General features: G+C 62.6%; 37 protein-coding genes and 1 pseudogene (1 of these 38 cut by a window edge). 10 read left to right on the top strand and 28 right to left on the bottom strand.

The features are described from left to right. Positions 1-146: 146 nt before the first annotated feature. Together queD and ACL9RJ_RS23455 are read right to left on the bottom strand one after the other, a co-directional pair. Positions 147-503: a 6-carboxytetrahydropterin synthase QueD gene (gene queD / locus ACL9RJ_RS23460; protein ID WP_017123816.1), complete on the bottom strand. Its 357-nt coding sequence runs from the start codon at positions 501-503 to the stop codon at positions 147-149. Positions 504-588: 85 nt separating this feature from the next. After that, positions 589-1,668, bottom strand: a complete 1,080-nt coding sequence (locus ACL9RJ_RS23455; protein ID WP_017123817.1) for a hypothetical protein — start codon at positions 1,666-1,668, stop codon at positions 589-591. A 183-nt stretch (positions 1,669-1,851) separates the two neighbouring features. On the opposite strand from ACL9RJ_RS23455, the gene ACL9RJ_RS23450 reads away from it, so the two are divergent. From ACL9RJ_RS23450 to ACL9RJ_RS23435, 4 genes are read left to right on the top strand one after another with little or no spacing between them, the layout of a single operon-like run. Further along, entirely contained in the window at positions 1,852-2,160 is a 309-nt protein-coding gene (locus ACL9RJ_RS23450; protein ID WP_042934458.1) for a PepSY domain-containing protein, read from the top strand. Beyond that, the gene (locus ACL9RJ_RS23445; protein ID WP_017123819.1) at positions 2,160-2,468 is read left to right on the top strand and encodes a PepSY domain-containing protein; all 309 of its coding nucleotides are present in this window, start codon (positions 2,160-2,162) and stop codon (positions 2,466-2,468) included. The genes ACL9RJ_RS23450 and ACL9RJ_RS23445 overlap by 1 nt, the downstream gene beginning before the upstream one ends. Further along, positions 2,468-3,136 carry a response regulator transcription factor gene (locus ACL9RJ_RS23440; RefSeq protein ID WP_017123820.1) on the top strand — a complete coding sequence of 223 codons (669 nt, stop codon included), beginning with the start codon at positions 2,468-2,470 and terminating at the stop codon, positions 3,134-3,136. Before ACL9RJ_RS23445 ends, ACL9RJ_RS23440 begins: the two co-directional genes overlap by 1 nt. Next, entirely contained in the window at positions 3,133-4,449 is a 1,317-nt protein-coding gene (locus ACL9RJ_RS23435; RefSeq protein ID WP_422765715.1) for a sensor histidine kinase, read from the top strand. The genes ACL9RJ_RS23440 and ACL9RJ_RS23435 overlap by 4 nt, the downstream gene beginning before the upstream one ends. Positions 4,450-4,468: 19 nt before the next feature. On the opposite strand, the gene ACL9RJ_RS23430 is transcribed toward ACL9RJ_RS23435, so the two are convergent. Continuing rightward, the gene (locus ACL9RJ_RS23430) at positions 4,469-6,616 is read right to left on the bottom strand and encodes a methyl-accepting chemotaxis protein (RefSeq protein ID WP_177106782.1); all 2,148 of its coding nucleotides are present in this window, start codon (positions 6,614-6,616) and stop codon (positions 4,469-4,471) included. A 294-nt stretch (positions 6,617-6,910) separates the two neighbouring features. On the opposite strand from ACL9RJ_RS23430, the pseudogene ACL9RJ_RS23425 reads away from it, so the two are divergent. Then, positions 6,911-7,735: pseudogene (locus tag ACL9RJ_RS23425) on the top strand (cache domain-containing protein); the annotation flags it as partial. Between the two features lie 36 nt (positions 7,736-7,771). Next, positions 7,772-8,593, top strand: a complete 822-nt coding sequence (locus ACL9RJ_RS23420; RefSeq protein WP_377651265.1) for a methyl-accepting chemotaxis protein — start codon at positions 7,772-7,774, stop codon at positions 8,591-8,593. A gap of 82 nt (positions 8,594-8,675) precedes the next feature. On the opposite strand, the gene yegQ is transcribed toward ACL9RJ_RS23420, so the two are convergent. Further along, positions 8,676-10,013 (bottom strand): tRNA 5-hydroxyuridine modification protein YegQ, encoded by a 1,338-nt coding sequence (yegQ, locus tag ACL9RJ_RS23415; RefSeq protein ID WP_177088242.1) that lies wholly within the window; start codon positions 10,011-10,013, stop codon positions 8,676-8,678. Positions 10,014-10,167: 154 nt separating this feature from the next. On the opposite strand from yegQ, the gene ACL9RJ_RS23410 reads away from it, so the two are divergent. After that, entirely contained in the window at positions 10,168-11,232 is a 1,065-nt protein-coding gene (locus tag ACL9RJ_RS23410; protein ID WP_177106780.1) for an AI-2E family transporter, read from the top strand. A gap of 5 nt (positions 11,233-11,237) precedes the next feature. On the opposite strand, the gene ACL9RJ_RS23405 is transcribed toward ACL9RJ_RS23410, so the two are convergent. From ACL9RJ_RS23405 to ACL9RJ_RS23295, 23 genes are all read right to left on the bottom strand, one after another. Then, on the bottom strand, positions 11,238-13,376 hold the full coding sequence (locus tag ACL9RJ_RS23405) for a TonB-dependent receptor family protein (RefSeq protein WP_422765714.1): 2,139 nt from the start codon (positions 13,374-13,376) through the stop codon (positions 11,238-11,240). Positions 13,377-13,514: 138 nt separating this feature from the next. Continuing rightward, positions 13,515-14,978, bottom strand: a complete 1,464-nt coding sequence (gene nuoN, locus ACL9RJ_RS23400) for an NADH-quinone oxidoreductase subunit NuoN (RefSeq protein WP_017123827.1) — start codon at positions 14,976-14,978, stop codon at positions 13,515-13,517. 7 nt (positions 14,979-14,985) lie between these two features. Next, positions 14,986-16,518 carry an NADH-quinone oxidoreductase subunit M gene (gene nuoM / locus ACL9RJ_RS23395; protein ID WP_017123828.1) on the bottom strand — a complete coding sequence of 511 codons (1,533 nt, stop codon included), beginning with the start codon at positions 16,516-16,518 and terminating at the stop codon, positions 14,986-14,988. A 40-nt stretch (positions 16,519-16,558) separates the two neighbouring features. Continuing rightward, positions 16,559-18,412, bottom strand: a complete 1,854-nt coding sequence (gene nuoL / locus ACL9RJ_RS23390; protein ID WP_017123829.1) for an NADH-quinone oxidoreductase subunit L — start codon at positions 18,410-18,412, stop codon at positions 16,559-16,561. Beyond that, a complete protein-coding gene (gene nuoK / locus ACL9RJ_RS23385; protein WP_010444593.1) occupies positions 18,409-18,717 on the bottom strand; it encodes an NADH-quinone oxidoreductase subunit NuoK in 309 nt (102 codons plus the stop codon). Before nuoK ends, nuoL begins: the two co-directional genes overlap by 4 nt. 4 nt (positions 18,718-18,721) lie before the next feature. Continuing rightward, positions 18,722-19,222, bottom strand: a complete 501-nt coding sequence (nuoJ, locus tag ACL9RJ_RS23380; protein ID WP_422765713.1) for an NADH-quinone oxidoreductase subunit J — start codon at positions 19,220-19,222, stop codon at positions 18,722-18,724. A gap of 9 nt (positions 19,223-19,231) precedes the next feature. Then, a complete protein-coding gene (gene nuoI / locus ACL9RJ_RS23375) occupies positions 19,232-19,780 on the bottom strand; it encodes an NADH-quinone oxidoreductase subunit NuoI (RefSeq protein WP_017123831.1) in 549 nt (182 codons plus the stop codon). Positions 19,781-19,791: 11 nt separating this feature from the next. Then, positions 19,792-20,799 carry an NADH-quinone oxidoreductase subunit NuoH gene (gene nuoH / locus ACL9RJ_RS23370; protein WP_017123832.1) on the bottom strand — a complete coding sequence of 336 codons (1,008 nt, stop codon included), beginning with the start codon at positions 20,797-20,799 and terminating at the stop codon, positions 19,792-19,794. Further along, positions 20,796-23,510, bottom strand: a complete 2,715-nt coding sequence (gene nuoG, locus ACL9RJ_RS23365) for an NADH-quinone oxidoreductase subunit NuoG (protein WP_422765712.1) — start codon at positions 23,508-23,510, stop codon at positions 20,796-20,798. Before nuoG ends, nuoH begins: the two co-directional genes overlap by 4 nt. Before the next feature lie 128 nt (positions 23,511-23,638). Further along, entirely contained in the window at positions 23,639-24,994 is a 1,356-nt protein-coding gene (gene nuoF, locus ACL9RJ_RS23360; protein WP_017123834.1) for an NADH-quinone oxidoreductase subunit NuoF, read from the bottom strand. Then, positions 24,991-25,488: an NADH-quinone oxidoreductase subunit NuoE gene (nuoE, locus tag ACL9RJ_RS23355; RefSeq protein ID WP_007970445.1), complete on the bottom strand. Its 498-nt coding sequence runs from the start codon at positions 25,486-25,488 to the stop codon at positions 24,991-24,993. The genes nuoF and nuoE overlap by 4 nt, the downstream gene beginning before the upstream one ends. Positions 25,489-25,490: 2 nt before the next feature. Then, on the bottom strand, positions 25,491-27,272 hold the full coding sequence (nuoC, locus tag ACL9RJ_RS23350; protein ID WP_017123835.1) for an NADH-quinone oxidoreductase subunit C/D: 1,782 nt from the start codon (positions 27,270-27,272) through the stop codon (positions 25,491-25,493). Positions 27,273-27,345: 73 nt separating this feature from the next. Then, on the bottom strand, positions 27,346-28,020 hold the full coding sequence (locus ACL9RJ_RS23345) for a NuoB/complex I 20 kDa subunit family protein (RefSeq protein ID WP_017123836.1): 675 nt from the start codon (positions 28,018-28,020) through the stop codon (positions 27,346-27,348). Positions 28,021-28,030: 10 nt separating this feature from the next. Then, positions 28,031-28,444 carry an NADH-quinone oxidoreductase subunit A gene (locus ACL9RJ_RS23340; RefSeq protein WP_010444610.1) on the bottom strand — a complete coding sequence of 138 codons (414 nt, stop codon included), beginning with the start codon at positions 28,442-28,444 and terminating at the stop codon, positions 28,031-28,033. 503 nt (positions 28,445-28,947) lie between these two features. Continuing rightward, entirely contained in the window at positions 28,948-30,273 is a 1,326-nt protein-coding gene (gene aceA / locus ACL9RJ_RS23335) for an isocitrate lyase (RefSeq protein WP_017123838.1), read from the bottom strand. A 508-nt stretch (positions 30,274-30,781) separates the two neighbouring features. Beyond that, on the bottom strand, positions 30,782-31,543 hold the full coding sequence (locus tag ACL9RJ_RS23330) for a secretin N-terminal domain-containing protein (protein ID WP_017123839.1): 762 nt from the start codon (positions 31,541-31,543) through the stop codon (positions 30,782-30,784). 138 nt (positions 31,544-31,681) lie between these two features. Continuing rightward, positions 31,682-32,107: a GNAT family N-acetyltransferase gene (locus ACL9RJ_RS23325; protein ID WP_177088252.1), complete on the bottom strand. Its 426-nt coding sequence runs from the start codon at positions 32,105-32,107 to the stop codon at positions 31,682-31,684. Continuing rightward, positions 32,100-33,266, bottom strand: a complete 1,167-nt coding sequence (locus ACL9RJ_RS23320) for a JmjC domain-containing protein (RefSeq protein WP_422765711.1) — start codon at positions 33,264-33,266, stop codon at positions 32,100-32,102. Before ACL9RJ_RS23320 ends, ACL9RJ_RS23325 begins: the two co-directional genes overlap by 8 nt. 84 nt (positions 33,267-33,350) lie before the next feature. Next, complete coding sequence (gene purB / locus ACL9RJ_RS23315) at positions 33,351-34,721, bottom strand: adenylosuccinate lyase (RefSeq protein WP_177088254.1); 1,371 nt, start codon at positions 34,719-34,721, stop codon at positions 33,351-33,353. 115 nt (positions 34,722-34,836) lie between these two features. Beyond that, the gene (gene hflD / locus ACL9RJ_RS23310; RefSeq protein ID WP_017123843.1) at positions 34,837-35,460 is read right to left on the bottom strand and encodes a high frequency lysogenization protein HflD; all 624 of its coding nucleotides are present in this window, start codon (positions 35,458-35,460) and stop codon (positions 34,837-34,839) included. After that, positions 35,457-36,587 carry a tRNA 2-thiouridine(34) synthase MnmA gene (mnmA, locus tag ACL9RJ_RS23305; RefSeq protein WP_422765710.1) on the bottom strand — a complete coding sequence of 377 codons (1,131 nt, stop codon included), beginning with the start codon at positions 36,585-36,587 and terminating at the stop codon, positions 35,457-35,459. The genes hflD and mnmA overlap by 4 nt, the downstream gene beginning before the upstream one ends. A 60-nt stretch (positions 36,588-36,647) precedes the next feature. Further along, positions 36,648-37,094, bottom strand: a complete 447-nt coding sequence (locus ACL9RJ_RS23300; RefSeq protein WP_177118295.1) for an NUDIX hydrolase — start codon at positions 37,092-37,094, stop codon at positions 36,648-36,650. A 156-nt stretch (positions 37,095-37,250) separates the two neighbouring features. Further along, entirely contained in the window at positions 37,251-39,476 is a 2,226-nt protein-coding gene (locus ACL9RJ_RS23295) for an NADP-dependent isocitrate dehydrogenase (protein WP_177106773.1), read from the bottom strand. A gap of 503 nt (positions 39,477-39,979) precedes the next feature. On the opposite strand from ACL9RJ_RS23295, the gene icd reads away from it, so the two are divergent. Then, positions 39,980-41,236: an NADP-dependent isocitrate dehydrogenase gene (icd, locus tag ACL9RJ_RS23290; protein WP_017123847.1), complete on the top strand. Its 1,257-nt coding sequence runs from the start codon at positions 39,980-39,982 to the stop codon at positions 41,234-41,236. A gap of 49 nt (positions 41,237-41,285) precedes the next feature. On the opposite strand, the gene cspD is transcribed toward icd, so the two are convergent. Beyond that, the gene (gene cspD, locus ACL9RJ_RS23285) at positions 41,286-41,585 is read right to left on the bottom strand and encodes a cold shock domain-containing protein CspD (RefSeq protein ID WP_244861833.1); all 300 of its coding nucleotides are present in this window, start codon (positions 41,583-41,585) and stop codon (positions 41,286-41,288) included. A gap of 227 nt (positions 41,586-41,812) precedes the next feature. Here cspD and clpS point away from each other — a divergent pair, with 227 nt between their 5' ends. Both clpS and clpA read left to right on the top strand, forming a co-directional pair. Then, positions 41,813-42,175, top strand: coding sequence for an ATP-dependent Clp protease adapter ClpS (clpS, locus tag ACL9RJ_RS23280; protein WP_017123849.1), 363 nt, complete (start codon positions 41,813-41,815; stop codon positions 42,173-42,175). Between the two features lie 28 nt (positions 42,176-42,203). Continuing rightward, on the top strand, positions 42,204-42,641 hold the beginning of the coding sequence (gene clpA / locus ACL9RJ_RS23275) for an ATP-dependent Clp protease ATP-binding subunit ClpA (protein ID WP_017123850.1). Its footprint extends 1,833 nt past the window's final position; only the first 438 of its 2,271 coding nucleotides appear in the window; it begins with the start codon at positions 42,204-42,206; its stop codon lies off the right edge, out of view.

The raw sequence follows: 42,641 nt of genomic DNA, 5'->3' as shown, positions 1-42,641 counted from the left end.
CATGTGAGAGTAGGTCATCGTCAAGATTAAATTCCGAAACCCCAATTGCGAAAGCAGTTGGGGTTTTGTTTTTGCGCCGCGGAAAACTCGCAGTGATCGGGCATAAAAAAACCACCTGCCTGAGGTGGTTTTTTTATGCCCGGGACTCACTCCCCGCGATAGATGCATCCGCTGGTGCAGGTCTCATGGATGCGGATCGCCGACAGTTCTGGCAGCAGTGGCTTCAGTTCCTGCCAGATCCACTTCGCCAGGTTTTCGCTGGTCGGGTTTTCCAGGCCGGGGATGTCGTTCAGGTAGTTGTGGTCCAGGCGCTCATACAACGGCTTGAAGATCGCCTTGATCTCGGAGAAGTCGCGAATCCAGCCGGTATGCTGATCGATTTCACCGCTCAGATGGATCGCCACCTTGAAGGAGTGACCATGCAGGCGGCCACACTTGTGTCCGTCCGGCACGTGAGGCAGGCGGTGGGCGGATTCGAACGTAAACTCTTTGAAGATTTCCACAGTATTGTCAGCTCTGAAGGGTGGCTATCGCGTGAGCGATAAGTGCAGCTCGGCAGTTTAACAGCTCCGGTGCGCGATGACCGACTCAAAGCGCCAGCAGGCGCTCTCCCAGCCTGCCGTGATCGGCCAGCTCGAGGAATTCGTCACCCAGGCGCCGGCTCTGCGCCATTGCCTCGCGCCAGTAGGCCTGGCGGCCCTTGTCATCGCCCATGTAGCGCTTGAAATCATTGCGGTCCGGCAGCTTGCCGTGGGGCAGCCGGGCCAGGTATTCGCGCGAAGGGGCCAGCAGCAGGACATCCTGTAGCCGGTCCGGGTTGCCGCGTCGCCACGGCAGGGTCTTGTCGAACCAGCCGGGAATGACCTTGTCCGTGAAGTGCGGGTAGAGCACCACGTCCTCGCCGCTGTAGGGCAGGTCAAGGTGATAGTCGAGCAGGCCGCCATCGCGATAGGTGCCCTGGCCGACGCCGACGATGTCCCGTACACCTTCCATCACCATCGGGATCGAGCCGGAGGCCAGCAGTCCCTGGCGCAGGTTCTCCGAGGCCAGTGGCAGCAGGCGTGACGGAAAGTCCTTCAGGGGCAGCAGGGGAGGGGACAGGCGTGGGTCATGCAGGATCACCCGCTCGAAGTGACGAGCCAGGCGCCCACGTCCGACCAGGTTGTCGGCGATGACCGAGGACAATCCGAGGCCGAGGCGGCCCCGATGATCGTCCGCCAGCAGGCCATGGCTCTTCACGATCACCACGTTCAAGCGATAGTGCTCGTTCGTCAGGATCGAGGCGTCCCGGCCATCGAGCAGGTCGTGCAGCATGCGCTGGCAGCTCTGGCTGACCTCGGCCATGGTCACGCCCTTGGCGAAGCTCTGTTCGTTGTACAGCTGCCCCAGGCGCTCGATGCCTTGCGCGGCATTCGGCAGGCAGGCGCTGGCAAACCGCCAGGCACCGATCGAGGCGCCGATCAATGAGCGCTCCCGTGGGCTCGCCGGCAGCCATTCACCGAACAGCGCCAGGTCCAGGCCCTGGATGCCCAGGGCTTTCGGTCCGCCTGCCGCGCCCGGCAGCGTGCCGACGTCGGCGGCCTTCAGGCCGCCTTCACGGATGCGTTGGAATGCACGCTTGCCGGCCTTGAGGGTCAGCGCGGGGAATTTGATGTGAATCGCAGTCATACAGCCCTCGTTCTCTGGGTCGGCGAATTATAGGGAAGGTTGCCGCGAATGGCTGTCGGCGTCGGGAAAAGAGCGGGCTTGTGAATAGGGATGGATAGATGACCGCCGGGGAAATTCAGCTTCGCTTAAGTTGGGGCGGTTACCGTGACGGGCATAACTGGCCATTTGCCATGGAGACCTATGATGAAAGCCCTGGGCGCTGCCTTGGCCTTTTTTGCTGTGGCAGTCACCACCTGTAATGTATCGGGTCGTGATATTGCCAGTGACGAAGCGGCGAAACTGCAAGCGGCAGGTACAATCCAGCCTCTTGATCGACTGACGGCCGTTGCCTTGGCCCGGCACCCCGGCGCTGTGCTGGGCGATACCGAACTGGACGAGAAATACGGTCACTACATTTATCAGGTAGAACTGCGCGATGCTCAGGGAATTGAGTGGGAGATTGAATTGGACGCCATCAGCGGTCAGGTTCTCAAGGACCATCAGGACAGGTAATGATTTTCAATTTGCGCGCCTGCGCTCTGCTGGCGCTGGCCACCCTCTGCTCCCTGGCATCGGCCAGGGATCTGGACCAGGACGAAGCCCTGCATCTGCGTCAGCAGGGGGTGATCCTGCCGCTCGAGCGCCTGCTGCAACAGGCCATGGGGCATTACCCCGGGGCGAAGCTGCTGGAGGCTGAACTGGAGAGCAAGCATGGCCTCTATGTCTACGAGGTCGAATTGCTGACCCAGGCCGGTGTGGTCCGGGAACTCAAGCTGGACGCCAGCAATGGTGACTTATTGAAAGACGAGGAGGACAACTGATGCGGCTGCTGCTGGTGGAAGATAACGTGCCCCTGGCCGATGAGCTGCTGGCCGGCCTTGCACGCCAGGGCTACGCCGTCGATTGGCTGGCCGATGGGCGTGATGCGGCGTATCAGGGGGCGACGGAACCCTATGACCTGGTCATCCTCGATCTCGGGCTGCCGGGCTTGCCGGGCCTGGAGGTCCTGCGGCAATGGCGGACCGGTGGCCTGACGGTGCCGGTGCTGATCCTGACCGCACGGGACTCCTGGGCCGAACGCATCGAGGGACTCAAGGCCGGTGCCGATGACTACCTGACCAAGCCTTTCCATCCGGAAGAACTGCAACTGCGGGTGCAGTCATTGCTGCGTCGTGCCCACGGCCAACCCAACCAGCCGACCCTGAAGGCCGCGGGGCTGCATCTGGATGAAGGCCGCCAGTGCGTCAGCCGCGATGGTGCGGAGATCCAGCTGACCGCGGCCGAGTTCCGCCTGTTGCGTTATTTCATGCTGCACCCGGAGCAGATTCTTTCCAAGGGACATCTGGCCGAACATCTCTACAACGGTGAAACCGAGCGTGATTCGAATGTGCTGGAGGTGCATGTCAATCACCTGCGCCGCAAGCTCGGCCGCGCGGTGATCGAGACCCGCCGCGGCCAGGGTTACCGATTCGGCGGAACCGCCGGGTGAGGTCGATCCAGCGGCGTCTGAGCCTGGGCCTGGTCAGCGTACTGCTGGTGGTCGGCCTGATCGTTGCGCAAACCAGCCTGTGGCTGTTCGAACTGGGCCTGCAGCGCTATCTGGAGGATGGCCTGCACGCCGACAGCGAGAACCTGCTGGTCGCCCTGGTACGTGGCCCCCAGGGGCTGCAACTGGATGAGCGGCGGTTGTCCCCGGCCTATCAGCGACCGTTCTCCGGGCATTACTTCCGGATCGACTTCGCCGACCATCACTGGCGTTCCCGCTCGCTCTGGGACCAGGACCTGCCGGTCCCGGCGCAACCGGGCCTGCATGCCAACCTGCAACTGGGACCCGAGGGGCAGATGCTGCTGGTACTGCGTTCGGACTACCGGCGCCTGGGGCAGTCGATCAGTATCAGCGTGGCCCAGGACTACACACCGGTGCGGGAAAGCTTCCAGCTGATGCAGCGCATCGGCCTGGGGATCGGACTCGCGGCGCTGATCGTGATCCTGTTGCTGCAACGGGTTACCGTTCGCCGGGCCTTGCGCCCCCTGGAAAATGCCCGGGAACAGATCGCGCAATTGCAGCAGGGACAGCGCTCGCAACTGGAAACCCGGGTGCCGCTGGAGCTTGAACCCCTGGTGGCGCAGATCAACCATCTGTTGGCCCATACCGAGGACAGCCTCAAGCGTTCACGCAATGCCCTGGGCAACCTCGGCCATGCCCTGAAAACCCCGCTGGCGGTGCTGCTCAGCCTGGCGTCGAGCGCCCAGTTGGAGGGCCAGCCGGCCTTGCGCAAGGTGTTGCGCGAACAGCTGGAGCAGATCGAGCAGCGCCTGAGCCGTGAATTGAACCGTGCCCGTCTCGCCGGCGAGGCGCTGCCGGGCGTGCCCTTCGATTGCGATGCGGAACTGCCCGGGTTGCTCTCGACCCTGAGGATGATCCACGGCGAGCACCTGCTGTTGAGCCACAGCTCACCCCCCAGCCTGCAACTGCCCTGGGATCGGGAAGATCTGCTCGAACTGCTGGGCAACCTGCTGGACAACGCCTGCAAGTGGGCCGATGCCGAGGTACGCCTGGGTATCGTCGAGACGGCGGGAGGCTATCGCCTGAGTGTCGAGGATGACGGTCCGGGGATTCCCGAGCAGAGCCGGGACGAGGTGTTCAGCCGGGGGGCGCGGCTGGATGAACAGACCATCGGGCATGGGCTGGGATTGGGCATCGTGCGCGATATCGTCGACGCCTGGGGGGCGCAGATGGCCTTGTCGGGCAGCCCGCTGGGCGGGCTGCTGGTGACGATCGAGCTGCCGCGCAGAAGCTGAAGCCCCTGCGCGCGAAACCTTACACCCGGAACTGATCCATCAGTCCCTGTTGCTGGTTGGCCAACTGGTTCAGCGACTGACTGACCCGTGCCGATTCATTGGCCTGGCCGGACAGCGATTCGGTGACATCGCGGATGGTCGCCACGTTGTTGTTGATCTCCTCGGCCACCGCGCTCTGTTCTTCCGCCGCACTGGCAATCTGCAGGTTCATGTCGGTGATCACCGTCACCGCGTCGCCGATCTGCCGCAACGCCGTCACGGCCTGGCTGACCTGCTCGACACTGCCCTGGGCCTGGCGGTGACTGTTGCCCATGGAAGTCACCACTTCGCGGGTACCGGTCTGCAACTCTTCGATGACCTGGCGGGTTTCCTCCACTGACTCCTGGGTGCGCCGCGCGAGGTTGCGCACTTCATCGGCGACCACGGCGAAACCACGCCCGGCCTCACCAGCTCGGGCAGCTTCGATGGCGGCGTTGAGTGCCAGCAGATTGGTCTGCTCGGCAATCGCCCGAATGACCTCCAGTACGGAGCCGATCTTCTCGCTGTTGGCTGCCAGCCCTTCGACCTGGCCCATGGCGTCGCTCATGTCGGCGGCCAGGTGACCGATGCTCGCGGTGGTGCGATCGATCACGGTCAGCCCCTGGCGGGTCGCCTGGTCGGCATCGCGCGCGGCCTGGGCGGCCTGGGCCGCGCTACGGGCGACATCCTGGGCGGTGGCGCTCATTTCGTGGGAGGCGGTGGCGACCTGGTCGACCTGGCGGTACTGCTGTTCCATGCCGGCGCTGGTTTCGGTCGCGATGGACGCCGACTGGTCGGCAGTACCGCGGGCGTCCTGGACCGACCGCTTGACGTCGGCAATCACCGGCTGCAGTTTGTCGAGGAAACGGTTGAACCAGCCAGCCAGTTGGCCCAGTTCGTCCTTCTTGTCGTAATGCAGGCGGCGGGTCAGGTCGCCTTCGCCGCTGGCGATGTCTTCGAGCATGCGCGCCACGCCGAGAATCGGTCGGGTCACGCTGCGGGCCATCAGCCAGACCAGCAACAGTCCGATCACGGCACCGAGCAGGCCCAGGCCCAGCTCGATCAGGGTGCCGGCGGCGTTGCGCGCATCGAGCTGGCTCTTCAGGGTTTCGGCCGGCCCGACCAGGACCTTTTCCGGCACATCGAGCAACACGCCCCACGGCTTGCCGCCGGGAATCGGCTGGAACGGCGCGAGAATCTTCAGTTGCGCATCATTGCGCAGCACCTGCGTCTCGGTGCTGCTGGCCAGTTGGCGGATCAGAGCGGCACCGTTGTGGCTGTCGACCTGGTCGAGGCGCTGGCTGAGTTTGCTGGCATCCGGGCTGTAGCCGGCCAGCAGGCCCACCGGGCTGAGGATACTGACGCTGGTCTGGCCGTCGTAGAGCTTCTTGCTCGCCTGCTGGCTGACCGCTTGCAGGCTGTTGAGGTTGATATCCACGGACAGCGAGGCGATGACCTTGCCCTCGACGATCAGCGGAAACACGATGCTGGTCATCAGCACATTGTGGCCATCGATCTCGTAGAAGTAGGGCTCGATCACGCAGGGCTTGAGGGTGCTGCGCGGGCAGGTGAACCAGGCGTTGTTCGGCTCGCCGCTGGGGCCGGTGCTGGTGTCGCTCATATCGCTTTCCGGCAGCGACATGGAGGTCAACTGGCCCGGGGTCGGTTGCGACCAGTAGAGGGCAAAGCGGCCCTTGTCGTTGCTGCCCAGTTCCTTCTGGCCGGCGAACAGCTCGTCCTTGCTGTCCAGTGCGTTGGCTTCGAAGACCAGGGACAGGCCGAGCAGGTCCGGGTTGGCCTGGAGTGCGGCCTTGACCTGGCGGGTCAGGTCTTCGCGCAGATCGAAGGCATCGAGAAAGCGCTTCTGTGCCTGTTCGCGCAGGAACAGCACCTGGCGGGCAAAGCCGTTGCCGTACTGGTAGGCATCCATGAACTGCCGACGAATGATCAGCGCCTGGACTTCACCCTGGGCCTCGATGCGCGCCTGGGCGGCCTCGTTGAGCATTTCCATGCTCGATGCCTTGACCAGCTCCGAGCTGTGCTCCATACGATAGAGTGAAAGGCCGACCAGCAGGGTGACGACCCCCAGCAGGCTGAGTCCGGCGAGCAGGGTGATTTTCCATTGGATGGAAAGTTGTCTGAGCGACATGAAAGACGTCCTTAATCTTGAACTGCAGAGGTTTGGAAGTTTAACGGCATGATCGGTTTTTTCTTTATTTGAACGAACAAATAAAAAACAATGACCTGTGTCAGGAAAAGGCGGGTTTTATCCCATCGAACGATTGTCGATTGAAATCGACAATACGTCGTTGACGGTCGATTTCATGCCGGCCGCAGCCATCGCCCCCACGGTTTGTGCGGTTTCCACGGGCGTCGATGGTCCTCAACTTTCCGCCGGCGGGGCCGTTAACCCCTTACCTGCCGACAATAAGAGAACACCACCATGCGCCTGAGCCTGAAGGCCAAAGTCCTGTCCCTCGCGGTATTGCCGGTCCTGCTGTTCGCGGTCGTGATCAGCCTGACCACGGTGCTGATCCTGCGGAACCAGGCCCGCAACGAAGTCGAGGAAACCCGCGAGCGACTGATCTCCGAGGCCAAGGCCACCTTGCAGAGCTACGTGGCGGTGGCCATGACGGCGATCAAGCCGCTCTACGATGCCGCCGCGCCGGGGGACCAGGCGTCCCGTGACCAGGTGATCAAACTGTTGTCGAGCATCAAGTACGGCAAGGACGGTTACTTCTTCGGCTACGATTCGCAGATCGTCCGGCTGTTCAAGAGCAACAGTCCGGAAGGCCTTGGCAAGAGCTTCAAGGATGCCCGCGACCCCAACGGCGTCTATGTGAATCGTGACCTGGTGCAGGTCGCCAAGGACGGAACCCACTACCTGCAATACAGCTCGCCATTGCCGGGCAACGAAACGGTGCTGGTGCCCAAGCTCGGATACACCGAATACCTGGCCAAGTGGGACATGGCCATCGGCTCCTCGGTCAACCTCGATGGCATCGAAGCCCAGGTCGCGGTGGTCCAGGGCAAGGTCAACGAGCGCATGGAAGGCGTGGTGCTGAGCATTGTCGGGATTGCCGTGCTGGTACTGCTGGTGATTGCCGTGGTCGGGATGATCGTCGCCAATACCATTCTGCGGCCGCTGATCCTGATGAAGGCCAACCTCGACGATATCGCCGCCGGCGAGGGTGACCTCACGCACCGCCTGGCGATCACCAGCCAGGACGAACTGGGGCAACTGGCCGGCTCGTTCAACCGCTTTGTCGACAAGATCCACAGCCTGGTCCGGCAGATCACCGAGATGACCGGCCAGTTGACCGGACTGGTCGGCCAGGTCTCCGAGCAGGCCAACCGCTCGGAACAGGCGATGGAGCGCCAGCGCCACGAAACCGATCAGGTCGCCACGGCGATCAACCAGATGTCGTCAGCCGCCCAGGAAGTCGCGCGCAGTGCCCAGGGCGCGGCGGTCGCGGCCCAGCAGACCGATGCCGAAGGCCAGACCGCCAAGCGCGTGGTGGATGGCAGCATCCAGCAGATCCACGCGCTGGTGAATGATATCCGCAGCAGTGGTACGTCCCTGGACAGCCTGCAGCAGGACGTGACGTCGATTGTCAGCGTGCTGGGGGTGATCCGTTCGATTGCCGAGCAGACCAACCTGCTGGCGCTCAACGCGGCCATCGAGGCGGCCCGGGCCGGTGAAGCCGGGCGTGGTTTCGCGGTGGTCGCCGACGAGGTCCGCGCGCTCGCCAGCCGGACCCAGCAGAGCACCCAGGAAATCCAGGGGATGATCGATCGCCTGCAGTCGGGCACGCAGTTGGCGGTCGAGGCCATGCGTCGTTCCAGCGAGGCCGGCGACGGCACCTCGGTACGGGCCAACGAAGCGGGGGCTTCGCTGGATACCATGGCGCAGTTGATCGGCACCATCAATGCGATGAACGCGCAGATCGCCAGCGCCGCCGAGGAACAGACGGCGGTGGCCGAGGAGATCAACCGCAGCGTGCACCAGATCGCCACGGCGGTGGACAGCGTGGCCGATGAAACCCAGCGGGGGGCCCAGACCTCCCGCAGCCTGGCCGAGCTGGGGCAGCGGTTGGGCAAGCTGGTGGGGCAGTTCCGGATCTGAAGGCATCGTCGGCCAGCCGGCTCCCCCCATCCCCGGTGGGAGCTGGCAGGCCGGCGAAGAGGCCGGCCCGGGCAGCACAACCCTACGAACTGACCTGAATATCGCGCATCAACAAGCCGAAGCGCAGATCGACCTGATCCGGAATCGGCAGGTACACCGTATGCCCATCTCCCGGCGCCACTGCAATCGCGCCGCCGCTGCCATTGCGCAGTTCATGCAGATCGAAATGAAAGTTGCCCCTGGGGGTCATCAATTCCAGGTGGTCGCCCAGCCCGAAGCGGTTCTTCACCTTGACCTCGGCCAGTCGGTCACGGCGTACCCCCGTCAATTCGCCGACAAACTGCTGGCGCTCGGAGACCGAACTGCCGTTCTGGTAGTTCTGGTATTCGTCATGCACATGCCGGCGCAGGAAACCCTCGGTATAGCCGCGTTGGGCCAGTGACTCGAGGTTGTGCATCAGGCTGCGGTCGAACTCGCGCCCGGCCACCGCATCGTCGATGGCCTGGCGATAGACCTGGGTGGTCCGTGCGCAGTAGAAGTGCGATTTGGTCCGGCCTTCGATCTTCAGCGAGTGCACGCCCATGCGCGCCAGGCGCTCGACATGCTGCACCGCGCGCAGGTCCTTGGCATTCATGATGTAGGTGCCGTGTTCGTCTTCGAAGGCGGGCATCGACTCCTCGGGACGATTGGCTTCCTGCAGCAGGAACACCTGGTCGGTGGGTGCGCCCGCGCCCAGGGTCGGCTCGACCGGTTCGGGAGTGAAGGCCCTGACGATCTCGCCCGTGACGTTTTCCCCGGCCGGTTGTGCCGTGTACTTCCAGCGGCAGGCGTTGGTGCAACTGCCCTGGTTGGCGTCACGCCGGTTCAGGTAGCCGGACAACAGGCAGCGCCCCGAATAGGCCATGCACAAGGCGCCATGGACGAAGACTTCCAGCTCCATGTCCGGCACCTGCTCACGGATCTCGGCGATCTCTTCCAGGGACAGCTCCCGCGACAGGATGATCCGCGTCAACCCCAGTTGCTGCCAGAACCGCACGCTGGCCCAGTTCACCGTATTGGCCTGCACCGACAGGTGAATCGGCATCTGCGGGAAATGCTCGCGCACCAACATGATCAGGCCCGGATCGGACATGATCAGTGCGTCCGGCGCCATCGCGACCACCGGTGCCAGATCCTTGAGGAAGGTCTTGAGCTTGGCGTTGTGCGGGGCGATGTTCACCACCACGTAGAAGCGCTTGCCCTGGGCCTGGGCTTCGCGGATGCCGAGGGCCAGGTTGGCATGGTCGAATTCGTTGTTGCGCACCCGCAGGCTGTAGCGCGGCTGGCCGGCGTACACCGCGTCGGCGCCGTAGGCAAAGGCATAGCGCATGTTCTTGAGGGTGCCGGCGGGGGCCAGCAGTTCAGGGGCGGAAAGGGACATGGTCGGATCGTTCGCAAAAAAGTCGCGAGGTTAAACCGCCCGGGCCCGGGGTTTATTGATCTGGGTCCAGACTGGGTGAACGAATGATCGTCGCCCGCGGACTAATGTGCGAGGGCCTGAGTGTCCCCGGCGTTTTTTCCCAGGTGGACCGGCCATGAGCGAAACTTTCCTGCACAACAAATCCCTGCTGATCCTGCTGGCGTTGGTGACGATCGCCTTCCTGTGGATTCTCCAGCCGTTCTACGGCGCGGTGTTCTGGGCGGTCATTCTCGGCATCATCTTCGCCCCCTTGCAACGTCGCCTGCTGCTGCGCCTGAATGCCCGGCGCAACCTGGCGGCGCTGTGCACCCTGGGGATCTGCCTGGTGATCGCGGTGCTGCCGGTGATCGTCATCTCTGCCTTGCTGGTGCAGGAAGGCACGACGCTGTACCGGAGTATCGAAAGCGGCCAGCTGGATATCGCCGGTCATGTCGCGCAGTTCAAGCATCTGCTACCGGGGGCGATCCAGCGCGGGCTCGATCGGTTCGGGCTGGGTGACCTCAACGGGCTCCAGGCCAAGGTGGTCCAGGGGATGACGCAAGGCAGCCAGTTGCTTGCCAGCCAGGCCGTCAGCGTCGGGCAGGGCACCTTCGAGTTCGTGGTGAGCTTTTTCATCATGCTCTACCTGCTGTTTTTCTTCCTGCGCGACGGTCCGGAGCTGGTGCGCCGGATCCGCGCGGCCGTGCCCCTGGCCGAGCAGCAGAAGCGCCGCCTGCAACTGAAGTTCAACCGCGTGGTGCGGGCCACGGTGAAGGGCAACCTGCTGGTGGCGGTGACCCAGGGGGCCCTGGGCGGCATGATCTTCTGGCTGCTGGATATCCCCAGCGCCTTGCTCTGGGCGGTGACCATGGCCTTTCTGTCGCTGTTGCCGGCGGTGGGCGCGGGGATCGTCTGGGCACCGGTGGCGGTGTATTTCCTGATGACCGGAGCCATCTGGCAAGGCGTGGTGCTGGCGCTGTTCGGGGTGCTGGTGATTGGTCTGGTGGACAATGTCCTGCGTCCGATCCTGGTGGGCAAGGACACGCGCATGCCCGACTACCTGATCCTGATCAGCACCCTGGGCGGATTGTCGGTATTCGGCCTGAACGGCTTTGTCATCGGCCCGCTGATCGCGGCCTTGTTCCTGTCCAGCTGGGGCATCTTCACCGAGAGCAAGAGACGGGTGAAGCTGCCCGCCTGAGCCCATCACCTGAAACTGTAGGAAACCCCGGCGTACACCCCCATGCCCTCGCCAGGCACCGAACGGGCCGCATCGGCGCCCTTGTCGTCGTAGCCCGGCACCACCACGGCGGCATAGCGCTCGTTGCCCAGGTTGCGCAAGTCCAGCCAGGTCTGCCAGTCCTGCCTGGGCGAGGCATAACCCAGGGTTGCACCGAGCAGGGCGTAGGACGAGGCGTAGCGCGAGTTGGCGTAGTCCACGGCGATCCGCGAGGCCATCTGCGTGTTCAGGCCGAGATAGACACCGCTCGGATGGGCGTAGCGGATTTGTGCCTGGTAGTAATGCTGCGGGATGCCCGGCAGGCGATTGTCGCCGAACGCCGCGTCGTCGCGATAATGGAAGTCGCTGAGGGTGTAGGCCTGGCGCAAGGATACCTGGCCCAGGTCCGGCCGTTCCCACAACAGGCTTTCCAGCCCGGCCTCGATGCCCTGGTGCACGGTGGGACTGGCATTCACCTCGCCGGTGATCTGCGCCTGGGTCTGCGTGGCGGCCTGCATCTCCACCGTCAGCAGTTCATGACGGACTGCCGAGTAGTACCAGGCCAGGTCCCATTTGCCGAGCCAGGCTTCGCCGCGGCTACCCAGTTCGAGGGTGGTCGCGGTCTGGTTCTTCAGTTCCACCGGCGTGCTTTGCAGGCCGGTGGCCGCACCATTGCCCGCGCTGAAGCGGGTCCCCGAACTCCAGATCAGCGCCCATGGATGCGGTGGCTCGACCGAGCGGCCGAGATTGCCATAGACCTGCAAGCGCGGGCTGAACTCGTAGCGCAGGCCTACCCGTGGCGCGTAGTCCCAGTCGTGCTGGCTGACCTTGCCGCCGCTGGCCGGGTAACTCACATCGCTTTCGCGGCGGGTATAGATCATCGCCAGGCCGGTGGTCAGCCAGAGATCGGGCAGCACTTCCAGGTCATTGCCGGCGTGCAGCACATTGTCCGAGCCCTGGTAACTGAAATCGCGGGTCCTGGTGCCGACCGGGTAGAGCGGGTTGGTCTGGACCCGGACAAATTCCGAGGCGCCGCTATTGGGCAGGTGCCTGGTGCTGCGCCAGCCCAGGGTGCTTTTGCTTTCCAGGCCGAACAGCGTGTCGCGGCGGGTGTAGTTCAAGGTGCCACTGACATCGGTGTAGGCCACCTTCAGGCGGTTGGGACCTTCGCGCAGGTCCATCGGGTAGTCGTGGTAGACCAGTCCGATCTCGAGCTGCGAATCATCGTCCAGATACATCGTGGTCTTGCTGCCCAGCCAGGTGCTGCCCGGCTGCGGGCGACTGGCGTCACGACTGACATAGAGCGGGTTGGCGGCGCGCGGGTGATGCTTGATCTGGTCCTGGGTCACACGTCCGGCCAGCTCGTTGTCGGTTTCGCGATAACGCAGGTACAGGCGGGTCTCCAGTTCCGGGCTGGAGCGATAGCCGACATTGGCCGCGAGGCCTTTGCTGCTGCCCCGGGTATGGTCCTGATAGCCATCATCGTCCGAGTCGGTCAGGGCGAGGTAATAATCCAGGTCGCCGAGGACCTGGCCGGAACTGACCTGGCGCTTGCGATAACCATGGCTGCCGGTTTCATAACGCACCTGCAGCGGCGCGGCATCCCGTCCGGTGTGGGTCACATAGTCGATGGCTCCGCCGAGGGCCAGGGAGCCCCGGTCGAAGCCGTTGGCACCACGCAGCACTTCGGCACGGCTGAGCCACAGCGGTTCGAACAGTTCATAGGGCGTGCCACCGGGACCGGTCAGCGGCAGGCCGTCGAACAGTGTGTAGATCCCTGAGCCGTGGGCACCGGGTGCGCGGTTGATGCCCGAGCCGCGAATCGACACCTTGGTGCCGTCATTGCCGGCCGACTGGGCATAGACCCCGGGCTGGTAGGCCAGCACGTCCTGGTTACTGACGGTGCGGCCGTTTTCGACGCGTTCGAGATCGATCAGGTTACTGGCACCGGGAATCTCGTGCAGTCGCGCACGGGCATTGTCGAGCTCGCTGACCTCTTCGCTGCGTACGTCCACCTCGCCGAGTTCCAGTGGGGCGGGCGCGGCTTGCAACGGTGCGGCGCAGAACAGCGCCGCCAGCGGCAACAGGGAAGAGGGCAGCAGGGAGGAGGGCAGGGCGATGCGCATCAATCGGGGCTCGGCGGAACAGGGCGCGCCAGCCTATAGAAGTCGAGAATCGTTCGCAATGAATTGACGGTGTGCTGAAAACAAAACACCCCGCCGGAGTTGCCTCGGGCGGGGTGTCGGGTCCATCTGGCTGCTTGCTTAGCTGGCCAGTACCGCGTGTTGCACCAGCTCCAGCAATGGCTGCGGGTACAGGCCGAGGAAGAAGGCCAGGACCGCGATTGCCAGCAGCATCACGCCGCCCGCACGTTGTTCCCAATGCAACTGGGCATCGTGGCGACGCAGGTTCGGCTCGATCAGGTACAGGGTGACCATCACGCGCAGGTAGTAGAAGACGCCGATGGCGCTACCGATCACCAGGGAACCGATCAACCACCAGTGCTGGGATTCGACACCGGTCGCGATGATGTAGAACTTGCCGATGAAGCCGGCGGTCAGCGGGATACCGGCCAGGGACAGCATCATCACGGTCAGCACGGCGGTCAGGTACGGACGGCGCCAGAACAGGCCGCGGTATTCGTACAGGGCATCCATGTCACGACCGTTGTACGGCGAGGACATCAGGGTGATCACGCCGAAGGCGCCGAGGCTGGTGATCACGTAGGTGACCAGGTACACGCCCATGGCTTCCAGCGCCAGGCCCTTGCTCGCCACCAGGGCGATCAGCAGGTAGCCGAAGTGGGCGATGGACGAGTAACCGAGCAGACGCTTGAGGTTGCTCTGGGTCAGCGCCAGCAGGTTGCCGACCAGGATCGACGCGACGGCAATCACCGCCAGCACATTGCTCAGGACGCCACTGCTGGCGACCGGCGAGATCTGGAACAGGCGGATCATCACGGCGAACACGGCCACCTTGCTGGCGGTGGCCAGGAAGGCCGCCACCGGCGCCGGGGCGCCTTCGTAGACGTCCGGGGTCCAGAGGTGGAACGGCACCAGCGACAGCTTGAACGCCAGGCCGACCAGCATCATGCCCAGGCCCAGCTGGGCAATCGGGCTTGGCAGGCCGGTGGCGGCCAGGGCGTGGCCGATACCGGTGAAGCTCAGGGTGCCGGCTTCGGCGTAGAGCAGGGCCATGCCGAACAGCAGGAACGCGGAACCGGCAGCCGACAGCACCATGTACTTGATACCGGCTTCGAGCGAGCGCTTGTTGAAGAAGGCATAGGCCACCAGGCCGTAGACCGGTACCGAGAGCAGTTCGAGGCCGATGAACAGGCTGGCCAGGTGCTGCGCGCTGACCAGGACCAGGCCGCCGGCGGCGGCCATCAGGATCAGCAGGTACAGTTCTTCGCGGTTGCCCGGGTAACCCGAGCCGCCATCACCCAGGTAGGCGTGGGCGAGGGTGACGCAGGCCAGCGTCGCCACCAGGATCAACGCCATGTACAGGCAGGCGAAATCGTCGATCTGGATCAGCGGTGTCACCACCAGGGGGGCGACTTTCAGCGCCGGCAGAATCGACAGCAGCGCCAGGTTGAGACCGGCCACCGAGAGCAGGAAGGTCTGTGAGTGGTTGCGGCGCCAGGCGATTGCCAGCATCACCACGATAATGGTGAGGCTGGTGATCAGCAGCGGCGCCAGCGCGATAAAGTGTTGGATCGTGAATTCCATAGCGCTCTTACCGGGCCGAAGCGAGTTGAGTGAAGGCGGTGCCGAGCCACTGCTGCACGCCATGCATGGTGGCGGCAGAGGTGTCGAGGAACGGTTGCGGGTACACGCCGATGTAGATCAGCAGTGCCGCAAGACCGAGCACCATGGCCAGTTCGCGACCGTCCATGCCGTGCAGCACTTCGTCCGACTTGGCCGGACCGAAGTAGGCGCGGTGGATCATGATCAGCGAGTAGACCGAACCGAACACCAGGCCGGAAGTCGCAATCGCGGTGATCCATGGCGCACTGACGAAGGTGCCGATGAGGATCAGGAACTCGCCGACGAAGTTGCCGGTTCCCGGCAGCCCCAGCGAGGCGGCGGCGAAGAACAGGCTGATGGCCGGCAGGTAGGCGATCTTCGACCACAGGCCACCCATTTCACGCATGTCGCGGGTGTGGGTGCGCTCGTAGAGCTGGCCGCTGAGGATAAACAGTGCCGCCGCCGACAGGCCGTGGGCGAGCATCTGGATCACCGCGCCTTGCAGGGCCTGCTGGCTGCCGGAGTAGATCCCGATCAGCACGAAGCCCATGTGCGAGACGCTGGAGAAGGCGATCAGGCGCTTGATGTCGGTTTGGGCGAAGGCCAGGAAGGCACCGTAGAAGATCCCGATCAGACCCAGGGTCATGGCGATCGGCGCGAACTCGGCCGAGGCATTCGGGAACAGCGGCAGGGCGAAACGCAGCAGACCATAGGCAGCGGTCTTCAACAGGATACCGGCCAGGTCGACGGAACCGGCGGTCGGCGCCTGGGCGTGGGCGTCCGGCAGCCAGGAGTGGAACGGTACCACCGGCAGCTTGACCGCGAAGGCGATGAAGAAACCGAGCATCAGGATGTACTCGGTGGTCAGCGACATCTTGGTCTTCAACAGGTCGGCGTAGTTGAAGGTGATCACGCCGGTGTTGTTGAAGTTGACCAGTACCAGGCCGAGGATCGCCACCAGCATGATCAGGCCGGAAGCCTGGGTGAAGATGAAGAACTTGGTCGCCGCGTAGATCCGGGTCTTCTTGCCGTCCGAAGAACTGTGACCCCAGAGCGCGATGAGGAAGTACATCGGCACCAGCATCATTTCCCAGAAGAAGAAGAACATGAACAGGTCGAGGGCCAGGAACACGCCGACGACACCGCCCAGGATCCACATCAGGTTCAGGTGGAAGAAGCCCACGTGACGCTGGATCTCTTTCCACGAGCAGAGTACCGAGAGGATACCCAGCAGGCCGGTCAGCAGGATCATCAACAGCGACAGGCCATCGAGGGCCAGGTGCACGTTGATGCCGAAGCGCTGGATCCAGACGTGCTTGAACTCAATCGCCCAGGTGGGATCGGCGCCGGGTGCCGGCGCGAACGAGTAATCCCCGTGGGCCCACAGCCAGAGGCCGAGGGCGAGTTCGAGGGACATGGTCAGCAGCGCAATCCAGCGGGGGAGGGTAGAGCCGAAACGCTCACCCAGCCAGCACAGCAGGCCACCGATAAAGGGGATCAGGATTAGCCAAGGCAGAATCATGACGGGCTCAATTCCTTTCGCAATGTCGCAAGGTTCATAGTCAGACCGCTACCAGTACGATGGCGCCAAGCACCAGCACGGCACCAGCGGCGATCGACGCGGCATACCAACGCAGCTGACCGGTCTCGGTGCGGCTCAGGGCGGTGTGACCGCCTTTGGCCATACGCGGGATCAGGCCGATGGTCTGGTCGAGCGGGTCTTTGCGCAGCACATGACTGATCGCCAGGTACGGCTTGACGAACAGCTTGTCGTAGATCCAGTCGAAGCCCCAGGCGGCGAACCACCAGGCCGACAGGAAGCGCCCGATACCGCTGTTGGCGACGGCGGTGACGAAGCGACGCTTGCCGAGGAACAGCACGGCCGCCAGCAGGATACCGGCCAGGGCGATGGCACCCGAGGCGATTTCCAGGCTGTGCTTGGCTTCGCCGCCGGCATGGCCGGCGCTTTCCGGCAGGACACCGGCCAGTGGCGGATGAATCCAGGCGCCGATGAAGGTCGACAGCACGATCAGCACGCCCAGCGGCAGCCAGTGGGAAATCCCGTGGCCGGCGTGGGCTTCGGTCTTGGCTTCACCGTGGAAGGTGATGAAGATCAGGCGGAAGGTGTACAGCGAGGTCATGAACGCACCGACCAGGCCGGCGTACAGCAGGCCGTGGTTGCCACTGGCGAAGGCTTCCCAGAGGATTTCGTCCTTCGAGTAGAAACCGGCGGTGACGATCGGCAGGGCGGCCAGGGCGGCACCACCGACGATGAAGCTGGCGTAGGCTAACGGCAGTTTCTTCCACAGGCCCCCCATCTTGAAGATGTTCTGCTCGTGGTGGCAGGCAACGATCACCGCACCGGAGGCAAGGAACAGCAGGGCCTTGAAGAAGGCGTGGGTCATCAGGTGGAAGATCGCGCCTTCCCAGGCACCGACGCCCAGGGCCAGGAACATGTAGCCGATCTGGCTCATGGTCGAGTAGGCGAGGATACGCTTGATGTCGGTCTGGACCAGGGCGGCGAAACCGGCCAGGACCAGGGTCACGCCACCGACGATGCCGACCAGGTGCAGGATATCCGGCGCCAGGGCGAACAGACCGTGGGTACGGGCGATCAGGTAGACACCGGCGGTCACCATGGTCGCGGCGTGGATCAGTGCCGAAACCGGGGTAGGACCGGCCATCGCATCCGCCAGCCAGGTCTGCAATGGCAGTTGGGCCGACTTGCCGACCGCACCGCCCAGCAGCATCAGGGTCGCCAGGACGATCCAGAAGTCGCCGACCTTGAAATGCTCGGGCGCCTTGACCAGCAGTTCCTGGATATTCAGCGTACCCAGTTGCTGGAACAGGATGAACAGGCCGATGGCCATGAACACGTCGCCGATGCGGGTGACGATAAAGGCCTTCAGTGCCGCGTTACCGTTGTTGCGGTTGCTGTAGTAGAAACCGATCAATAGGTAGGAGCACAGGCCCACGCCTTCCCAGCCGAAGTACAGGAACAACAGGTTATCGCCCAGGACCAGGAACAGCATGCTGGCGATAAACAGGTTGGTGTAGGCGAAGAAACGCGAGTAGCCGTCTTCACCGCGCATGTACCAGGACGCGAACAGGTGGATCAGGAAACCCACGCCGACCACGACGCCGAGCATGGTGATCGACAGTCCGTCGATGTACAGGGCGAAGTTCGGGGCGAAACCGTCCACCGACATCCACTGCCACAGCACCAGGGTGTAGTGACCACCCTCGGGCGGTGCGACATTGAATTGCCAGATCACGTAGGCGGCGACAATCGCCGACAGGCCGATGGAACCGACACCGATCAGCGCCGAGAGGTTTTCCGAGAGGCGTCCCCGGGAGAACGACAGCAGCAGGAAACCGATCAGGGGGAATACGAAAGTCAGAAAGATCATGTTCATCCGCGCATCTCACTGGCAGCGTCGATATCGAGCGTGTGGAAGCGGCGATACAGTTGCAGCAGGATCGCCAGGCCGATACTGGCCTCGGCGGCTGCCAGGCTGATCACCAGGATGAACATGATCTGTCCATCCGGTTGCGCCCAGCGTGCGCCCGCGACGACGAAGGCCAGGGCGGCGGCGTTCATCATCACCTCCAGGCTCATCAGCACGAAGAGGATGTTGCGGCGGACCATCAGGCCGACCAGACCGAGGCAGAACAGGATGCCGGCGACGGCCAGTCCATGCTCAAGAGGGATAGCAGGCATGGTATTACTCCTTCGCCTCGTTGCGGCCCAAGTGGAATGCCGTGATGGCTGCGGCGAGCAGCAGCATCGAGGCAAGTTCGACCACCAGCAGGTACGGACCGAACAGGCTGATGCCCACGGCCTTGGCACCCACGGTGGTTTGACCGATCGCGGCACCGCTGCTGTGGCTGAACAGTACGTACAGCAGTTCGATCAGCAGCAGCAACGACAGTACGGTCGGCCCACCCCAGATACCGGGCTTGAGCCAGACGCGCTCCTGCTGGACCGCGGCCGGGCCGAGGTTCAGCATCATCACCACGAACACGAACAGCACCATGATGGCGCCGGCGTAGGCGATCACTTCCAGGGCACCGGCGAACGGTGCGCCGAGGCTGAAGAAGGTCATGGCCACGGCGATCAGCGAAATGATCAGGTAGAGCAGGGCGTGCACGGGGTTGGTGTTGGTGACCACGCGAAGCGTGGACACAACCGCGATACCCGATGCGAAATAGAAAGCGAATTCCATCGTTCTTCCTTAAGGCAGCAAGCTCTTCACGTTGATCGGCTCGGCTTCGTTCTGGGCGGAGCCTTTCGGCTTCCCGGCAACAGCCATACCTGCAACACGATAGAAGTTGTAATCAGGGTTCTTGCCGGGGCCGGAGATCAGCAGATCTTCTTTCTCGTAGACCAGGTCCTGACGTTTGAACTCGGCCATCTCGAAATCCGGTGTCAGCTGGATCGCGGTGGTCGGGCAGGCTTCCTCGCAGAGGCCGCAGAAAATGCAGCGCGAGAAGTTGATGCGGAAGAACTCCGGATACCAACGACCGTCGTCGGTTTCGGCTTTCTGCAGCGAGATGCAGCCCACCGGGCACGCCACGGCGCACAGGTTGCAGGCTACACAGCGCTCTTCGCCATCGGGGTCGCGGGTCAGGACGATGCGACCGCGATAGCGCGGCGGCAGGTACACCGCTTCCTCGGGATATTGCAGGGTGTCGCGTTTGCGGAAGCCATGGCCGAAAACCATCACCAGGCTTCGCAACTGGGTACCGGTACCCTTAACGATGTCGCCAATATATTTGAACATGGGTCAAATCCTCACTGAACCGCGCCCGCAGGCGTGTTCAACAACACAAGCGCAGCGGTCACCAGCAAATTGATCAGGGTCAGCGGCAGGCAGAATTTCCAGCTGAAGTCCATCACCTGGTCATACCGTGGGCGCGGGATCGAAGCGCGCAGCAGGATGAACAGCATGATGAAGAACGCGGTCTTCAGGGCGAACCAGATGAATGGAATCTGCGGCAGGATGCCGAACGGACCGTGCCAGCCACCGAAGAACAGGGTGACCAGCAGCGCCGAGATCAGGATGATGCCGATGTACTCGCCAACGAAGAACATGCCCCATTTCATGCCGGCATATTCAATGTGGTAACCGTCGGCCAGTTCCTGTTCCGCTTCCGGCTGGTCGAAGGGGTGACGGTGAGTCACGGCCACGCCGGCGATGAAGAAGGTCAGGAAACCGAAGATCTGCGGGATGATGAACCACAGGTGCTGGGCCTGGTAGTCGACGATGTCGCGCATGTTGAACGAGCCGACCTGGACCACGATGCCCATCAGCGACAGGCCCATGAACACTTCGTACGACACGGTCTGGGCCGAGGCCCGCAGGCTGCCCAGCAGGGCGAACTTGTTGTTGCTCGACCAACCGGCGAACAGCACCGCGTAGACCGACAGGCCGGCCATGGCGAAGAAGAACAGCAGGCCGATGTTCAGGTCCGCGACACCCCAGGTCGGGGTGATCGGGATGACCGCGAAGGCGATCAGCAAGGCACTCATGGCGACAACCGGCGCCAGGGTGAAGATCACCTTGTCGGCGAACGGTGGCGTCCAGTCTTCCTTGAAGAACATCTTCAGCATGTCCGCGGCGATCTGGAACATGCCGAACGGGCCGACACGGTTCGGACCGTAGCGGTCCTGCCACCAGCCCAGCAGGCGACGTTCGACGAAGCTCAGCAGGGCGCCGCAGACCACCACGGCCAGCAGGATGACAATGGCCTTGATGACCGTGAGGATCACGTCAATCACTTCAGGTGTGAACCAGGTCATTGAGCTGCCTCCTGCAGACCGTCGACGGATTTGCCGAAAATCGCTGGTGGAATCCCGGCCAGACCGGCCGGCAGGGCCACCAGGCCGGCGCCCAGTTGTTCATTGATGCGCAGCGGCAGGCGCAGCTGGGTGCCGGCCACGTTGAGGCTGAGCAGCGCGCCGTCGTTGACGCCCAGGCGGTCCGCTTCGGACTTGGCCAGCGCGACGTAGGCCGCGGGGATGCGCTCTTGAACCGGAGCGGCCTTGGAAGAGTTCTCTTCACTGCCGAACAGGTGGAAGAACGGCACCACTTGCCAGGTGCCCTGTGCCGGGTTGAAGGCGCGTGGAACACTGGCGAACCAGTTCAGCGAGTCGCCCTGGGTTTCGATCAGGCGGGTGCCCGGGTCGCCGGCGCGGATATGCCCGCCGACTTCGTCCTGGAACTTGTTCCAGGCCTGCGGCGAGTTCCAGCCCGGCGACCAGGCGAACGGCACCTGTTGACGCGGTTCGACGGAGCCCGAGTAACCTTCCATGGAGAAGGCGAACGCGGTGTCGACGTCCTGGGAGGTACGCGGTTCGTGCACGCTGATATTGGCGCGCATGGCGGTACGACCGGAGTAGCGCAGCGGTTCGCGGGCCAGCTTCATGCCCTTGATGCGGAACGCGGCGGACGGCGCGGCATCGACGATACCGGCCAGTTGTGGAGTGCTCGCGGCGCAGGCGGCGGTGACATGGTCCAGCTGGGTCCAGTCGATCGGCTGGTTCAGCAGGGTAGCGCGCAGGGCATGCAGCCAGCGCCAGCCTTCGTGGACCAGGATGCTCGCGTCGAGGTACTTCGGATCGAAGACCTGGAAGAAGCGCTGGGCGCGACCTTCCTGGCTGACCAGGGTGCCGTCGCCTTCGGCGAAGCTCGCCGCCGGCAGCACCAGGTGGGCGCGGTCGGTGGTGGCGGTCTTCTGGTGGTCGGCGACGATCAGCACTTTGGCGGCGTTCAGCGCAGCGTCGACCGTGGCGGCATCGGTGCGGGTGAACAGATCGTTTTCCAGCACGACGATGGCGTCGGCACGGCCAGAGATGACCGCCTGCAGCGCAGCGTCCAGCGACTCACCACCGAGCATGGCCAGGCCGAGGCTGTTGGCTTCCGGCACGATCAGGCTGATGGAGCCGGCTTTTTCGCGCAGCTTCAGGGCCTTGGCAATGTTCGCGGCGGCTTCGATCAGCGCCTTGGAACCCAGGGAGGTGCCGGCGATGATCAATGGGCGCTTGGCGGCGAGCAGGGCGTCGGCGATGCGCTTGGCCAGTTCCACGGCGTCGGCGTCCAGGCCTTCGACAGCCGGTGCGCTGGCGTCGAGGGCGTGGGCCACGGCGAAACCGAGGCGGGCCAGGTCGTCAGGCGCGGCGTGCACGCACTCTTCGGCGATGTCGTCGAGCTTGGTTTCGGCAAGGCTGGCGATGAACAGCGGGTTCAGCGCGTGCTGACCGATGTTCTTCACCGCGGCATCGAGCCAGGGCTGGACACGCATGGCGTCGGCCATGGCTTCGGCCTTGCCCTTGACCGACTGGCGCAGGGCCAGGGCCATGCGGGCGGCGGTCTGGGTCAGGTCTTCGCCGAGGACGAACACGGCGTCGTGGTCCTCGATGTCGCGCATGTTCGGTACGGGCAGCGGGCTGTCCTTGAGTACCTGCAGGACCAGGCGGATACGCTCCAGCTCGGACGCCTCGATACCCGAGTAGAAGTGCTCGGCACCGACCAGCTCGCGCAGGGCGTAGTTGCTTTCCAGGCTGGCACGGGGCGAACCGATACCGACGATATTGCGACCACGCAGCAGCTCGGCCGCTTTATCCAGGGCTTCGTCCAGGCTCAGCTTGGCGCCGTTGGCCAGCAGCGGCTGGCGTGGACGGTCGGTGCGGTTGACGTAGCCATAGCCGAAACGGCCACGGTCGCACAGGAAGTACTGGTTCACCGAACCGTTGAAGCGGTTCTCGATACGACGCAGTTCGCCGTAGCGTTCACCCGGGCTGATGTTGCAACCGCTGGAGCAGCCATGGCAGATGCTTGGCGAGAACTGCATGTCCCACTTGCGGTTGTAGCGCTCGGAGTGGGTCTTGTCGGTGAACACACCGGTCGGGCAGACCTCGGTGAGGTTGCCGGAGAACTCGCTTTCCAGGGTGCCGTCTTCGACGCGACCGAAGTACACGTTGTCGTGGGCACCGAACACACCGAGGTCGGTGCCGCCGGCGTAGTCCTTGTAGAAGCGTACGCAGCGGTAGCAGGCGATGCAGCGGTTCATTTCGTGGGAAATGAACGGGCCCAGTTCCTGGTTCTGGTGGGTACGCTTGGTGAAGCGATAACGGCGCTCGTTGTGGCCGGTCATCACGGTCATGTCCTGCAGGTGGCAGTGACCGCCTTCCTCGCAGACCGGGCAGTCGTGCGGGTGGTTGGTCATCAGCCATTCCACGACACTGGCGCGGAACGCCTTGGACTCTTCATCGTCGATGGAGATCCAGGTGTTGTCGGTGGCCGGGGTCATGCAGGACATGACGATACGACCACGGGTGTCGTTCTCGTCGTTGTACTGCTTGACCGCGCACTGGCGACAGGCACCGACGCTACCGAGCGCGGGGTGCCAGCAGAAATAAGGAATGTCGAGGCCTAGCGACAGACATGCCTGTAACAGGTTGTCTGCCCCATCGACTTCGAGCGCTTTGCCGTCTACGTGGATAGTGGCCATGGTTCAAAGTTCTTCGTTGGCCCGCGTCTGCGGGCGTGGCTAATGGAATCCTGGTGCTCGCCTGGCGCATCGGGTGCGTCTTCAGACGAGGAAGAGGGCGGCACGGACCGCCCCCCTTCGATACGTTCTTATGCGCCGACTACGATCGGCCGCGCCAGAGGCGGGATGGCCGCACTGGTAGGTGCGATGCCAGCCTCGAACTCCGGACGGAAATACTTGATTGCGCTGCCCAATGGCTCCACGGCGCCCGGTGCGTGAGCACAGAAGGTCTTGCCTGGGCCGAGGAAGCCGACCAGACCCAGCAGGGTCTCGATATCGCCGGCCTGGCCTTCGCCTTTCTCGATGGCGCGCAGGAGCTTGACGCTCCATGGCAGGCCGTCGCGGCAAGGGGTGCAGAAACCGCACGACTCACGGGCGAAGAACTCTTCCATGTTGCGCAGCAGCGAAACCATGTTGACGCTGTCGTCCACCGCCATGGCCAGGCCCGTCCCCATCCGGGTGCCGACCTTGGCGATGCCGCCGGCATACATCTGGGCGTCCAGGTGCTCCGGCAGCAGGAAGCCGGTACCGGCGCCACCCGGCTGCCAGCACTTGAGCTTGAAGCCGTCGCGCATGCCACCGGCGTAGTCTTCGAACAGCTCGCGGGCGGTCACGCCGAATGGCAGTTCCCACAGGCCCGGGTTCTTCACCTTGCCGGAGAAGCCCATCAGCTTGGTGCCGTGGTCTTCGCTGCCTTCGCGGGCGAGGGACTTGTACCAGTCGGTGCCGTTGCCGATGATCGCCGGTACGTTGCACAGGGTCTCGACGTTGTTCACGCAGGTCGGCTTGCCCCAGACGCCGACGGCGGCGGGGAAGGGCGGCTTGGAGCGCGGGTTGGCACGACGGCCTTCGAGGGAGTTGATCAGTGCGGTTTCTTCACCGCAGATGTAGCGCCCGGCACCGGTGTGGACGAACAGCTCGAAGTCGAAGCCGCTGCCGAGGATGTTCTTGCCCAGGAGGCCGGCGGCCTTGGCTTCTTCCACGGCACGGTTGAGGTGCCTGGCGGCGGTGGTGTATTCGCCACGCAGGAAGATGTAGCCGCGGTAGGTCTTCAGTGCACGGGCACTGATCAGCATGCCTTCGATCAGCAGATGGGGCAGTTGCTCCATCAGCATGCGGTCTTTCCAGGTGTTGGGCTCCATCTCATCCGCGTTGCACAGCAGGTAGCGGATGTTCATGGATTCGTCTTTGGGCATCAGGCCCCATTTCACGCCGGTGGGGAAGCCCGCACCGCCGCGACCCTTGAGGCCGGCGTCCTTGACCGTCTGGACGATATCGTCCTGGGACAGGTCGGCGAAGGCCTTGCGCGCGGCAGCATAGCCGTCCTTCGCCTGGTATTCGTCGAGCCACACCGGCTCGGCGTCGTCGCGCAGGCGCCAGGTCAGCGGATGGGTTTCTGCCGAGCGCGCAATGCGGTTGGCAGGGCCGAAGGAAGTCAGGGTCATACGTAGCCCTCCAGCAGTTTGGCAACGCCGGCTGGCTGGACGTCGCCGAAAGTGTCGTCGTCGATCATCAGTGCCGGGGCCTTGTCGCAGTTGCCGAGGCAGCAGACGGGCAGCAGGGTGAAGCGGCCGTCGGCGGTGGTCTGACCCAGGCCGATGCCGAGCTTGCTCTGGATCTCGCTGACCACCGACTCGTGGCCGCCGATGTAGCAGACCATGCTGTCGCAGACGCGAATGATGTGACGACCTACCGGCTGGCGGAAGATCTGGCTGTAGAAGGTTGCTACGCCCTCTACGTCGCTGGCCGGGATGCCGAGGATCTCGCCGATGGCGTAGAGCGCGCCGTCAGGCACCCAGCCACGTTCCTTCTGGACGATCTTCAGGGCTTCGATGGACGCCGCGCGCGGGTCTTCGTAGTGATGCAGCTCGTGCTCGATGGCCGAGCGCTCGGTTTCGCTGAGGGCGAAACGGTCTGTCTGGATAAGCGTGCTGTTCATGCTTAGCGGTCCACGTCGGCCATAACGAAGTCGATACTACCCAGGTACGCGATCAAGTCCGCGACCATGCTGCCGCGGATCACCGAAGGGATCTGCTGCAGGTGCGGGAAGCTTGGGGTGCGAATCCGGGTGCGGTAGCTCATGGTGCCGCCATCGCTCGTCAGGTAATAACTGTTGATGCCCTTGGTCGCTTCGATCATCTGGAAGGATTCGTTGGCCGGCATGACCGGGCCCCACGAAACTTGCAGGAAGTGCGTGATCAGGGTCTCGATGTGCTGCAGCGTGCGCTCTTTCGGCGGCGGCGTGGTCAGCGGGTGATCCGCCTTGTACGGGCCTTCCGGCATGTTGCGCATGCACTGGTCGATGATCTTGATGCTCTGGCGCATCTCTTCGACGCGAACCATGCAGCGATCGTAGGCATCACCGTTGGCCGCCAGCGGTACTTCGAACTCGAAGTTCTCGTAGCCGGAGTACGGACGCGCCTTGCGCAGGTCGAAATCGCAACCGGTGGAACGCAGGCCGGCACCGGTGACGCCCCACTCCAGGGCTTCCTTGGTGTTGTAGGCGGCGACACCGATGGTCCGGCCCTTGAGGATACTGTTCTGCAGGGCGGCCTTGGTGTACTCGTCGAGGCGTTTTGGCAGCCAGTCGACGAATTCCTTGACCAGCTTGTCCCAGCCGCGCGGCAAGTCGTGGGCGACACCGCCGATGCGGTACCAGGCCGGGTGCAGGCGGAAACCGGTGATGGCTTCGATCACCTTGTAGGCGCGCTGGCGGTCGGTGAAGGTGAAGAACACCGGGGTCATGGCGCCAACGTCCTGGATATAGGTACCCAGGAACAGCAGGTGGCTGGTGATCCGGAAGAACTCGGCCATCATGATGCGGATGGTGTCGACGCGGTCCGGCACCTTGATCCCGGCCAGTTTCTCGACCGAGAGCACGTACGGCAGGTTGTTCATCACCCCGCCGAGGTAGTCGATACGGTCGGTGTAGGGGATGAAGCTGTGCCAGGACTGGCGCTCGGCCATCTTCTCGGCGCCACGGTGGTGGTAACCGATGTCCGGCACGCAGTCGACGATCTCTTCACCGTCCAGCTGCAGGATGATACGGAAGGCACCGTGGGCCGAAGGGTGGTTCGGGCCGAGGTTGAGGAACATGTAGTCCTCGTTGGCGCCGGACCGCTTCATGCCCCAGTCTTCCGGACGGAAGCGCGCGGCTTCTTCTTCAAGCTGCTGCTTGGCCAGGGTCAGGCTGTACGGATCGAATTCGGTGGCGCGGGCAGGGAAGTCCTTGCGCAGCGGGTGACCTTCCCAGGTCGGCGGCATCATGATGCGCGACAGGTGCGGGTGACCTTTGAAGTCGATGCCGAACATGTCCCAGACTTCACGTTCGTTCCAGTTGGCATTCGGCCAGATGCTGGTGACGCTCGGCAGGCTGAGGTCGCTTTCGGACAAGGCGACCTTGATCATCACGTCACTATTACGCTCGATCGAGAGCAGGTGATAGAAGACGCTGAAATCGGCGGCCGGCAGGCCCTGACGCTTGGTGCGCAGACGCTCGTCCACGCCGTGCAGGTCATAGAGCATGACGTACGGCTTGGGCAGGTTGCGCAGGAAGGTCAGGACTTCGACGAGTTTGGCACGGCTTACCCACAGGACCGGCATGCCGGTGCGGGTGGCCTGGGCGGTGAACGCCTCGGGGCCAAAACGGTTGTTCAGTTCGACGACCACATCCTGGTCGTCTGCCTTGTAAGGCGGGATGTACAGAGCACTGCCTGTAGTCATGGTTTTTTATCGCTTTCGGTCAACGTAAAGAATGAAGCCAGGTACTCGTTTCTTTATAAGAAGCAGGACTGGATCAGACTTCGTCGGGGCTGCGCAGGTTGGTTACCTGAATACGCTGTTCGCGGCGCTGTTCCTTTTGCGACGGCATCTCGGCGCGATACACGCCTTGGTCACCGACGACCCAGGAAAGTGGGCGACGCTCCTGGCCAATCGACTCTTGCAAGAGCATCAAGCCTTGCAGGAAAGCCTCGGGGCGGGGCGGGCAGCCAGGCACGTAGACGTCCACGGGCAGGAACTTGTCCACCCCCTGAACGACGGAGTAGATGTCGTACATGCCACCGGAGTTGGCACACGAACCCATGGAAATCACCCACTTCGGTTCGAGCATCTGCTCGTACAGGCGCTGGATGATCGGGGCCATCTTCACGAAGCAGGTCCCGGCAATAACCATGAAGTCGGCCTGGCGTGGTGATGCCCGGATAACTTCGGCGCCGAAGCGTGCGATATCGTGGGGTGCCGTGAAGGCAGTGGTCATTTCCACGTAGCAGCAGGACAGGCCGAAGTTGTACGGCCACAGGGAGTTCTTGCGCCCCCAGTTGACCGCGCCGCTCAGCACGTCTTCCAGCTTGCCCATGAAAATGTTCTTGTGGACTTGATCTTCTAACGGATCGGAAACGGTTTCCCGTTCGCCGATCGGATACTGCTCGTTAGGAGCGTCCGGGTCGATTCTGGTGAGATTGTATTGCATTGCCAAAGCCTCATTGTTTCAGCTTCGCCTGCCGCTTCTGACGAGCTTGCGGAGCCCAATCAAGCGCCCCCACTCGGTAAAGGTAGACAAGACCTGCCAACAGAATTGCTATGAAAACGAGAGCTTCGACGAATCCGGTCCAGCCGCTTTCGCGGACGGACACAGACCATGCAAAGAGAAAGAGGGCTTCGATATCGAAGATCACGAACAGCATCGCGACCAGATAGAATTTGGCTGAGAGCCGCAAGCGGGCGCTACCGGTAGGCAGCATGCCGGACTCGAACGGTTCGTTTTTGCTGCGTCCCCAGGCTTTTGACCCGAGAAGGCTGGAAAGACCGAGCATGAAGGCACAGAGGCCGACGACGCCGAGCAGGAAAATGGCAAAGCCCCAGTTGTGGGCCATGAGTCCGGTCGCTTCGGTCATGCGGGTAATCCTTAACAGAGAGCAAGGGTCTCTGAGCTTGAAAAAGAAACAAAGCAGTGACGATATGTCGCAGCGCGATCAATCCCGGTGATTTTATGGCTAAACACCCGGCAAGTAAAATTCCTATAGCGAAATTATTTAATGGAATAAGGACATAACGACCTCTGGAGGGCCCGCAGGCCATACGCTGCGGGCATTAGGTGGCTTTTGGTTAATTATGTTTTATCCGGGCTGTAATGAACAAAGCGTTTGTTAAATGATAATTGATATCGTTTAGGGTGGTCTTGATAACAGTCACCGGTGGCCCTGATGTTTCCAGTTGCCTTATATAGTAGACCGATGAAAGTTGCGGGGAGGGCTGTTTTAGCGAGTTCTGTCGGTGTACGGGCTGCCCTGGATCAATACCTTGCGCAAAAAAAATGCCCCGAACCAGTCGGGGCATCAGTTTTTCAGGCATTCCAGTTAGGTTTTACAAGGCCTGGAATGGCCGCTTGCTCGGTCACTCAGTGGAACTGCTCTTCTTCGGTCGAACCGGTCAGCGCGGTCACCGAGGACGATCCGCCCTGGATCACGGTGGTCATGTCGTCGAAGTAGCCGGTGCCCACTTCCTGCTGGTGCGCCACGAAGGTGTAGCCCTTGGCGGCGTCGGCGAATTCCTGCTCCTGCAGCTTGACGTAGGCGGTCATGTCGTTGCGGGCGTAGTCGTGCGCCAGGTTGAACATGCTGTGCCACATGTTGTGGATACCCGCCAGGGTGATGAACTGGTGCTTGTAGCCCATGGCCGACAGTTCGCGCTGGAACTTGGCGATGGTCGCGTCGTCCAGGTTCTTCTTCCAGTTGAAGGAAGGCGAGCAGTTGTAGGACAGGATCTGGTCCGGGTATTCCTTCTTGATCGCTTCGGCGAAGCGACGGGCCTCGTCCAGGTCCGGCTTGGCGGTTTCGCACCAGATCAGGTCGGCGTACGGCGCGTAGGCCAGGCCGCGAGCGATGGCCTGGTCGAGGCCGGCACGGACCTTGTAGAAGCCTTCCTGGGTGCGGGTACCGGTCACGAACGGCTGATCGTACGGGTCGCAGTCGGAGGTCAGCAGGTCGGCGGCGTTGGCGTCGGTACGGGCCAGGATGATGGTCGGTACGCCGGCGACGTCAGCGGCCAGGCGGGCAGCGGTCAGCTTCTGCACGGCTTCCTGGGTCGGTACCAGGACCTTGCCGCCCATGTGGCCGCATTTCTTCACGGAGGCCAGCTGGTCTTCGAAGTGCACGCCGGCGGCGCCCGCCTCGATCATGCTCTTCATTAGCTCGTAGGCGTTCAGGACACCGCCGAAACCGGCCTCGGCGTCGGCCACGATCGGTGCGAAGTAGTCGATATAGCCATCGTCGCCCGGGTTCTTGCCGGCTTTCCACTGGATCTGGTCGGCGCGACGGAACGAGTTGTTGATGCGCTTGACCACGGTCGGTACGGAGTCCACCGGGTACAGCGACTGGTCAGGGTACATCGACTCGGCGGAGTTGTTGTCCGCGGCCACTTGCCAGCCCGACAGGTAGATCGCCTGGATACCGGCCTTGACTTGTTGCACGGCCTGGCCGCCGGTCAGGGCGCCCATGCAGTTGACGAAGTCCTTGTCCGGACGGAAGGACGGCTTGGCGCCCTGGGTGACCAGGTTCCACAGCTTCTCGGCGCCCATGCGGGCCAGGGTGTGCTCGGGTTGAACCGAACCACGCAGGCGGACCACGTCAGCGGCGGAGTAAGTGCGTGTCACGCCTTTCCAGCGCGGGTTTTCAGCCCAGTCTTTTTCAAGGGCTGCAATTTGCTGTTCGCGTGTCAGTGCCATGGAGATAAACCTCGTCGCGTCTTTTGTAAAAAGTCGTTCTTGGGTGGGAAATTCATGCTCCGCCGCAGGCACGACATGTGCAGACGGCTGCTCGCTGACCAGAAGCTTAGGCGCTCAGGTGCGGTCTGGCGGGGAAGGCGACGATTGAACGATGGGCTCAAGGGGGAAAGTGAGCGAGGCGAGGGCGATCCTTCGGGCGCATTGGGGCGTCGTGGGCCTTCGTGCGGACTTCGGAGTTCTTGCCGTTCTACCTATTACGCTTCCGTCCCTCGGGACAACTTCGTTCCAGTCGCAACCTCGTCAAACACGCCTTGTGGGCGGTACAGACACGAATCGGCTCAGGTGGGTAGGTTAGAGCGGCGATCCGAAGGCCCTTGCCAGGGCCCCTGATTAGCGGGAGCGAGGCCATCATGCCTTCGGTTTTTTGGCTCGTCAAACGTTTTGTAGTGCTTTTTTCAAAGCACTACATCTTTGGTCTAATACGACTCGTCGGTCAGTTTTCGGGGCTTCAGTCCAGGGTGTCGACTTTCACCCGCAAAGTCATGTCGTTACGGCTGGAGGTAGAGTAGCTGCGGGTTAGCGCCTGGCGGTCGGCCTGGCTCTGGCCGTTGACGCCCGCCAGGGTGATCCACTGGCCGAGCGGTCCGCTGACGGTTGTGTCGGTGCTTTGCACGTTCACTACATCCTGACGCTCCTGGCTCATCCGGTCACGATTGGTACTGATGGCCAGGTGCACGACGTTTCCGGTGACGCTGGCGGTGACGTAGAACCCCTGGGTGACGTTGCGATACTGGGTCTGGGTCTGTGGCCGGCCATAGGCGTCGAGCTGTCCGGTACTGCTGGTCAGCGGCACGCTCTGACCCACCTGGATCAGGGCCGGGGTGCCTTCGCTGGCCTGAACCTGCTGGATGCCGCCGTCGCGGCTGTCGGTGCTGCGGCTGATGATGCGGGTCTGGCCCTGGCCGTTGATCGAGTAGCCCTGGGCGCCCTGGTCGTTGTTCTCGCTGGTATCGACGCTGATCAGCAGGCGTTTGGCGGGCTTGTCCAGTTGGCCGAGGAAATCACGCAGTTCGTTGATCTTGCCGGGCTCGGCGTTGACGATCAGCTGGTTCTGATAGGCGCTGACCTTGCCGTCCTGGCCGAGGAAATTCTGGGCGACAGGCAGCAGGTCGCTGCTGGTGCGGTAGTTCAGGGGGATGATTTCAGTGGCTGCCTGGGCGCTGAAGGCACAGGCCAGCAGCAGGCCGCTGAAGAGGGTGCGTAGGGACATGTCCGTTATCTCCGCGTTGGACTGGGCAATGCATTGAGTTTGACAGTTTCTCGGCTGTTGGTGGGTCAAGTTGAATCGCCCACGGCAAAACGCCCCGGAGACGGGGCGTTTTTGGGGAGTTTGTTATCGGTGGGAGTCTCAGGCGGAACCGCGCACCATGTCGACGTGGGGAATCCCGGCTTCGAGAAACTCCTCGCTGACGATGCTGAAGCCATGCCGTTCATAGAACGCCGTGGCCTGCACCTGGGCGCTGAGCATCTGTTGCTTGAGGCCGCGTTTCTCGGCTTCGCCGATCGTCGCCTGCAGCAGTGCGTCCCCGACCTTCAACCCGCGCCAGTCGCGCAGGACCGAGACGCGCCCGATGTGCCCGTCGGGCAGCAGGCGCGCGGTACCGATCGGGAAGTCGCCCTCGAACGCCAGGAAATGCACGGCGCTGGCGTCTTCGGCGTCCCACTCGAGTTCCGGCGGCACGGCTTGTTCGGCAATGAAGACCGATTCACGAATGCGCCGAATCTCGGCGTTATCCTTTTGCCAGTCCGCGACACGTACGTGAATTCTATTCATCGGCAAATCCCAGGCTTCCTTGTTTGACCAGCTCGCAGAGCAGGCCGCGTCCATCTTCATCGTCCAGCCAGTGGCCGAGGTTGTCGACATGCAGGGCATCCGCCGCGCAGATCATTTTCAGCAGCTCGCGCAGCTTGCCCGGCAGGTAGCGGCTCTGGCCGCTGGCGAACAGCAGCAGGTCGTCATCGACTTCCGACCAGGCCAGGCGCGCGCTCGGGTTGCGGATCAGCACCGCGCCATCCTGCAGGCCGGCGAGCAGGTCTTCTTCTTCGAGTTCAGGGCCCACCACCAGTTCCGGATAACGCGGCTCGGTCATGAACTGGCCGAACCAGGTCAGCAGCAGGCGCTCGTCGCTCATGTGTTCGGCCAGCAGGCTTTTCAGGCGGTCGAGGGCGTCGTGCTGGATCTGGTGCGGGTCGGCGGCCGGCTGTGCGTCGGCGTCGGTGTAGCGATCTTCGTCCGGCAGGAACTGACTGAGGAAGTCGGTGAAGTGGGTCAGCACTTCAGCGGCGCTCGGGGCGCGGAAGCCTACCGAGTAGGTCAGGCAGTCATCCGCGGCGACGCCGCAGTGGGCCAGGCGCGGCGGCAGGTAGAGCATGTCGCCCGGCTCCAGGGTCCACTCGGCGGTTTCCTGGAAGTCGGCGAGGATGCGCAGGTCGGCGTGTTCCAGCAGGGCGCTGTCGGAATCGCACATCTGGCCGATCTTCCAGTGGCGCTTGCCGTGGCCCTGGAGCAGGAATACGTCGTAGTTGTCGAAGTGCGGACCGACGCTGCCACCGGGGGCGGCAAAGCTGATCATCACATCGTCGATGCGCCAGCTCGGCAGGAAGCGGAAGTTTTCCAGCAGCTCGGCGACTTCCGGTACGAACTGGTCGACCGCCTGCACCAGCAGGGTCCACTCACGCTCCGGCAACTGGCTGAAGGCGTCTTCGGCGAACGGGCCGCGGCGCAGTTCCCAGGGGCGTTCGCCGTGTTCGATGATCAGGCGCGATTCGACTTCTTCTTCCAGGGCCAGGCCGGCCAGCTCGTCGGCGTCGATCGGGCTTTCGAAGTCAGGAATGGCCTGGCGGATCAGCAGCGGTTTCTTCTGCCAGTAGTCGCGCAGGAATTCGCGTGCAGTGATGCCGCCCAGGAGTTGAAGAGGAGTATCAGGATTCATGTGTAACCTATTGAAAAAAAGCGTTTTCCATGCGGGAATAAAAACGCCCGGCTCGGCCGGGCGTTCAGAGCGGGTGCCGTACGATCAGATACGCTGGGCTTGGGCCACGGCGTTGCCGATGTAGTTGGCCGGGGTCAGCTGTTTCAGCTCGGCCTTGGCGTCGGCAGGCATGTCGAGCCCGTCGATGAAAGTCTGCAGCGCTTCAGGGCTGATGCCCTTGCCGCGAGTCAACTCTTTCAGTTTTTCGTACGGGTTTTCGATGTTGTAGCGGCGCATCACGGTCTGGATCGGCTCGGCCAGGACTTCCCAGCAGGCGTCCAGGTCGGCGGCGATCTTCTGCTCGTTCAGCTCCAGCTTGCCGATGCCCTTGAGGCTGGCTTCGTAGGCGATGACGCTGTGGGCGAAGCCGACGCCGAGGTTGCGCAGCACGGTGGAGTCGGTCAGGTCGCGCTGCCAGCGGGAGATCGGCAGCTTGCTGGCCAGGTGCTGGAACAGCGCGTTGGCGATACCCAGGTTGCCTTCGGAGTTTTCGAAGTCGATCGGGTTGACCTTGTGCGGCATGGTCGAGGAACCGATTTCGCCGGCGATGGTGCGCTGCTTGAAGTAGCCCAGGGAGATGTAGCCCCAGATATCGCGGTCGAAGTCGATCAGGATGGTGTTGAAGCGCGCGATCGCATCGAACAGCTCGGCGATGTAGTCGTGCGGTTCGATCTGGGTGGTGTAGGGGTTGAAGCCCAGGCCCAGTTCGTCTTCGATGAAGGCGCGGGCGTTGGCTTCCCAGTCGACCTGCGGGTAGGCCGACAGGTGGGCGTTGTAGTTGCCCACGGCGCCGTTGATCTTGCCCAGCAGAGGCACGGCGGCAACCTGGGCGATCTGGCGCTCCAGGCGGTAGACGACGTTCGCCAGTTCCTTGCCCAGGGTGGTCGGCGAAGCCGGCTGGCCGTGGGTGCGCGACAGCATCGGCACGGTGGCGAAGCGCTGGGCCAGTTCGCGGATGGCCTCGGCGATCTGGCGCATCAGCGGCAGCAGCACGTCGTCACGGCCTTCGCGCAGCATCAGGGCGTGGGACAGGTTGTTGATGTCCTCGCTGGTGCAGGCGAAGTGGATGAATTCACTGACGGCGGCCAGTTCAGGCAGCTTGGCGGCCTGTTCCTTGAGCAGGTACTCGATCGCCTTGACGTCGTGGTTGGTGGTGCGCTCGATTTCTTTGACGCGCTCGGCGTGCTCCAGGGAGAAGTTCTCGGCCAGGGTATTCAATACCGCGTTGGCTTCGGCGGAAAACGCCGGGACTTCAGTGATCGCAGGATGGGCGGCCAGGCGCTGGAGCCAGCGTACTTCCACCAGGACGCGAGCACGGATCAGGCCGTATTCGCTGAAAATAGGGCGCAGGGCCTGGGTTTTGCCGGCGTAGCGGCCGTCAACAGGGGAAACCGCAGTGAGCGAAGAAAGCTGCATGGGGTGTTCTCGGACAGTCGGGCAACGAAATGGGGCGCGTATCATACATGAAAAAATCCGCCGGTCCGTTGCCAACTGACCGGCGTATCGCGCTTTTACAGCTCCGTCGATGGCCTCAGGCGCTACGCATCAACGGATAGAGTTCCTTGAGCAGCTTGCGCCGGCTGATCACCAGCTGCCAGCGATGGCCGCCCAGCTGGCGCCACAGGCGGGCCGAGCGGATACCGGCCAGCAGCAGGGCGCGGATCTTCGAGGCGTTGCTCGGCTGTTGCAGGTTGCGCATGTCGCCGTGTACCTGGATCCGCTGGCGCAGGGTACTCAGGGTGTCCTGGTACAGCGCGCCACAGGCGGCCACCACATTTTCATGGGCCGGGCCGAAGTGTTCTACCTGGGACTGGATCTGCGGCAGGCGCTTGCCGATGATTTCCAGCATGTCGTCGCGCTTGGCCAGCTGGCGCTCCAGGCCGAGCATCGACAGGGCATAGCGCAGCGGCTCGCGCTGCAGGGCGCTCGGGTCGCGCTCGAGGGCGCCGATCAGTGCGCGGTAGCCGTCGCGCAGGTTGATGTCGTCGCCACCGTAGACTTCCAGGGTGTCCTTGGGGTCGCGGATCAGCAGGCTGCCGAGCATGCAGCTCAGGCCGGCCTCGCTGGACTGGCCGGTCTTGGCAATCTTGTCCACCAGAACCGCCGCGAGAAACACACCGCCCAGTGCTGTCAGTTGCTCCTGGGTCGGGCTCATGGGCGCGCTCCGCTGGTCCAGGGCTCGGCGACTTCGATCACGCCGCCGCCCAGGCAGATTTCCCCGTCGTATAACACCACGGACTGGCCCGGCGTCACGGCACGCTGGGGCTCTTCGAACACTGCGCGATAGCCGCTGGCGGTTTTTTCCAGGGTGCAGTGCTGGTCGCCCTGGCGGTAACGGACCTTGGCGGTCAGCTTGCGCGGGCTGCTCAGGTCGACCGGGTTGACCCAGAATATCTCGGAGGCGAGCAGGGCGCGGGAGAACAGCAGCGGGTGCTCGTTACCCTGGCCGACGATCAGCTCGTTGTGTTCCAGGTCCTTGACCAGCACATACCACGGCTCGTCGCCGGCGTCCTTGAGGCCGCCGATGCCCAGGCCCTGGCGTTGGCCGATGGTGTGATACATCAGGCCGTGGTGACGGCCGATGACTTCACCATCGGTGGTCTTGATCTCGCCGGGCTGGGCCGGCAGGTACTGCTTGAGGAAGTCGCTGAAGCGCCGCTCGCCGATAAAGCAGATCCCGGTGGAATCCTTTTTCTTGGCGGTCGCCAGGCCATGTTTCTCGGCAATCGCGCGCACGGCGGGCTTTTCCAGTTCGCCGACCGGGAACAGCGTCTTGGCGATCTGTTCGCCGCCGACGGCGTGCAGGAAGTAGCTCTGGTCCTTGTTCGGGTCCAGGCCCTTGAGCAGTTCGGTGCGCCCGTCGATGTCGCGGCGGCGCACGTAGTGGCCGGTGGCGATCAGGTCGGCACCGAGCATCAGGGCGTAGTCGAGGAACGCCTTGAACTTGATTTCGCGGTTGCAGAGGATGTCCGGGTTCGGCGTGCGGCCGGCCTTGTATTCGGCCAGGAAGTGCTCGAACACGTTGTCCCAGTACTCGGCGGCGAAGTTGGCGGTGTGCAGCTTGATGCCGATCTTGTCGCACACGGCCTGGGCGTCCGCCAGGTCGTCCATGGCGGTGCAGTACTCCGTTCCGTCGTCTTCCTCCCAGTTCTTCATGAACAGGCCTTCCACCTGGTAGCCCTGCTCCATCAGCAGGACGGCGGAAACGGAAGAGTCCACGCCGCCGGACATGCCGACAATGACGCGCAGGTTTTCTGGGGCGAGGGAAGCTGGATCACGCATAGGGATTCAATGAGTGTCTTCGAAAAAGGACGCGATTCTAACAGGCCCGCGCCCGCAAGGCTAAAGAGAAGGGCGGATCAGTTCGAGACTGTGCAGCGGGCCTGCCCGATAATCGTCGATACAGCGGATGATCAGTTCGCTGCGCCACTGCGGGCGCAGGGCCAGCAATTCGTCGCGGGTCAGCCAGCGCGGGCCGATGATACCGTCGTCCAGTGGGTAATCGGGGCGGTGCCGCAGTGGCTTGGCGGCAAAGCACACGCGCTGGTAGGTCACGCCGTTGCTGGGAGCGGTGTACAGGTAGATGCCGATGACGCCGGTCAGTTCGACATCCCAACCGGTTTCTTCCAGGGTTTCGCGGATGGCCGCTTCGTTCAGGCTCTCGTCGGGATCGAGGTGACCGGCCGGCTGGTTGAAGACCGCCCGTCCGTTTTGCAGTTCTTCGACGAGCAGGAAGCGCCCGTTGTCTTCGACAACGGTGGCGACGGTGATATGGGGTTGCCATTCCATAGGGAGTGCTCCGTTGGGTGGGAGGCCATCATAAGGCGAGCGCGGTCCCGTGCAGGAGCCGGCTTCCACAGGATTTGTATTCGCGGATCGATGAATGCTCGGGCCGCAAACACAAACCCCGGCACCAGGCCGGGGTTTGTGATGTTTCCTGAACGCTTACACCAGCGCGGCGATTGCCGCGTTGAGGGTGGCGCTCGGACGCATGGCCTTGCTGATCAGCTCGGCGCTGGCGTGGTAGTAGCCGCCGATGTCGACTGGCTTGCCCTGCACGGCGTTGAGTTCGGCAACGATGGTCGCCTCGTTCTCGGTCAGGGTCTTGGCCAGCTGGGTGAACTGGCCTTGCAGCGCGGTGTCTTCGCTCTGGGCGGCCAGGGCCTGGGCCCAGTACAGCGCCAGGTAGAAGTGGCTGCCGCGGTTGTCGATGTTGCCGACTTTGCGCGATGGCGACTTGTTGTTGTCGAGGAACAGGCCGGTGGCCTGGTCCAGGGTCTTCGACAGCACCAGGGCTTTCGGGTTGTTGTAGGTCACGCCCAGGTGTTCCAGGGAAGCGGCCAGGGCCAGGAATTCACCCAGGGAGTCCCAGCGCAGGAAGTTCTCTTCCACCAGTTGCTGAACGTGCTTGGGTGCCGAACCGCCGGCGCCGGTTTCGAACAGGCCGCCGCCATTCATCAGCGGAACGATCGACAGCATCTTCGCGCTGGTGCCCAGTTCCATGATCGGGAACAGGTCGGTCAGGTAGTCGCGCAGGACGTTACCGGTCACCGAGATGGTGTCCTTGCCTTCGCGGGTGCGGGCCAGGGTGAACTTCATCGCGTCGACCGGCGACATGATCTGGATGTCCAGGCCGCTGGTGTCGTGATCCTTCAGGTAGGTCTGGACCTTCTCGATCACCACGCCGTCGTGGGCGCGCATCGGGTCGAGCCAGAAGATCGCCGGGGTGCTGCTTGCGCGGGCGCGGTTGACGGCCAGCTTGACCCAGTCCTGGATCGGCGCGTCCTTGGTCTGGCACATGCGGAAGATGTCGCCAGCTTCCACGGCCTGTTCCAGCAGGGTGCGACCGGTGTTGTCGGAAACCCGGACCACGCCGTCGGCCTTGATCTGGAAGGTCTTGTCGTGGGAGCCGTACTCTTCGGCTTTCTTCGCCATCAGGCCAACGTTCGGCACGCTGCCCATGGTGGTCGGATCGAAGGCGCCGTGCTGCTTGCAGTCTTCGATCACCGCCTGGTAGATGGTGGCGTAGCAACGATCCGGGATCACGGCCTTGGTGTCGTGCAGTTGGCCGTCGGTGCCCCACATCTTGCCGGAGTCACGGATCATGGCTGGCATCGAGGCGTCGACGATGACGTCGCTCGGCACGTGCAGGTTGGTGATGCCCTTGTCGGAGTTGACCATGGCCAGCGCCGGACGAACGGCGTAGACCGCCTGGATGTCCGCTTCGATCTGTGCCTGCTGCTCGGCCGGCAGGGCCTTGATGCGGGCGTACAGGTCGCCGATACCGTTGTTCAGGTTGAAGCCGATCTGGGCCAGGACGTCGGCGTGCTTGGCCAGGGCGTCCTTGTAGAACTCGGCAACGATCTGGCCGAACATGATCGGGTCGGAGACCTTCATCATGGTGGCTTTCAGGTGAACCGACAGCAGGACGCCTTGTTGCTTGGCGTCTTCGATTTCGGCGGCGATGAAGCTGCGCAGGGCGTTCTTGCTCAGCACGGCGCAGTCGAGGATCTCACCGGCTTGTACGCTGGTCTTCTCTTTCAGGACGCTGGAGGTGCCGTCCTGGGCGATCAGTTCGATCTTGACGCTGCCGGCGGCATCGATCAGGGCGGCTTTTTCGCTGCCGTAGAAGTCGCCGTTGCTCATGTGCGCGACGTGGGACTTGGAGTCCGCGGCCCAGGCGCCCATCTTGTGCGGGTGCTTGCGGGCGTAGTTCTTGACCGACAGTGGTGCGCGACGGTCGGAGTTGCCTTCGCGCAGGACCGGGTTCACGGCGCTGCCCTTGACCTTGTCGTAGCGGGCGCGAGCGTCTTTCTCGGCGTCGGTGCTCACGGTTTCCGGGTAGTCGGGGATGTTGAAGCCCTGGGCTTGCAGTTCCTTGATCGCAGCCTGCAGTTGTGGAACCGAGGCGCTGATGTTCGGCAGCTTGATGATGTTGGCTTCTGGCGTGATGGCCAGCTCGCCCAGCTCGGCGAGGTGATCCGGCACGGCCTTGGCGCCCAGTTGTTCAGGGAAGCTCGAAAGAATACGTCCGGCCAGCGAGATATCGCGGGTTTCCACGGCGATATCAGCCGAAGCGGTAAAGGCCTCTACGATAGGCAACAGTGAATAGGTGGCGAGGGCGGGAGCTTCGTCGGTGAAGGTGTAGATGATCTTCGAGCGGGTGGGCATATTCGGATTAACTCTCTTCTTTGCTAAAGCATGCGCAGAAACTCGAGATGCGCCGGATAAGCGCGTTCGTTCAAAGTCGTCCATGAGCCGAATATCGAGGTTTCTTCGCGGTGATGTTGGGTTGCATCAGTCGAGCGTCAAGCGGTCGGACTGCGGTAACAGCCCGGCTTCTGGGCGGAAAGTCTCGGCTACATTTCGGTAGCTGGGAGAGGTCGGCCGTCGTGACCCTACGGTCAGCGGCGCGATTATACATAGGTTGCTGGCAAAGCGCCGAGGGTTCATAAACAACTCTTTTCGTCCATTGGTCTAAAGGTCGCACGGGCAAAAGCGGCGGATGCGGCTGGCAAATGCTGGAGATTGGCGCTTTTCCCTTTGATTTCAGGCTTGTACGCCGCGAACTGACGGCGTTTCAGCGCAAATGGGGGTGGTCGAGGTTTCCGTCTACATTTAACTGGGGTAGGCTCGAACACAGCCAGATGTTCAATCCATAGATGGAGTACAACATGGGATACAAGAAGATTCAGGTTCCGGCCGTCGGTGACAAAATCACCGTCAATGCAGACCACTCTCTCAATGTTCCTGATCACCCGATCATCCCCTTCATCGAAGGTGACGGTATTGGCGTCGATATCAGCCCGGTGATGATCAAGGTCGTCGACGCGGCTGTCGAAAAGGCCTACGGCGGCAAGCGCAAGATCTCCTGGATGGAAGTCTATGCCGGTGAAAAGGCCACCCAGGTCTATGACCAGGACACCTGGCTGCCCCAGGAAACCCTCGATGCGGTCAAGGACTACGTGGTCTCCATCAAGGGGCCCCTGACCACTCCGGTGGGTGGTGGTATCCGCTCCCTCAACGTGGCTCTGCGCCAGCAACTCGACCTGTATGTCTGCCTGCGTCCGGTGCGCTGGTTCGAAGGCGTACCGAGCCCGGTGAAAAAGCCCGGCGATGTCGACATGACGATCTTTCGCGAAAACTCCGAAGACATCTATGCCGGGATCGAGTGGAAGGCCGGTTCTGCGGAAGCGAACAAGGTCATCAAGTTCCTCAAGGAAGAAATGGGCGTCACCAAGATCCGTTTCGACCAGGATTGCGGTATCGGCGTCAAGCCGGTATCGAAAGAGGGCACCAAGCGCCTGGCGCGCAAGGCCCTGCAATATGTTGTCGACAATGATCGCAAGTCGCTGACCATCGTCCACAAGGGCAATATCATGAAGTTCACCGAAGGAGCCTTCAAGGAGTGGGCCTACGAAGTGGCGGCCGAGGAGTTCGGCGCGACGCTGCTCGACGGCGGTCCGTGGATGCAGTTCAAGAATCCGAAGACCGGCCGCAATGTCGTGGTCAAGGACGCCATCGCCGACGCCATGCTCCAGCAGATCCTGCTGCGCCCGGCCGAGTACGACGTGATCGCCACCCTCAACCTGAACGGTGACTACCTGTCCGACGCCCTGGCGGCCGAGGTGGGAGGTATCGGTATCGCGCCAGGGGCCAACCTGTCCGATACCGTCGCCATGTTCGAGGCGACCCATGGTACCGCGCCCAAGTACGCTGGCAAGGATCAGGTAAACCCTGGTTCGCTGATCCTTTCCGCGGAAATGATGCTGCGTCACATGGGCTGGACCGAGGCGGCCGACCTGATCATCAAGGGGACCAACGGCGCGATCGGCGCGAAAACTGTAACCTATGATTTCGAGCGACTGATGGAGGGGGCGACGCTGGTGTCTTCTTCCGGCTTTGGTGATGCGCTGATCAGGCACATGTAGATCGAGCGGTGAAAAAATACCCGGTTCAAGTGATTGAACCGGGTATTTTTTATGCCTTGGCTTTTATCGGTTTGGACTGGACGTTGTTGTCTTCATGGTGGTGATCATGGTCATGATGATGTGCGTGGGGCGACACGGTGGGTGCGACTACTGCCGTGATATCGACCGCATGCAGTCCCTTGGGGCCCTGGATGATCTTAAAGCTCACTGCCTGGCCAGCCTTAAGGGTTTTGTAGCCATCCATCTTGATGGCTGAGTAATGGGCAAACAAGTCTTCATCCTTGCCTTCTTCCAGGACGAAACCATAGCCCTTGGCGTTGTTGAACCACTTGACCTTACCGCTCGGCATGCTCATATCCCTCTGCAAACGACCCCATCACTGGAGTATCATCCAGTTCATCCTTCACTACGTGAACCAGAAAAATGGTTGACGATATGGACCTTTATTACCCAATGTGGGCTCTATTGGTTGTAACACCGATTTGCCGATAGTCAAGGTGGCCTTTCGGTCGGTATTGAAACTGTCCGAAACGTCCCCATTACTGCAACAGCTCAACTGACAGAACCTTTCTTTCCATGCATGCAATCAGCCAGATTCGACTAACATTCAATCAGGATCGCCCGGATTTCCACGACGACGATTCCGCGGGCATTGCCATACAGGAAGCAAAGCCTGCATTGCAGGCGCCGCCGATGTACAAGGTGGTTTTGTTCAACGATGACTACACGCCGATGGATTTCGTCGTCGAAGTGCTCGAGGTGTTTTTTAACCTGAATCGCGAGCTGGCTACCAAGGTCATGCTGGCAGTTCATACAGAAGGACGGGCAGTATGTGGAGTGTTTACCCGCGACATCGCCGAGACCAAGGCCATGCAGGTCAACCAGTACGCCAGGGAAAGCCAGCATCCGCTACTCTGTGAAATCGAGAAGGACGGTTAACGCCGACCACTTGGGTATGAGGTGAACTATGTTAAACCGCGAGCTCGAAGTCACCCTCAATCTAGCCTTCAAGGAGGCCCGTTCGAAGCGTCATGAATTCATGACGGTCGAGCATCTCCTGCTGGCCCTTTTGGATAATGAGGCCGCCGCAACCGTTCTACGGGCCTGTGGTGCGAACCTCGACAAACTCAAGCACGATCTGCAGGAGTTCATCGACTCCACCACGCCGTTGATCCCCGTTCATGACGAAGATCGCGAAACCCAGCCGACCCTGGGCTTCCAGCGTGTCCTGCAACGTGCCGTATTCCATGTGCAGAGCTCCGGTAAGCGCGAAGTGACGGGCGCCAACGTGCTTGTCGCGATCTTCAGCGAACAGGAAAGCCAGGCGGTGTTCCTGCTCAAGCAGCAAAGCGTTGCGCGTATCGATGTCGTCAACTACATCGCCCATGGCATCTCCAAGGTGCCC

This window comes from Pseudomonas sp. Mn2068, from assembly GCF_049319725.1.
Classification (GTDB): Bacteria; Pseudomonadota; Gammaproteobacteria; order Pseudomonadales; family Pseudomonadaceae; genus Aquipseudomonas; species Aquipseudomonas gingeri.
Note: the sequence above shows the minus strand (reverse complement) of the source record. Positions and strands in the feature narration are given on the sequence as shown.

Bases quoted from the DNA above. Each gene is read 5' to 3' on its own strand.
- nuoM (WP_017123828.1), bottom strand. From the start codon at position 16,518: ATGATTCTGCCTTGGCTAATCCTGATCCCCTTTATCGGTGGCCTGCTG.
- ACL9RJ_RS23325 (WP_177088252.1), bottom strand. From the start codon at position 32,107: ATGAATAGAATTCACGTACGTGTCGCGGACTGGCAAAAGGATAACGCC.
- ACL9RJ_RS23300 (WP_177118295.1), bottom strand. From the start codon at position 37,094: ATGGAATGGCAACCCCATATCACCGTCGCCACCGTTGTCGAAGACAAC.
- ACL9RJ_RS23405 (WP_422765714.1), bottom strand. From the start codon at position 13,376: ATGCGCATCGCCCTGCCCTCCTCCCTGCTGCCCTCTTCCCTGTTGCCG.
- nuoC (WP_017123835.1), bottom strand. From the start codon at position 27,272: ATGACTACAGGCAGTGCTCTGTACATCCCGCCTTACAAGGCAGACGAC.
- ACL9RJ_RS23455 (WP_017123817.1), bottom strand. From the start codon at position 1,668: ATGACTGCGATTCACATCAAATTCCCCGCGCTGACCCTCAAGGCCGGC.
- ACL9RJ_RS23330 (WP_017123839.1), bottom strand. From the start codon at position 31,543: ATGTCCCTACGCACCCTCTTCAGCGGCCTGCTGCTGGCCTGTGCCTTC.
- ACL9RJ_RS23440 (WP_017123820.1), top strand. From the start codon at position 2,468: ATGCGGCTGCTGCTGGTGGAAGATAACGTGCCCCTGGCCGATGAGCTG.
- nuoK (WP_010444593.1), bottom strand. From the start codon at position 18,717: ATGCCTGCTATCCCTCTTGAGCATGGACTGGCCGTCGCCGGCATCCTG.
- purB (WP_177088254.1), bottom strand. From the start codon at position 34,721: ATGCAGCTTTCTTCGCTCACTGCGGTTTCCCCTGTTGACGGCCGCTAC.
- cspD (WP_244861833.1), bottom strand. From the start codon at position 41,585: ATGCCGAGCGGTAAGGTCAAGTGGTTCAACAACGCCAAGGGCTATGGT.
- nuoN (WP_017123827.1), bottom strand. From the start codon at position 14,978: ATGGAATTCACGATCCAACACTTTATCGCGCTGGCGCCGCTGCTGATC.
- ACL9RJ_RS23295 (WP_177106773.1), bottom strand. From the start codon at position 39,476: ATGCCCACCCGCTCGAAGATCATCTACACCTTCACCGACGAAGCTCCC.
- nuoH (WP_017123832.1), bottom strand. From the start codon at position 20,799: ATGACCTGGTTCACACCTGAAGTGATTGACGTGATCCTCACGGTCATC.
- yegQ (WP_177088242.1), bottom strand. From the start codon at position 10,013: ATGTCCCTTTCCGCCCCTGAACTGCTGGCCCCCGCCGGCACCCTCAAG.
- nuoG (WP_422765712.1), bottom strand. From the start codon at position 23,510: ATGGCCACTATCCACGTAGACGGCAAAGCGCTCGAAGTCGATGGGGCA.
- aceA (WP_017123838.1), bottom strand. From the start codon at position 30,273: ATGGCACTGACACGCGAACAGCAAATTGCAGCCCTTGAAAAAGACTGG.
- ACL9RJ_RS23320 (WP_422765711.1), bottom strand. From the start codon at position 33,266: ATGAATCCTGATACTCCTCTTCAACTCCTGGGCGGCATCACTGCACGC.
- ACL9RJ_RS23345 (WP_017123836.1), bottom strand. From the start codon at position 28,020: ATGCAATACAATCTCACCAGAATCGACCCGGACGCTCCTAACGAGCAG.
- icd (WP_017123847.1), top strand. From the start codon at position 39,980: ATGGGATACAAGAAGATTCAGGTTCCGGCCGTCGGTGACAAAATCACC.
- hflD (WP_017123843.1), bottom strand. From the start codon at position 35,460: ATGAGCCCGACCCAGGAGCAACTGACAGCACTGGGCGGTGTGTTTCTC.
- ACL9RJ_RS23445 (WP_017123819.1), top strand. From the start codon at position 2,160: ATGATTTTCAATTTGCGCGCCTGCGCTCTGCTGGCGCTGGCCACCCTC.
- ACL9RJ_RS23420 (WP_377651265.1), top strand. From the start codon at position 7,772: ATGACCGGCCAGTTGACCGGACTGGTCGGCCAGGTCTCCGAGCAGGCC.
- nuoJ (WP_422765713.1), bottom strand. From the start codon at position 19,222: ATGGAATTCGCTTTCTATTTCGCATCGGGTATCGCGGTTGTGTCCACG.
- nuoE (WP_007970445.1), bottom strand. From the start codon at position 25,488: ATGAACAGCACGCTTATCCAGACAGACCGTTTCGCCCTCAGCGAAACC.
- clpS (WP_017123849.1), top strand. From the start codon at position 41,813: ATGCATGCAATCAGCCAGATTCGACTAACATTCAATCAGGATCGCCCG.
- nuoI (WP_017123831.1), bottom strand. From the start codon at position 19,780: ATGTTCAAATATATTGGCGACATCGTTAAGGGTACCGGTACCCAGTTG.
- ACL9RJ_RS23430 (WP_177106782.1), bottom strand. From the start codon at position 6,616: ATGTCGCTCAGACAACTTTCCATCCAATGGAAAATCACCCTGCTCGCC.
- ACL9RJ_RS23410 (WP_177106780.1), top strand. From the start codon at position 10,168: ATGAGCGAAACTTTCCTGCACAACAAATCCCTGCTGATCCTGCTGGCG.
- ACL9RJ_RS23450 (WP_042934458.1), top strand. From the start codon at position 1,852: ATGAAAGCCCTGGGCGCTGCCTTGGCCTTTTTTGCTGTGGCAGTCACC.
- mnmA (WP_422765710.1), bottom strand. From the start codon at position 36,587: ATGCGTGATCCAGCTTCCCTCGCCCCAGAAAACCTGCGCGTCATTGTC.
- nuoF (WP_017123834.1), bottom strand. From the start codon at position 24,994: ATGACCCTGACTTCCTTCGGCCCTGCCAACCGCATTGCGCGCTCGGCA.
- nuoL (WP_017123829.1), bottom strand. From the start codon at position 18,412: ATGAACATGATCTTTCTGACTTTCGTATTCCCCCTGATCGGTTTCCTG.
- ACL9RJ_RS23340 (WP_010444610.1), bottom strand. From the start codon at position 28,444: ATGACCGAAGCGACCGGACTCATGGCCCACAACTGGGGCTTTGCCATT.